This window comes from Streptomyces sp. NPDC001393, from assembly GCF_053597455.1.
The window spans coordinates 55,478-113,148 of sequence record NZ_JBSFIH010000027.1; the positions used below are offsets into that span (position 1 = coordinate 55,478).

The window sequence follows — 57,671 nt, forward strand, 5'->3', positions numbered from 1 at the left end:
GATCGCCTGGTCGATGCCGAGTTCCTCCAGCAGCTCACGGCGCGCCGCCTGGGCCGGCGTCTCACCCTCGTCGACGCCACCGCCCGGAAGGTTCCAGCCCGGCTTGTAGCCGGGCTTGACGATCAGGAACCGGCCGTCGCCGTCTCGGAGGAGTGCGGCGGCGGACATCGTGGGACGGGCGGGGTTGGGGGGAGTCATGGGCAACCTCGGGGTTCTCGGTATCGGTTGGTCAACTGCGACCGGTGAACTCGCCGGTGAGCAGGTCCTGGGCGTCGGCAGGGGTCGTGAGCCGGTAGGCGGATGCCAGGTCCCGCAGGTGGGCGACCTCTTCGTCCGGCGTGAGCCCGGGGTCGAAGGGATACGGCGCGCTCACGGCGGCCGACTCGTGCGCGGGCACATCGGCCATGGACAGCGCGGCGCGGATCCAGAGCGCCTCGGCCTGTACCTCGGTGGCGTGCTCGGGCCTGAGGTCGGTCCCGGCGCGTGCGAAGGCGCGCTCGGCAAGGTCGTGAGGAGCGTGACGTCTCAGCAGGAACACCGCGTCGCGGATGTCCATGGCGAAGCGGTCCAGGCGGGCCGGCAGCGACGGGTCCGGGCTGAAGAGCACATCGCGGAGGGCGTCGAGCCGTGCCGCCTTCGCCGTGATGCGGGTGAAAGACGTGCTGGGGCGGTGCCGGACGGCGTCCGGGAAGCGCAGTGCGAGCTGCCGCCAGAGAGGATGGAGGTCGACGAGGCTGCGCAGGGCGTGGTACCGCTCGCGGGCGGCGTGTGTCGCCGGAGCTATGGCGCCGAGGCCCCAGAGCAGGAAGCACAGGTACAGGAGGGTGTCGGTCACCGTCTCCTGGGTGTGCTCGGTGGCGTCCGACACCCGGGAGAAGGTGACCACCGCGAGGAAGGCGATGCGGATCACCGAGTAGACCGTGGTGATCACCATGGCGGTGGACATCATCCGCAGGCCGTTGCGCAGGGAGCGGAACGGCGCGTCCTTGACGGCACCTCCCCACTGGACCGCACACACCGCGGCCGCGACACCGGCGTACAGGTAGAACAGGCCCATGTACACGGCGAGGGCCGCCTGGCCGCGATACCGCTCGATGAAGAAGGGGGTGGCGGTGTCGGGCTTGCCCAGCAGGAAGAAGAAGATCACCCCCATCACCAGGACGGTGGCCGCCGAAGCCCGGGTGGCGACGCGGTGGACCACGGCGGACAGCCGGACGGCACGGGAGCGCTCGCCGTCCGGGCCGGCCGTGCGGTAGACCGCGGTGACGTAGCGGAGGATGACGCAGATGCCGATGATCGACAGCACGTGTTTCACGAAGTAGGCCAGGTCGGGCACACCGAGGCTGTCCAATGCGGTGATTCCCGCGGACGTCCGGCTCAGCCATGAGGCGGCGAAGGCCACGAAGGCCCCCCACAGCGACCGGTCTCGTGTGTGGCCCCTGACCGCCGACTTGGCTCGCAGGCCGGCCTGTACGAGGAGCAGGCCCGCGATGAGGTAGGCCAGGAGGTCGGACATGTTCGGGTCCTTCACGTCTTGGGCCTGCCGTAGGTGAAGTCCTGGGCGAGGCTGCGCGTGGTCGGGTCGTCGATGGCGTGCTGGGTCTGCGCCAGCCGGTTGATGAGCGCGGCCGCGTCCTCGGCACGCTGTTCGACCCAGGTCTCGTACCGCCGACGGGCGGAGGCCTGCCCCGCGGCCACCAGTTGCTCGGCACGCTCGGCCGAGAAGTCGGTCAGCAACTCGTCGGTGCCGATGACACCGGTGGAGTCCTCCGCCCACAGGTGGACCAGCTCGTGCAGCTTGACCTGCCTCTCGTGCCACGGCGAACCGCTGCTGACATGAAAGATCAGATCGAGGGGCCGGGTGTCATGCCGGACGTACAGACCGCAGATACCGGTGACACCGGCGATGCGGTCCGGCAGAGGCCTCATCACGATCCGCCGGCCGCGGGCTTCTTCCATGTTCCGGACCAGTTGATCGAGGCTGAAAGGCTCTGGCAGCGGCATCGAGGAGACGATCAGCTCCGTCTCGCGACGGAGCGCACGCCGTGATCTTGCACGCCTGATCATCCGCACGCAAGTTCCGCTCTCACACCGCAACGGCTGCGGTTACTGTGGCCCGATCCTTCGGACGACGCCCGGACGTTCAGCAAACTCCCCCCGATGTGTGGCGAATGGCTGCAGGGAGCCATGGGATCGGCCGCCTCCGCAGCCCGGATCTTGCAATGCTTCAGCGAGCATGTCAACGATCGTACTCAGCGCGGCCACCGGGCCACTGCCGGCCGCGACCGCGTCACCGTCCCTGCCCCCACCGGAGTGCGGCGGCGCCGGCGTAGTCCCCGGCGTGGGCGAATCCGGCCAGCACCACCAGGTCGCCCTCCCGGATGCGCTGGGAGCGGATCGCGTCGTCGAGTGTGACGGGCATCGCGGCGCCGAAGAGGTTTCCGCACCGGTCGAAGGTGTCGGGGTGGCGTTCGGCGGGCAGGCCCAGCGCATCACGCCAGTTGCGCAGGAAGGTGCGGTTGGGCTGGTTGGTGATCAGGCAGTCGATGTCGGTGGTGTTCCTTCCCAGGCGGCGCAGCAGGTCCCGAACGGCCTGCGGCACCAGGCCGTTGCCCCGCTGCAGCACGCCTGCGACTCCGGCCTCGGTGAAGCCGATGTGGACCTGGGCTTCCCCGGCCTCCCAGTACTTGCGCCCGTCGTCGCGCACCATGGTCATGTCGCCGGCATGGGCGGCGATGTGCCGGCTCTCGATCCCGAGGACAGGGGCGTGTGCGGAGGTCGTCACATAGCCGACTCCGCAGCCGTCGCCCGGGATGGCGGCCTGGGACAGCCCACGCACCTGTGACTGGGTGAACAGCTGGCCCGCGGCGCTCTGTGCGTTGCAGATCAGGGCCGTACGGGCGTCGCCGTGCAGCAGGATCTGCCGGGCCAGGTCCAGCATGTGCACGAAGGAGGCACAGCCGGCGTTGGCCACGTCGATCAGGAAGCGCGGCGCCAGGCCCAGCCGGCGCGCCACTTCGGTGCCGGCGCCCACGAAGGGCTGGTCCGGCAGCTGGCTGTGCACCAGCAGGACGTCGACGCGGCGGATCGCCGCGCGGCCGTGCCGTTCGATCAGCGGCTGGACGGCGCGCTCGATCATGTCCGCGTTGGTCTCGTCCGGGGCCACGTGGTGGCGTAACGGGGGGACCTTGAACATCGGGCTGTCGCGCAGCCTGTCCTCCGCCGCCGGGTGCTCGGTGAAGAAGGCGGCGGGGACCGGCTCGCCGGGGAGGTAGGCGGAGACGTCGGTCAGGCTCACCGGCGTCACGGGGCCACCTGCTGCGCCGGGGAGCTGCTGACCGGCAGGCCGTTGTGGTGCCGGTGCTCCAGAATCGCCTTCAGGTTGCGCATCTCGAGGGTGTGCCCGGCGTAGAACAGGTCCCAGTACTCGCCCACCCAGCGCCGGCCGGGGTGCGGTGCCAGGCCGGGGTGCGGATTGCGCCGGTAGTACGGGTGGCGGCAGTTGGTCCAGGTGATCACGGAACCGGGGCGGCCGAGGACGAGGGCGGCCGGAACCACCCTCATCAGGTAGACCATCCACAGTTCGTCGCCCTGGTCCCAGGCGCAGTGGTAGTCGACGGTCATCGCATCCGGGTGGGCCTCGGTCCGGCAGTAGATCCGGGTGCCCTTCTCCAGCAGGTCGTGGCCGACCCACAGCCCCGGCGTGCCCGTGGGCTCGAACCCCCGCAGGCTGCACGTCCACTCCTGAAGGTGGTGGCCGCGGCTGAGATAGTCGTACGTCGCCCGAGGCGGGCAGTCGACGTACTCCTGGATGGTGCAGTACTCGCCGTACACCTGCTGGTGCGGGTAGGCGTCCGAGGTCAACTCCAGGCAGCGGGCGGCCAGTTCCTCGGGGCTGGTGTTCTCCACCCGCACGAGGCCCGGGATGTCAGCCAACGTGGATCGGTCGGTCATGGGTGTGCTTCTCCTCGTCGTGGCTCGGCCGGTGTCCGGGCGCGGCGGCGGCGCCCGGACCGGCCGGGGATGCGGTCAGGAAGGGCTGGAAGGGGGGTGTCTCGCGGTGGTCGAGGTCCATGGCGACCAGGGCCGGACCGCCGCCTTCGTTGCTGCGCAGCAACGCGGAACGCAGCTGTGCCGGGTCGCCTGCCGAGGCGACGCGCAGCCTGGGGAACATCGCCGAGGCGCCGGCGGCGATGCGGGACGGGTGGAAGACGTTCTCGGGGCGGGCACCGCCCTGGAAGACCTCCTCGCGCATCACGCACATCGCGTGCGCGTTGTTGTTCAGCACGACGAAGGTGACCGGCGCGTCGTACTCGAGGGCGGTGTGCATCTCCATGCCGTGCATGAAGAACGCCCCGTCGCCGGCCACCACGTAGGTCCGCCGGCCCGTGGCCAGCGCCGCGCCGATCCCCGCGCCGAAGGTGTAGCCCATGCCGCCCATCCCCACCGCCACGACGAAGCGGCCGTCGCGGGGGGCCGGCAGCGCGTGGATGGCGGCGGCCCCCACATTGCCGGCGTCCACGAACACATGGGCGTCCTGCGGCAGCGCCTCGGCGATCGCGCCGACCACAGCGGCGTAGCCGGGGTTCGGACCGGGACCCGGAGGAAGGCGCAGGAAGGACGGCGGGTGGTGGGCCGGGCAGGCCGGGGGCCGCGGCGGCAGACCCCGCCGCAGTGTCCGCAGGTTGCCGGCCACCGGCCCGAGCAGCGGGATTCCTGGGACGAAGGGCGGCTCGGGATCGACGCAGACCACGGGCTTCTTGGCGAGCAGCGGCTCCAGTCTGCCCCGCGCCAGGACGGGCAGGCGTGTGCCCACCAGCAGGCAGGCGTCGGCCCGGCGCAGGCAGTCCTCGACCTCGGGATGGCCCATCACCCCTGCGACGCCCACGAAACGGGGGCTACGGTTGTCGTGGACGTCCTTGGCGTCCGGCGACACGGCCACGCAGGCGCCCAGGTGCCGTACCAGGCGGGCCAGTTCCGCCCGCGCGCTCGTCCCGGCCGCGCCTTCGCCGGCGATCACCATGACGCGGGGGGCCTGCGCCAGCACACCGAGCGCCTCGGCCAGGCGGGCGGGGTCCGGCCGCGGGGCGGCGGGCGTGTGCGGCGCCCCTGCGGCCCGCGCTGCCTTGCTCGCTTCCGTCGCGGCGCGGGGCGTGTGTGTTCCCGGGGTGCGCGCGGCCCTCGCGCAGGCTCCGGTGTCCGCGCGTCCCGTGACGGCCGGCACTTTCAGGTGTCCCTGCTGGGCGTCCTTGGGCAGGAGCAGCACGGCGGGGCCCCGGGGCTCGGTCTGGGCCGCGGTGATCGCGCGGGCCAGCAGCCCGGGGATCGCGTCGGGTTCGGTCACGCGGGCGCAGAAGCGGGAGACGGGTGCGAAGACGTCCAGGGCGTCGAAGGAGCCCGCCGAGCCGCTGGAGTCCTGGAAGGCGCCCCGGCCCTCCTGGACGGTGGGCGGCTGTCCCACCAGGGCCAGGAGCGGGATGCGCGAGGCGTGGGCCTCGGCCAGTCCCGGAACCAGGTTCATCGCACCGCCCCCCGATGTGGCCGCGACGACGCCGAGGCACGCGGTGGTGCGGGCGTATCCGTCCGCCATGGTGACCGCGGAGAACTCGTGCTTGGCCACGACACCGCGCAGGCGTCCGGGGGCGCGGTGCACCGCCTCGTACAGGTCCTCGATGTTGGCTCCGCCCACGCCGAACACGTACCGGACGCCCCTCCGCTCCAGTTCCGCGGCGACGTAGTCGACGAGACGCATCCGGCAGGTCATGCCGACCTCCGTTCCGCCCACGCCGGCTCGGCGGCCGGCCCGGAGTGCGTCCGCAGCTGGAAGTGGTGCCGGTACTGTGCGGGGGTGAGGCCGACGACGGCGGCGAACGCGCGCAGGAACGTCTCGATCGTGGTGAATCCGCAGCGGCTCGCGATCTGGCACACCGAGAGGTCGGTCGCCTCCAGGAGCTGACGGGCCCGGGCGATGCGTAAGCGCCGCACGTAGTGGCCCGGCGTCATCCCCACCGCCCGCGCGAAGACCCGGGCGAAGTGGCGTGGGCTCATGTTCGCGCGCTGGGCGAGTTCGGACACCGGCAGCGTGCGGTGGAGGTTCTCCTGGATCCATTCCTGGACGGCCCGGATCGGCTCCTGTTCGGTCAGCTGTGCGTCGAGGACCATGCTGAACTGGGTCTGGCCTCCGGGCCGTTTGAAGTACAGCACCAGGTATTTCGCCACCTTGAGGGCGCATGCCGCCCCGAGGTCGTCCTCCACCAGGGCCAAGGCCATGTCGATGCCGGTGGAGACCCCCGCCGAGGTGATGTACGGGCCGTCCCGGACGTAGATCGGCTCGGTGTCCACCGTCACCGCGGGGTAGCGACGCGCCATCTGTTCCCCGAAGGCCCAGTGCGTGGTGGCCCGTCGCCCGTCGAGGAGACCGGCCTCCGCCAGCAGGAAGGCGCCGCCGCACACGGAGGCCACGCGTCGGGACCGGGCCGCGGCGCGCCTGATCCAGGTGACGAACGGCACATCCGCCAAAGCCTCTTTGAGTCCGGGTCCACCGGGCACGAGGAGGGTGTCGATCGGCCCCTCCGCGGCCTGAAGGGGGCCGGCCTGCACGACGAGGCCCGCGGAGGTGGCCACTGACGGGACATCAGGGGAGACGCACTGCAGACGGTATGCGCTGCCACGCTCGGCCATCAGGCGGTTCACGGTGTCGAAGACTTCGAGCGGTCCGCTGACGTCCAGGGTCTGGGCACCGGGGTAGACCACGATAACAACACGTCGTTGCCTCATGGTGACAGCCTGTTCCGGGCGGAGGACCGTCCGCAATGACACACCGTTGACGATTCCTGCCACGCGCCGGCTCCGCTGCCGTTACCGCGGGTTCCATAAATGCGTTTTCTGGAATGCTCAACCTTTCCTTATGGACCGGCCGGCCTCTGTGACGGCCGTCTCCGTCATGGAACGGAACCGAGCGGGCCGTAGACTCGTCCGGCTGCGGTGAGGCGAAGTCCTGGGGCGGCTTTGCGAGTTGACGCAAGGGTGTTTCGAATGGTGAGATGCCTGGCAGATTCTCCATTGTTTTCGGAGTGAACCACTTCCGCAGGCTGTCGAGCAGGAATTGATGCCGGTTCAACCTCTCGCGGAGCTCATACGCTTCGCGCGTCAAAACTCTCCCTTCTACCAGGAGCTTTACGCTCACCTCCCCGATCACGTGGCACATCTCACGGACCTTCCGGTGGTGCCGCAGTCGGATTTCTGGCGGGCCAACTCACCCCGTGACAACAAGCTGCTGACCGCGCCGCTGGACGAAGCCGTCGTCTTCCGCAGCGGCGGCACCACGGGGTCCCCGAAGTTCTCGTACTACACCCGCACGGAATGGCGGGAATTCACCGCTGCGTTCGGCGCCGGACTCGTCACCGCGGGATTGCGGCCGAGTCACCGGGTGGCCGACCTGTTCTACGCGGGAGACCTTTACGCCAGTTTCAGCTTCGTTCTCGATTCCCTGCACCGTTCTCCGGTGGAAAACGTACGGCTGCCCATCGGCGGGGCGGCGCCCTGGGAATCCACCGCGGCCACGCTGGAGGAGTTCCGGGCGCAGGTCGTCGCCGGCACGCCGACCACGCTGTGCGCCCTGGCCGAACGGCTCACCTCGGCCGGTCGCACCCTGCCGGACGTGGAACTGCTCTTCTTCGGCGGCGAGTGCCTGTTCGGAGACCAACTCCCGCTGCTGAAGGCCGCGTTCCCGCACGCCGAGGCTCGTTCCCTGGGCTATGCGAGCGTGGACGCCGGACTGCTCGGCGAGGCGGTGCCCGGCACCGACCCGAGGGTGCACCGCGCGTTCACGCCGTACACGGTGGTGGAGATCCTCGATGACGAGGCCGGCCTGCCGGTCGCGTCCGACGGCGTACCGGGACGGCTGGTCGTGACCGACCTGCGCAGACGGCTGATGCCCATCCTGCGCTACCCGGTCGGTGACCGGGCCGCATGGGTGGACCGCGAGGCGGGCGTCTTCCGCATCCTCGGCCGGGCCGAGGAAGGAGTGCGGGTCGGCCCCGTCTCGCTGTACACGCAGGACGTGCACGACATCGTCTCGGCGACCGATCTGGCCGGCCGGGTGAGCGGAGTGCAACTCGTGGTGCGCCGTCAGGACGGCCGTGACGGCCTGCTGCTGCGGTTGGCCACGGGCGAACCCACCGACGACAACGCGGCGTTGGGCGAGTTGGTCGTCAAGGCGGTGCTGGAGCAGCGTCCGCTCTATGCGAGCGCGACCGCGGCCGGGCACGTCAATCCGCTCGCCGTCGAGTGGGTGCGCCACCGCGACCTGGCCGTCAACGCCCGTTCCGGCAAGCTGATCCGCGTGGTCGACGAACGGCCGCACGCATGAGCGCCCCCGCCCTGCGCGCACGGCGTCTGCCCCTCGTGCTGCGCAATCCGTCCTTCGGCAGGGTCTGGGCCGGTCAGGTCCTCAGCCAGGCAGCGTGCAGGATGTTCCAGGTCGGCGCGGTCTGGTGGCTCGTCGCCGGCACGGGCGGCGCTCACCGGGGGCTGGACTCCGGCCTCTTCCTGATGGTGAGCAGCCTGCCGGCGGTCGTCCTGGCCCCCGCCGTGGCCCGTATCGTCGCGCGCCACGCCCACCGCACGGTGCTGGCCATGGCGACGGCCACGGCGGGCGTCGTCGGCGCGGCCACGGCCGTGTGGGCGTACACGGCCGCGCTGCCCATGGTCGCGCTCTACGCGGCCGGGTTGGCGCTGGCGACCTGCCAGGCGGTCTTCGACCCCTGTCTGACGACCTCCGTGCCCGAGTTGGTCGAGGACACCGACATCGAGGCGGCCACCGCGTTCGAACTGTCCACCCAGTCGCTGGCCGGGCTCGCCGGCGGGCTGCTGGGCCCGCTGGTGGTGGACGCGGGCGGACTCGCGGGCGTGGTGGCCGGGTGCGCCGGCGCCTACCTGTCGGCGGCCCTGCTCATCGTCTCGGCCCGCTTCCCCCGGGCCACGGCGGGCGACGGTCCGGCGGGCGAGGAGGCGCCCCGGCCGCCGACGCTGCGCCGGATCCTGGCCGGCCTGCCGTTCGTCCGCCGCGTGCTGCTCTGTTTCGCCGCGGCCAACGTCTTCACCACCGCCGTCTACGTCGTCATGCCCCTGTACACGCGGGGCGCCCTGCACGCGACCGGCTCGACCGCCGCGCTGCTGGAGGCGGCACTGGGCGCCGGCACGCTCCTCGGATCGTTCACCGGCGGGCGCGTTCCGGGTCGTCCGATCACCGTGGGCAGCGCGTGCCTGGCCGGCATGGCGGCCGCGCTCGCCCTGCCGGGCCTGTGCACCGGGCACGTCGTGGCGGTCGGCTCGCTGCTGGTCGTCGGCTGGTGCGTCGGCGTGATCGGCGTGCGCTTCGTCGCGTTGTTCCAGCGGCGGGTACCCGCCACGGACAAACCTGGCTTCTTCGCGGTGATGCAGGCACTGCTCGGTGCGACGTTCCCCGTCTCCTCGCTCGTCTTCGGCGCGCTCGGCGACCATCTGACGGCCCGCACGCTGTGCCTGGTACAGGGTGCCGGTCTGCTGCCGGTCGCGGCGGCGCTGTGGTGGCTGGGCGGCCGCGCGGAGGACGCCGTGCCGCGGCAGCCCGACCGGCCCACTCACCCGGCGGCGCTGACGGGAGAGGCGTCGTGACCGTGGTCCTCGCCCCCGCCGCGGTCCAGGACGTCGCGGAGCTGCGGCAGTTGTACTTCGACGTGTACGGGCACGGCTATCCGGTGCCGCTCGGCAGCGACCCGGCCGTCATGCGGCGGCTGATCACCGACGGCACCGCCCACTGGCTCACCGCCCGCACGGACCACGGCGACCTGGTCGGCTCCGCCGTCGTGCAGACCGACCCGGGCAGCCGGGTCGGCAAGCTCGTCGGCCTCGCCGTTCACCCCGTGCACCGCGGCGGAGGACTCGCCTCCCGGCTGACCGGAGCGGTGTGCGGGGAGGCGTTCGGCACCGGTCGACTGGACTCGGTGTACGCCACCGTCCGGGTCGTCACCGAGGGCCCGCAGAACGTCGTCGTGCGCAACGGCTTCCGGCCGCTCGGCCTGATGCCCAACGCGGTCGAGGTCGAGGGATGCGAGACTCTGGCGCTGTTCGCCCGCTACGCGGACGGCGTGCTGGAGCGCCGGGCCCCGGTCGAGCGCATACCGGACCGCCTCGCGGCACTGCTGTCCGCGGCGACCTCGGGCATCGGCATCGACTACGCCGGGGCCGCACGGATTCCCACCCCTCCCGCGCCGCGCGCCGTCCCGGAGGCCGAGCCGATCGAGCTGATCGCGGCCCCGGCCTTCGTCCGCCGCCGCTTCCTGGAGCGGTTCCCCGGCGCCGGCGACCGCTTCTTCCCCCTGCACACACCGAACGCCCTGCTGGTCGCGGCCGACGGCGGCTTCGAGGCGTACGCCGACCTCGATCCGGTGGCGGGCAGTTGCGCCCTGGTCGCCGTCCACCCGCGCCCGGCGGCCGTGGCCGGGGCGCTCGAGGCGCTGATGACAGCGGTCACCCGGGCCGGCGCGGACTACGCCGAGGCGCTGCTGCCGCTGGCCGACACCGAGGCCCTGGACGTCTTCCTGGCGTCGGGGTTCGTGCCGAGCGCGGTGTACCCGGCGATGCGCCGCATCGGCGACCGCTTCCACGACTACGTGGTGCTGTCCCGCACCAGCCGTCAGATCGACTTCAGGACGACGGCCGTCAGCGCGTTGCTCCAGCCGTACCTGAGGGCCTACCTGACCGCCTGGACCGCCACCTACCTGCCCCTTCACGAGGTGTCCCGATGAACCCCCATCTCGCTCCCGTCGAGGTCCCCGACCCGGCGGCGCTCGGCCACGTACAGCGGCTGTGCGACCTTCGGTCGCCGTACGCGACCGGAACCGATGCCGACGAACTGTTCGCCGCCGCGATGGCCGAGGCCAACGCCTGGCACGCGCAACGCTCCCCGTTCTTCGCCTCGCTCCTGAAGGATCCGCCGGAGGAGGCGGCGCCCACGGTCGGCGAGGGGGTGCGCACTCCGCTGGTGCCCGCCGCGTTCTTCAAGCGCCACGAGGTGCTGTCGATCCCCCGCGACGACGTCTTCCTCCATCTGACGTCCTCGGGCACCACCGGCCAGAAGTCGCAGATGTTCTTCGACGAGTGGACCATCCGCTCGGCACAGCGCATGGTGGCCCGCATCTTCGACCACTACGGCTGGATCACCCCGGAGCAGCCGGTCAACTACCTGCTCTACAGCTACGAACCGGCGCCGTCGCTCAAGCTCGGCACCTCGTTCACCGACAACTACCTGTGCGACTTCGCCCCCGCCCGGCACACCACGCACGCGCTGCGGCACACCGGTGCGGGCCACGAGTTCGATGTGCACGGCTGCATCACGGCACTGCGGCGGTACGCCGAGGACGACGTACCGGTGCGCATCCTCGGCTTCCCCGCGTTCCTGCACTTCACGCTGGAGCGGATGAGCGCCATGGGCCTGCCGCCGCTGCGGCTGCCGGAGGGGTCGCTGGTGGTGCTGGGCGGCGGCTGGAAGGGCCACGCCGACCGGCAGATCGGCAAGGAGGACTTCTACGCGGAGGTCACCGGACTCCTCGGCGTCCCCGGTGACCGCATCCGCGACACCTTCGGCTCCGTCGAACACTGTGTGCCGTACGTCGAGTGCGCACACCACCGTCTCCATGTGCCGGTGTGGTCGCGCGCCGCCGTCCGCGACACGGCGACACTGCGCCCGCTGCCGTACGGGGAGCGCGGCTTCCTGCACCTGGTGAGCCCGTACATCACCTCCGTACCGGCGCACAGCGTCGTGATGGGCGACCTCGCCTCGCTGCACCCGGGCGAGGAGTGCGGCTGCCCGCTGTCCACCGACTGGTTCACCGTGCACGGCAGGGCCGGGGTGAGCCGTAACCGCAGTTGTGCGGTCGCCGCCGCCGAACTTCTGAAGGGAACGCCGTGACCACCTCCGTACCTCATCTCTGGCAGGGCGAGTTCGTCGACGACGCCGAGGCCGGCCGGCGGCTCGCCGAGCTGCCCGAGCTGACGGGGCGCGTCGTCGCCCGTCCGCTGCCCACCGACGTGGTGATCGGCGCCTGTGCCACGGTGAGCGCCGAACTGACCGACCCTGCCTCGGCGTTGCATGCCCGGCTGGCGGCGCACCTGCCCGCGGACGAGGCCGGCGCCGTCCTCGGCGAACTGGCCGCGGCGCTCACCCGGCAGGCCCTGGAGCGCAAGCTGCGCCGGGAGCTGGGGGGCCTGCGCCCGGAGCGGCTGACTCGGCCGGACGCCCGCCGCACGGTGTACGAGGCCTGGGCCCCCGTGGGCCTGCTGGTGCACATCGCGCCGGGCAACGCCGCCACGGTCGCGCCGCTGAGCGTCGTCGAGGGGCTGCTGGCGGGCAACCTCAACGTGCTCAAGACCAGCGGCTCCGACACCCCGCTGGCCGTCGAACTGCTCGCCGCGCTCTGCGCCGCCGATCCCACCGGGCTGATCGGCGAGCGGGTGGTGGCCCTGCGGTTCCCCTCGTCGCGCCGGGAGTGGCTGCGGGCGCTGTGCGGGCAGGCCGACGCGATCGCCGTGTGGGGTGGCGAGGACGCCGTGCGGTCGGTGAGCGACCTGGCGCCGCCCGGGTGCCGGGTCGTCGAGTGGGGACACCGGATCTCCTTCGCCTACCTGACCCGCGACGCGGCGGCCGACGTCGCGACCCTCGACGCGCTCGCCGAGGACGTCTGCCGCCTGGAGCAGCAGGCGTGCTCCAGTCCGCAGGTGGTCTACCTCGACACCGAGGACGGGGCGGAGGTCTTCGCGTTCGCCGAGACGTTCGCCGAGCGGCTGGCGAAGGTCTCCGACGCCCGGCGGGCGCCGCTGCCGGGCACGGCCGAGCAGGCCGAGATCACGACCGTGGAACAGCTCGCCAGGCTCGAACAGCACCTGGGTCTGACCCGGGTGATCAGCGCCGGTGACGGCACCTGGCGGGTGCTGGCCGACACCCGCCCCGCGCTGACCGCCTCCCCTCTGCACCGCAGCGTCTGGGTGAAGCCGCTGCCGCGGCGCGCGGTCACCGCGACCCTGCGGCCGATGCGGCGGTACCTGCAGACCGCGGCCATCGGCGGCCCACCGGCGGACGTGGCCGAGCTGTCGCGAGCCGTGCTGGCCGCGGGAGTCACCCGGGTCACTCCGGTCGGCTCCATGCTGGAGGGCTACGAGGGTGAACCGCACGACGGCGTGTACGCGTTGCAGCGTTACAGCCGACGGGTGAGCGTCACCGCGGCCGAGGACGCGTTCCGCACGGTGCCCTGCCTGGACGACCTGGTGGCGCCGCCCGTGCTGCCCCCGCCGCCGGGCGGGCCGCTGCTGGGCAAGGAGGGCGTGCAGCGGGCGCTCGCCGTGCTGCCCGAGGAGTACGCACACCTGTACTTCCGCAGCGGGGGCTCCACGGGCGCCCCGGCCCTGTCGGTGTTCACCTGCGACGACTACGACAACCAGATGCGGGCCGCCGCCGACGGGCTGCTCGCGGCGGGATTCGACCCGGCCCGGGACCGGGCGGCCAACCTGTTCTACTGCGGCGGGATGTACGGGAGCTTCATCAGCTTCTTCTCCATCCTGGAGCGGCTGAACGCCACCCAGATCCCGATGGCCGCCGGACCCGACCACGCCCAGGTCGCCGACGCACTGGTCAGGCACCGGGTGGACACCGTGTTCGGGATGCCCTCCTACTTGTGGCAGCTGTTCCACGCCGAGGCGGACCGGCTGCGTGCCTACGGCGGCATCCGCACCGTGTTCTACGGCGGTGAGCACTTCACGGCGGAGCAACGCCGGGCGCTGACGGACGAGTTCGGCGTGAAAGTGATCCGTTCGGCCGCGTACGGCAGCACCGACCTGGGTCCGCTCGGCTATCAGTGCGCCGCGTCGCGGGGGGCGGTCCACCATGTGCTGACCGACCTGCACACGCTGGAGATCCTCGATCCCCACGAGGACGTACCCGTGGCGCCGGGTGAGCCCGGCCGGCTGGTGTTCTCCTCGCGGGCGCGCAGCGGGCAGCGGCTGGAACGCTACGAGATCGGTGACCTGGGGCGTGCCGTGGCGGGCCCGTGCCCGTGCGGCAGCCACGTACCACGGCTGGAACTGCTCGGCCGCTACGGCGATGTGGTGCGCGTCGGCACGTACTTCTTCAACTACCGGCGCTTCGTGCAGGCGGCGCAGGAGCGGCTGGGTTACCGCGGTGAGGTTCAGTTGCTGGTCGCCCCCGGTTCCGGCCGCGAGCGGCTGACGGTGCGCCTGGACGAGGCGTACGCGTCCGACGCCGACGCCGCGCGGGCGGCCTTCGTCACCGAGGTGGCGGAGGTGGCCTCGGCCGAGTCGGAGGAACTGCTGGCGTTCACCGTGGAGGTCGTACCGATGGCCGCGTTCGAGCGCACCGCGACCAGCGGCAAGCTGCGCACGGTGGTCGACCTGCGCCGCTGACGCGCCGGGAACCCGGCCGGGGCCGCTGCGTGGAGTGTCACCGGTGGCCCCGGCCGGCGATCCGGTGCAGGGTCAGGGCGGCGCCGAAGAGCTGGACGCCGCGGGCGGTGCGCGGGTCGACGCCGGTCAACTCGGCAACGCGGGCGAGGCGGTTGTCGACGGTGTTGGGGTGCACGTCGAGTGCCTGAGCCGTACGGCGCCGGTCGAAGTCGCAGTCGAGGAAGGCGGCCACGGTCGCGGTCAGGCCGGGTTGACGGTCCAGTGGTTCCAGCAGGGCGTCCAGTTCGGGTGCGCTGTCCGCGGCTGCCGCCACCTGGTAGTCGAGCAGCACGTCCCGCAACCGGTGCACGCCGGGCGTGTCCGCGACGGCCGCGATGCGGCGTGCTCGTTCGGCCGCCGCAGGGACCTCCTCGGGAGTGCCCGCGGTCGCGGCTCCTACGATCGGCGCGGACGGAAGACGGGAGGAGAGCCGGCCGGCCACGGCGTCGAGTGCGGTCCGGGAGGGCAACAGCACCCAGCCGCCGCGTTCGTCCGGCAGGCTGAGCACGCGGCCCTCGGCCGGCGGCGCGAGCCGGGCGAGGACCCGGCGCAGCAGCCTGCGTGCCGCGAGCGGTGTGTGGGGGTCGGGGGCCCGCACGCTGAGGACGAGGTAGCCGGATTCCAGGGACAGCCCGTACCGGGCGGCCACCTCCTCGGGCTCGTCACCACGGATCAGCGCCCGGGCCAGCTCCCGCGCCGCCCCCTGCTGGTCGGCGAGGCCCGCGAGGTACGCCTCCGTGACGTTCTCGACGGTGGCCTGGAGCGCCCTGAGCTGCATCCGGGTCAACGACTGCAGTGCCGCTTCCTCGCCGGGACGGGCCGACTCGCTCAGTGCGTCGAGCAGTACCTCGGCACCGACGTGGTATCCCCTGAGCAACTGCACCAGGGGGAGGCCTTCCTCGGCGCGCTCGGCGGCGCGTTCCCGGAACACCCCGACGTCGATGTCCGGCATGCCCTGCACATGGCGGAGGAACCCCCGTATCGCGTGCCGTGCCGTCGCCGCGATCTCCACGTCCCGCATCTCGCCGGGCAGCAGATCGAAGCCGGGCACCTCGGCCCGCTGACGTTCCACGACGGCCCTGGCCAGCTGGTTGACCCGCGGTTCGAGGCGTGCGGCCAGCCGGATCGCGCCGTCGCGCACCGCGTCTGCTTGTGACATGTCACAACAGTAGGCAGCCGTCGGTGGCCTCGCGGCCGATTGCTCCGGACATGGGGTCACGGTGGCATGGGCACCATGAGCTTCTCCCTCACCGACTACGCAGACCGGGTCTGGCACGGCGCCGTCGACGACAGCATCGTCCATGCCGGGCGGGCGGGCACGGGCGTCATCGACGTGGTCGACGGCGTCGGCTGGTACTCCGGCTTCGGCAATGTGATCACCTTCCGCACGGACGACGAGGTCATCCTGTTCGACACCGGCAACCCGGCGGCCGCCGACAGCCTCCACCAGGCCGTCCGTGCCTGGAGCCGGCTCCCGGTGACCACCGCCGTCTTCTCCCACGGACACATCGACCATGTCTTCGGGATGGGTCCCTTCGACGCGGAGGACGCGCCCCGCCCGACCGTGCTCGCCCACGAAAGGGTCGGGGACCGGTTCGACCGCTACCTGCTGACCGGCGGCTACAACGCGGTCATCAACCAACGGCAGTTCCAGCTACCGGACTTGACCTGGCCGACCCAGTACCGCAGGCCCGACCTGACCTACCGGGAAGCGCTCACCCTCACGCGCGGCGGGCTGACCTTCGAGCTCTTCCACGCGCAGGGCGAGACCGACGACGCGACCGTCGCCTGGATCCCCGAACACCGCATCCTGTGCCCCGGTGACATGTTCATCTGGGTGACCCCCAACTGCGGCAACCCGCAGAAGGTGCAGCGCTACCCACGCGAGTGGGCGCTCGCGCTGCGCCGCATGGCGGCCCTGGGCGCGGAGATCATGCTGCCCTCGCACGGCGCACCGGTCTTCGGCGCCGACCGGATCCGTCTGGCCCTCACCGAGACCGCGGAATGGCTGGAGAGTCTGGTCCAGCAGACACTGGACGGACTCAACTCCGGCGCCCGGCTGGACGAACTGGTCCACTCCGTGCGCCCGCCCGCCCATCTGGCCGACCGCGTCTACCTGCAAGCCAAGTACGACGAACCCGAGTTCATCGTGCGCAACCTGTGGCGGCGCTATGCCGGGTGGTACGACGGCAACCCCGCCCACCTGAAACCGGCTCCCGAGGACCGGCTCGCCACCGCTTTGGCGGACCTCGCGGGCGGTGCGGCCGCCCTGGCCGACGCGGCCCGACGCCACGCCGACGCGGGCGAGCTGAGGATCGCCGGCCACCTCGCGGAGTTCGCCGTACAGGCCGCCCCCGACGACGCCACCGCACACGCCGCACGCGCCGACGTCAACCAGGCACGCGCCGCGTCCGAAGCCTCCCTGATGGCCCGGGGCATCTTCACCTGGGCCGCCGCGGAGTCCCGCGCACGGCGTCTGCCTACACCCGGCGGAGTAGACCCGGTGGCTCCCCCCGCAGGATGACCGCGGGTGTGCCATGGGTGATGCTGTGGGCTGTGACAGCTGATCTTCGCCGAGCGGGAGCCGGCGCCGGAGACGGATACGGAGACGGAGAGGGACGCGGAGACGGCGCCGGAGACGGGGGCGTCCCTCCGGCGTCCGCTCCGCCCTCGCCCCCTGCCGAGCGCGCGCACCGGCCGCGCCGCCCCCGGCTGCGGCGGTGGCTGCGGCGCGCCGCGTTGGGCTGTGCCGTCGTGCTGGTGGTCGTCACGGCGGCCTCGTTCGTCTACAACGGCGTCACGGCCGGGCGCGCCGCGCCGCCGAGGGGGCTCAGGTACGTGCAGGCCGCCGACATCCGCACGCGCTACCAGACCTGGGGTGCGGCGGGCCCACCCGTCGTGCTGGTGCACGGCGCCTTCGAATCCGTGGACACCTGGTCGCGCCTCGCCCCGCTGCTCGCCCGCGACCACCGGGTGTACGCGCTCGACCTGACGGGCGACGGATACAGCGAGCGCCACGGCCCGTACACCGTCGACCATTTCACCCGGCAGCTCCTCGGCTTCCTGGACGCCATGCACCTCGGCGGTCCGGGCGAGCGCCCCCTGCTGGTGGGGCACTCCAGCGGAGCCGCCGTGGTCACCGAGGCGGCGCTGCGGGCCCCGGGCCGACTGGGGGGTGTGATGCTCCTCGACGGCGACGCCCTGGACACGGGGGCCGGTCCACCACCGGCCTTCAAGTACGTGCTGATCGACCCGTACCGCACCAGCCTGCTGCGGCTCGGGCTGGGCATCGACGCGGTGATCCGCAGCCTGTACGACGCACAGTGCGGGCCGCACTGTCCGCGCCTGGACGCCGCGGGTCTCGATCAGTGGCGACGCCCGCTCCGGGTGCCGGGCGCGGAGGGGGCGCTGTGGAGCATGCTGGCCGCCGGGGTCCCCGGCCTGCCCGCCGACCAGGTGGCCCGGCTCGCCAGGGTGCACCTGCCCAAGTCGGTCGTGTTCGGTGCCCAGGACGACGTGTTCAGCAAGCAGACGCCCCAGGAGACCGCCCGGCGGATCGGCGCACCGCCCGCGACGCTCATCCCCGGCGCCCGGCACCTGACGATGATCTCCAGCCCCGAGGCGGTCGCGAAGGCCGTGGACGGACTCACGGCGGCACCGGTCGCGGTGTCCCGGTGACCCGGCCCGCTGCCCGGGGATTTTCCCCCCGGGTGCCGAGGCGCGCTGTCGCCCCGGCACCGCGACCGCCGTATCACCCCTTGTCGCGCAGCCGGGCCGCCAGGGCCGTCAGCGGCTCGGTCTCCTCGGTGTGGCCCAGGGCGGTGAGGCGGGAGACCGCCGCGTCGAGGCGGGTGCGGGCGGAGGCGGGGCGTTCCAGGTAGATGCCCTCCACGACCCCCGCGAGCCGGACGCACTCGGCCCACTCGCCCGCGTGGTCCGCGTCGGGTCCCGGTTCGCCGAGCAGGGCGAGGGCCTTGTCCAGGGCGGCCAGGGCAGTCTCGTACTCGCGGGCGTAGGCGTTGACCCGTCCGTGTTCGTAGGCCAGGGCAGGCTCCAGGGAGCGGCCGCGGGCCTCGTACCCCGCGGCGCGGGCCTCGTCGGCGATCCTGCCCGCGTCGGCGAGGAAGGCGAGGGCGCCGGCCAGGCCCTCGGCGCCCTGCTGCTGGGCCTGGAGGCGGGCGAGTTCGCGCAGGCAGCCGCTGAGCTGCTCGTAGCGCGGGGCCCGGAGGTGGGCGGCGAGGGCCTGGTCCGCGGCCTCGCGGGCCCGGCCGAACTCGCCGGACTCGGCGAGGAGGACGGCGGTCTCCGCGGCGATCATGGCGTGGCTCCCGGGGTCGTCGTCCCAGCCGGCCGACTCGGCGGCGAGGGCGGCGAACTCCGCCGTGGCGGCCTTGAGGTCCTCGCCCGCGTGCAGCGCGCGGGCGCGGGTCAGGCGCAGCTGGGCGACGAGCCGGTCGTCGAGGTCTCCGGCGGCGACGTCCGGTTCGGCCAGGAGGGAGTCGAGCAGGGCGATGCAGTCCTCGACGCGGCCCAGGTCGAGGCTGAGCCGGGCGGCGTTGCTGTAGGTGCACAGCGCGTCCGTCCGGCTGCCGTGGCGCAGTTCCAGCTCCGCGGAGCGGGTCAGGTGCCGCAGTGCCTCGTCGGGGCGGCGCAGGTGCATGCAGGCCTGGGCCAGGTCACCGTGGAGGCGGGCGGTGTCGGACCTCTCGGACGGCCAGTCGGCGGCCAGTCGCAGGCCCTCGGTCAGGTCCGCGTGCGCGGCCTGCGCGTCCCGCAGGCCCAGCTGGATCCGGCCGCGCAGGCCGAGTGTGCGGGGCAGGTGCCAGGCGGGGCCGTGAGTCTTCAGCCGGTCGAGGAGGGCGTCGATCTCCGTGAGGGCGGCGGGCAGATCGCCGGAGAGGGCGTACGTACCGGCCCGCAGCAGCAGGGCGCCGGAGACCTGTCCGGCGATGTCGTGCCGGGTGGCGAAGGCGAGCAGCAGGTCCACCTCGGCGAGGGCCGGGGCGACGTGCTCCTCGTTCCCCGATGTCTGCAGGCGCAGGCCGAGCGCGCTCGCGCGCAGCCGGAGCAGACGGGCCTCCTGGTACGGGGCGAGGCCGGGCGCCTCCTCGTGCAGACTGACGAGGGCCGCGTGGGCCGTGGTGAGCGCGGCGGCCTTCGCCTCGGCTCCGTCGGCGCGCTCCGTGGGGATCTCGCCGGTGGGGAGAAGGGCGCAGGCGCGGGCGAGCGCCGCGTGACCCGGCGCTCCGGCCTCGTCGTACCGGCTCGCGGCCTCCTCGTACAGGGCGGCGGCTTCCTCGAACCGGTCCTTCTCGCCCGCCCGGCCCGCCTCGTCGGCCAGCAGATCCGCGTGCAGCCGTACGAGCGGTCCCACGGCCGGGTCGTCGGGGTGGGCGTAGTCGGGGGCGGCGACGAGCGTGCGCAGCCGTGCCCAGCAGGCCACCGCGTCCGGATGCCCCTGCTCGTCCAACGCCCGTGCGCGGACGATGAGTTCGGGCAGCGACTCGGGGACGGCGGGGGCCGTGCGGGCGGCGGGGGCGGCAGCCGGGGCGGCCGGGGCCACGTCGTCGAGGCCGCGGGTGCGCAGGGTCAGTTCCAGTGCGTCCAGGAGGGGGGCACGGTCGAGGCGGGTCCTGCGCCGGTCGGTGTGGGCCGTGGTGCCGTTACGGGCGTCGAAGCGGGCGGCGAGGTCGTCGGCGCGGCCGTGGACCTCGGCGCGCAGGCCGGTCACCGTCCAGGTGCGGCCCGCGTATCCGGCGGCGGGCAGTTCGCCGTGGCCGAGGGATTCGACGCGCTGGAGGAGGACCTCCACGCCGGTGAGGAAGCCGAGCTGGTCCAGTGGCGAGTCGACCTCGTCGAACAGGTTCCGGTTCTCGGCAAGGAGTTCCAGGCCGCGTGCCTCGTTGCCGGTCAGCGCGCAGAACTCCAGGTGCCGGCCGACCTCCCCGGACATCGAGGGGTTGCGGCGGCAGGCGCGGTAGCCGACGAGGTGCAGCTCGCGGGCCTGGTCGGTGCGGCCGGTGCGCAGCAGGGGAAGCATCGCGTAGGAGACGGAGCGGGCGGGCTCCTCCTGGCAGGATTCCTTCCCGGCCAGGACGGGCTCCCAGGTGCGAAGCGCCCGCTCGTCGTCGCCCGCCGCGAGGTGGTACAGGGCGCGCTCGCAGGTCTCGCAGGCCTCGCAGTCGCTGAGCCGGGTGCGGGTGCGGCCCGCCCACAGCTCGTAGGCGGGGGCGGTGTCCTCGCCGACGTGGGCGGCGAGCTGGTAGGCCTGTCCGTAGTAGGGCTGGAGGCCGAGGCCGGCCTTCTCGTACCGGTCGCGCATCTCCGTCAGCCACTGGCGCAGGCTGGCCAGCGGTATCTCGGGCAGCTGGCGCAGGGCGTGGGCGACCCACTTGAACCGCCAGAACAGCGTGTGGCGCAGGCGCTCGTCGAAGACGTCGGGCTGCTCGTCGAAGAGGGTGAGCAGGCGGGCGAAGACGACGGGCGACTTCCTTGGTTCGGAGCCGTAGTTGTACGCCTTCTGGAGTGCGAGGAGCGCGTGGATGAGCGGGACGGGCTCGGCGAACTGCTCGGCGGAGTCGACGAGTTCCTCGGCCGTGACGGTGCGGGTACGGCCGTAGGGGCGCCGGTCGTTCTCCTGCAGCGCCTGGTACAGCTCGTCGGTGGTCTGGGGTGCGGTCGGCATCGTCGGCGGTCCTTAGCTGTCCTTGCGGAGGGCGTGGGCGAGGAGGTCGAGGAAGGAGCGGTTGATGAGGCTCGACTCGGCGGGCCGGAGCGGGCGCCGGGACAGCATCGCGGCCTGCCCGTAGAGGGCTTCGGCGCTGGTGCGGGCCAGTTCGGGTTCGTCGATGGTGACGGCGGTGCGGACCAGCGGATTGAGCTGGTTGAGGATCAGCTGGGCCCGCGGGGCCTCCTGACGCAGGTGGCCGAGGATGTCGCCCCACAGGCCGCCCTGCTGTTCGCGGGCGAGCTGGGAGCGGGTGCGTTCGTGCCGGGCCTCGCGGCTGTCGAGGAGGAGGGCGGGGGCGGACGCGGGTTGGAAGGTGCGCAGGGCGACGTCGCAGTCGAAGACGGCGAGGGCGTCGCGGGCCTGGGCGAGGTAGGCCGCGGCGGCCAGTTCCGTCTCCCGGTCGACGGGGTCGAGGTGGGCGGTGAGGGTGGCCGGGTCGAGGTCGGCGACGCTGACCTCCGGCCTGATCTCGGGCAGCCGGTGGACCAGTTCGCGGTCGTAGGTGTAGCCGCCGTTGACGACGCCGAGCCCGGCGGCCGAGGCGATCGCCGCGACCTGCCGGAACTCCTCGACGCTGGAGGTCACGAGCACGGTCCGGTGGGTGCGCGCGAACTCGTCCAGCGTGGCGTTTCCGTCGGTGGTCTCGAACGGCAGCCACGGCAGCAGCATCCGCAGGATCTCGTCGTCGTGCACCGCCAGCGACTTCACGGCCAGGTGGTGGGTCTGCAGGAAGCGGCCGAGGAGGTCGGGGTCGCTGGCGGCGGTCCGGGCGATCCACGCGCGCAGCCGTTCGGCGAGGGCGTCACGGACCGCGGCGAGGGTGTCGTCCTCGTACAGGGACTCGCGGGACGCCGTCGGGCGCAGGCTCTCGGCGTCGACGACGCAGCGGACGAAGAAGGCCCACTCGGGCAGGATCTCCACGGCCTGCTCGGACAGCAGCATGCCCTTGACGTGCACGCGGTGGCCGTGGCGGCGCCCGGCCGGCACCGCCTCGGGCAGCACGCACGCGATGCCCTTCAGGCCCACGGCCGGCAGGTCCAGCTCGATGGTGTCCAGCGGCGTGAACCCGAAGACCTCCTCGCCGTACGCGGCCAGTGCGCGGGAGCGTGCGCCCGGGGTGGGGTACGTGCGCGTCCAGGGTGCGGGCTCGGGGTTGACGGATGCGCCCGGGGCGCCCGGGCCGCCGGTGCCGTCGTCGAAGGTCACCGGGTGGCGCAGCAGGGAGCCGAAGTGGCGGGCCAGCGCGTGCACCTGTGCCTGGCGGGTCCACTCGCCCGCGTCGGCGCGCGGCGTCAGGGTGACGGTGGTGCCGGGGCGGAGGCGGGCAGGGTACGGACGGTGTAGCTGCCGTCGCCGCGTCCCCGCCACTCCACGGCGCCGGCGTCGGGGGTGCGGGCGGAACGGCTCAGGACGTGGATCTCGTCGGCGACCAGGAAGCAGGAGAGCAGGCCGATGCCGAACTGGCCGATGAAGTCGGCGCGTTGCTCGGCGATCTGCTCACTGCGCTTGCTGCTGCGGCCGATCGTGGCGAGGAAGGTGTGCACGTCGGCCTCGGTGAGACCGACGCCGTCGTCCTCGACACACACCACCGAACCGTCGGCGTACAGGCGGATGCCGAAGGCGTCGGCGGGCGCGGCCGGTTCGAGGCCGTGCCGCGCGGTCAGCGCGTCCACGGCGTTCTGCAGGAGTTCGCGCAGGTAGACGCGGGGGCTGGAGTAGAGGTGGTGGGAGAGGAGATCGACGAGGCCGCGCAGATCCACCTGGAAGGTGCGGTCGGTGCCGGCCGGGCTCGAAGGGGTGTCGGAGAGAGTCATCGGGCAGTCCGGGTGGGATGAGGGAGGAGTGGCTGGCGGGGTGGGGTGGCGGGGTCAGGCGTTGCGCCGGGCGCGGGCGTACATCTCTTCCGGCTTCGCCATGTACCTCCAGGGCCATGACGTGTAGGCGCCCTGCAGTTCGCGGAAGACGCGCGGCAGGGCGATGCGCTCGGAGGCCAGGGACAAGGCCATGGCGAACATGTTGAAGTCCTCCTGCCAGCCCGGGCGACGCACGTAGGCGGGGTGGAGGATGCTGCGCTCGGCCGCCTCCAGCAACTCGTCCTGGATCTCGGGGGTGATGAGGCAGTTCTTGCGGTCGGACTCGACCCAGTCCTCGATGTGCGCGATGGCGATGACACAGCCGAGGCGATGGCCGTCGGGTGCCCCGGCGAACGCCGCCCGGGCGAAGGCCAGGGCCTCGCCCGGCTCGCCGCCCCACCGGGGCTGAAGCTGCGACACCCACTCGGCGTGGGTCTCCAGGTCCAGTGGAGCGCGGCGCAGGGCGGCGTCGAGCCGGGTCTCGTTGATGGCGGGGCCGAGCGACATGCCGCGGCCGGAGGTGAGCAGGCGGCGCCACGGCGTGACCCAGTCCGGCCGCAACTCGGCGGCCTCGAACAGCTGCTCCTCGGCGATGTGGAGCCGCTCGTGGAAGACCCGCCACTGCTCCTGCGTGACATCCACGGCACGCGCGCGGGTGCGGGCCTCCCAGCCCCAGTGGATGTGGCGGGCGCCTGATATCAGCAGGGCCGTCGCCCGGTGCTCCTTGTCCTCCTCGACGGCCCGGCCGATCCAGTCCTGCACACCGTCCAGGTCGGCCAGCTCACCGAGGACCTGATGGTCGCGGCCGAGATCGAAGGGTGCCAGCGCCTCCCTGACCGCCGCCCAGTCACCCGCCCCGGCCGCCTCCACCAGCGCGAGCACCCGCGTGTCTCCGAGCGCGCGCAGCGGGTACATCCCGTTCTTCTGCCTGCGCGGGACGGGCAGGGCGTACGGATCCGCCGCCGGTCTCTCCCCGCCCCTGCCGAACAGCCTGTCGAACATGCCGCGCCCTCCCCAGGTCCCGCGTGATCATTCGGGTGCAGCATAAGCGGCCCCACCGACACCGCTTCCACAGGGTTTCCGCCGGTGCTTCACATCAGGTCACGGGACCTGTTCAGCTGCCTGACCAGGCTGATGATGCTCGAACTGGTTCGGGACGGGGGCTTTCGGTTGCCGCGCGGGTTCGGGCGTCGGTTCCACTCGCCCGGTGGTCCGCAGGTAGCCGTGGACCACTGAGGTCATCGCAAGAATGAGAAGTGGCCCGGACACCAGCGGATGTCGGGCCATCTGCATCGGCAGGTAGCGGTACGACACCAAGAGGGCGGTGAAGACCGCAGCGCCGTGGACGACCATCTGGATTCCTGACCGGTCCCAGCCACGGTCGGCCGAGCGGAGCGCTGCCTCGATCGTGAGTGCGAACACCACGCCGGCGACGAGATCCACGCCGTAGTGGTAACCGAAGCCCAGCGTCGCGCCGAGCGTGGCAACCAGCCAGAACGTCCCGGCACATCGCAGAGCCCGTGGGCCCTTGCGGGTGTGGATGAAGATCGCGGTGGCCCACGCGGTGTGCAGGCTGGGCATGCAGTTGCGGGGCGTGATCTCGTCGTACGGCATCGGGTGCGGGGGGTGGATCGGCGGTGGCGTGTCCGGCCACAGGTTGGCCGCCGCCCAGTGCACGCCGCCGGTGCCGGAGGCGCCCGGGCCGTAGGCGAAGACCGGTCCGACCACGGGGAAGATCATGTAGATGGCCGGCCCGAGGAGGCCGATCACCAGGAAGGTGCGCACCAGATGGTGGCTCGGGAAGCGCCGCTCGACCGCCACGTTGCGCAGCTGGTACAGCGCGACGACCACCGCGGCCACGGCAAGCTGAGCGTAGACCAGGTGGAGAAGATGGGTGCCGATCGGGCCGGTGGCCCTGAGCAACCGGCCTGCCGGCCACGACAGGTTGCCCAGCGCGTGATCCGCGGTCGCCACGTACTGGTCGAGCACCGCCGGGCGGCTCTTCGACGTGAGGAACAGCCAGGTGTCGCCGGTCTTGCGGCCGGCCACCAGCAGCAGGCCCAGCCCGACGCCCTTGAGCAGCAGGACGCGTTCCCGGCCGGTGCGGCGCGTGACAGCGATGACCGCGCATCCCAGCATCACCCACAGCGCGCCATTGCCGAAGAAATGACCGTCGGTCATCTCGGCGCCCACCGCCCAGCGCACCAGCACGAAGACGACATCGAGGCCGATGGCGACACCGGCCGCGATGAACCGCTGCCGCCAGGTGAGCACCACCATCATCAACGCCAGACCGCCGTACAGCGGCCCCGGTTTCGGAGCGAATATCAGCCCGTTCACCTGGTCGGTGATCGGCCCGGGTTGACCGTAGTGGCGTGCGGCGATCTCCAGCGTGACGAGGATTCCGAGGGCCGCCACAGCCGCTGCGGCCCACAGCACAACTCTGCCGTTTATTCGCGAAAGTTCCCGCGATGCTCTGGATCTCAATCGTTTGGCCCGGTTTGCTCGTTTGGGGATAGACAGAGGAACAACGGGCGATGAGGGCAATCATCGCGAGTTCGAACATGTTAACGGAACGATGCCGGTGGGTTACGCGGACCTCCCGGGCAGAAGCCGGCCGTGAACTCGTCGAACTCCTCGTCTACGCGCCATCCGCGCAAGCGGCCGCCGGGGAACTGTCCGGCGCACCGATGCACCACGGGTCTGTTGCGCATCCGTTGCCCGACGCCCCGCAGGGCGTCGGGCAGTGAGCGATCAGGTCAGGGCGAGTTCCAGCACGGTGACCGAGAGCGGCGGCACCGTACTCGTGAAGGACGCCGCCGCGCCGGTGACCGTGCTCGTCCTGGGCACCAACGTGTCGGGCTGAGTCAGCGTGTTGGTGGTGGTGCGCGCGGGGCCGGTCAGGACCGTCGCGGTGGCCTGCCTCCTGACCCCCTTGGCCAGCCCCTTCAGTTCGACCGGCACGTTCACCTTCTCCGTCCCGCAGTTGACGACCGCGAGGTAGAGGCGGTTCCCGGACCGGGTGGCCACGGTGGCGAGACCGGGCAGCGCACGTGCGGTGGCCGGAAGCACCGTGTTGCCGATCCTGCTCGTCAGCATGTGCTGAGCCCAGTAGCTGGGCGACACATAGCTGGTGAGGTTGTCGTAGGCGATCAGGTTGGTGGCCCAGACGTTGTTCTTGACGTGTGAGAAGAGCGGCGCGTAACACTCCATGAGGACCTGGTCCGAGTTGCGGATCAGCCCGGCCAGCCAGGCGGCGTCGCCGAGCGCCGCGTTGAGGTCGGGGGTGGGGCGGCCCTCCTGCGCGGCCCACTCGCCGACGAACACCTTCGTCGAGGTGCGGTCCCGGTTGTCGTACTTGTGGGTGGAGGCCTGGGCGGCGGACGGCGCGAGGTAGTAGTGCTCGTCGATCAGGTCCGGTGTGCGGCTCGTCACGGACGTCGTGGCGATCAGCTTCAGATGCGGGTACTTCGCCTTGATCGCGTCGTGGAAGGCCGCGAACCGCTCGTCGTACGAGCCCGAGGTGTCGAACCAGTCCTCGTTGCCGATCTCCACGAACTCCAGCGGGAACGGCTCCGGATGTCCGTCGGCGGCACGTCGCGCGCCCCAGGTGCTGGTGACCGGACCGGTGACGTACTCGATCTCGTCCAGCGCGTCCTGGACGAACGGCTTCAGCGCGTCGCCGGTGACGTGATCGCCCTTGAGCGAGTAGCCGGCGTACACGGCGAGGACCGGCTGGGCGTGCAGGTCCTCGACCCATTGCAGGTATTCGAGAAGTCCGAGGCCGTCCGTGGACCAGTAGCCCCAGGCGTCGTCCCTGTGGCCGGGGCGCTCCCAGACCGGGCCGATGGTGTTCTTCCAGTTGAACCGTGTCGCGATGGTGTTGCCCTCGAGGAAGTTTCCGCCGGGGAAGCGCAGGAACTTCGGCTTCAGCGCGGCCAGTTTCTCCATCAGGTCGATGCGCAGGCCGTTGGGCCGGTTGCGATAGGTCGGCGGGAAGAGGGACACGTGCTGCAGCCACAGGGCCTCGCCCGCTGCGGCGGGGTCGGCCGTGGTCACGGTCAGCCGTGCGTCACCGGTCACGGGGGTGCGCGCACCGGTGCGCAGGGTCAGCTCGAAGGGGCGGCCCGGGAAGGCGGTGCCGATGTGGGGGATGTGGGCGGACGCGTACACCGTCGCACCGTCCGCCGACTCGATGGCCACCGTGAGCGGGCCGATGCGTCGCGACGCCTTGGCGAACAGCCGGGCGGTGTACGTGGTGCGGGGCCGCACCGGTATGCCCCAGAAGCCGTCGTTGGCCACACCGGCCCGGTTTCCGGCCCCCGTGCCGCTCGGCAGAACCACCTTGAGGGAACGGTTGAGCGCGGCGTTGAGCGGGGTGGTGGTGTCGAGCGCGAGGGACGTCCCGCCGACGGCCGACCAGTGGACGGGCGAGGTGTCGCTGGCCATCATCGAGCGGTTCTGCACCAGTTCGGCGTAGATGCCGCCCTCGCCGGAGTGGTTGATGTCCTCGAACATCAGACCGGGGAGGACGGGGGACACGGCGTGCGCGGGGTTGCCGACGTCCACGCTCAGCAGCGGCGTCGTGGTCTCCACCGGGACCCCGGCGAGGGCCGCGACCTGCTCGGAGGTGAGGGCGGACGGGAACATCCACACGTCGTCGATCAGCCCGTGCCACTGGTCGACGTGCCCGCCGCCGTAGAGCGCACGGCCTATGGCGGTGTCGCCGCTGCCGGCCCAGCCCGCGGTGTAGGCGGCCTCCCCCTCCAGCACGCCGTTGACGTAGAGGCGGATGACGCCGGCGGCCGGGTCACTGACGCCGACCAGGTGGGTCCAGGTGTCGGCGGTGGGCGCCGAAGCGGCGGCGGCGACCGCGGCGTTCTGGGTGGCGTCCGAGGCCAGCCGGGCGAAGGCGAAAGTGCCGGTGTCGTCGCGCAGCCCCAGGTAGAAGGAGCTGACGACCTTGCCGTCGATGCTGACGGCGGTCTGGTAGCCGCCGAGTTGGGCGGGGTTGACCCAGGCGCCCACCGAGAAGGCCCTGGAGGTGTCGAGGGCCGGCCCGGACGCCGTGGCGTTGCCGCCTGCCGTGAGGCTCAGGCTGTGGGCGCCTGCCTTGCCGGTGCCCCAGCCGGCCGCGCCCTGGAGCGTCACGGTACGACCGTTGCCGGAGGCGTCGGCGGCCGAGGTGCCGGAGCCCTCGTCGAAGGTCCAGTGGGCGGCTGCGGCGGGGAGGTCCGCGGCGGCGGCGCCTGCGGTGACGCCGGCGAGTTCGGCGGCCCCGGCGGGAGCGGCGGCGGCGAAGGTCCCGGCGAGGGAGGCGGCACCCAGGACGGTGAGAACGGTTCTGCGGGGCACTCCGGCTTCTGAGGGCATGCGGCTCATTCCTTTGTGACGGACCGTTGCATGGCCGATCTTGTTCGATATACCGGATGGCGGTCGGTACTTCGAGCAGCAGGGATCTTAGGGTGTCGGCCAGGCCCGTCAACACCCCTTGCACGGCACTGCTTTTCAGGCGGATCCCAGCCCACGTGACGCGACCGCGTCCAAGGTCTTGCGCTGCTGCCGTCGGCCCGCAACACTCCTCACGCCAACAGATTCGCACATAACTCAAAGCCCTGAAGCCGCAGTTCTGTTGCAATGGGTGGCATTCGGCGGGCGATCATCGTGCTGGAGGACCAGATGAAGGCTCATGGCTCGGGTCGCCGGGCAGTCAGACGTCGCTGTTCGATCGCTGCGACCATCGCCCTGGTGTGCGGGGTGGGCGCCGGTGCGCACCCCGCGGCGGGCGCCGTCACGACGTCCGCCGTCACGACGTCCGCCGTCAAGGCCTCCTCCGCCGCACCCGCCGCCGCGGCCTCACCCGCACCCCACTCGGTGACGTACGACGGCTACTCGTTCCTGATCGACGGGAAGCGGACGTACCTGTGGTCGGGAGAGTTCCACTACTTCCGGCTGCCCAGCCAGGCCCTCTGGCTCGACACGCTGCAGAAGATGAAGGCCGCGGGCTTCAACGCGGTGTCGCTCTACTTCGACTGGGGGTACCACTCCTCGGCGCCCGGCGTCTACGACTTCACCGGCGTACGCGACGTGGACAAACTCCTCGACATCGCCCATGACCTGGGCATCTATGTGATCGCCCGGCCGGGCCCGTACATCAACGCCGAGGTGGACGGAGGCGGCTTCCCCGGCTGGCTCTCCACCCGGGCCGGCAACACCCGCACCTCCGACCCGGAGTACCTGAAGTACAGCGACGAGTGGCAGACGCAGATCGACCGCATCATCAAACGCCACCAACTGACCGACGGCACCGGCTCGGTCATCGAGTACCAGGTGGAGAACGAGTACTACCACGGCTCGGCGGCCGGGCGTACGTACATGAAGCACCTGGAGGACAAGGCGAAGGCCGACGGCATCACGGTGCCGCTGGTCGGCAACAACAACGGCACCTTCAACTCCGGTGACGCCGCCCTGGACGTGGACGCCGCCGACTCCTATCCACAGGGCTTCAACTGCTCCGATCCCGGCAAGTGGAACGGCGTTCCCGACATCAGCTACGACCATGTGGCCGGAAAGCCGCTGGCGACCGCCGAGTTCCAGGGCGGTGCCTTCGACCCGTGGGGCGGCCCCGGCTACGACAAGTGCGCCCAGCTCATCAACGACCGGTTCGCGGACGTGTTCTACAAGCAGAACATCGCCGTCGGCGCGACCTCGCAGAGCTTCTACATGACCTACGGCGGCACCAACTGGGGCTGGCTGGGCATGCCGGAGAACTACACCTCCTACGACTACGGCGCCGCCATCCGCGAGACCCGCCAACTCGACCCGAAGTACGACCAGGACAAACTGATCGGCTACTTCACCCATGCCGTCAGCCCCCTCACCAAGACCGACGCGCTGCCCGCCACCCCCACCGACAACGCGAAGATCGTCGATACCGCGCGCGCCAACCCCGACACCGGAACGCAGTTCCACGTCCTGCGGCACGCCGACTCCACCGCCACCAGCAGCGACAGCGCCCATGTGACGATCGACCTCGGCGCCCACCCCGGCTACACCTACGACGACCCGGACAAGGCCCTCACGTACACCGGCACCTGGTCGCACGTCGGCGCGGAGCAGAACTACACCGGTGGCGACTACCAGCACACCGAATCGTTCTCGAACACCGCCGGCGACAGCGTGACCGTGCCCTTCACCGGCACCGGCGTGAAATGGATCAGCAACCTCGACACCAATCACGGCATTGCCGATGTCTACCTGGACGGCACCAAGGTCAAGACGGTCGACACCTACGGCGCCTCCAAGCAGAACCAGTACGTGGCGTACCGGGCGAGCGGCCTCGCCAAGGGACCGCACACCCTGAAGATCACCGTGACCGGAACCAAGGGCGCCGCCGCCTCCGGCACCTTCGTGACGGTCGACGCCATCGACGTGACCACCGGCTCCGCCGCGACGGCCCCCGCCTACACCGTCCCGCAGCAGCCCGGCACCGCCCTCACCCTGAACGGCCGTGAGTCCTCCGTCATCGTCGCGAACTACGACCTGGGCGCCACCCGCCTCCAGTACTCCACCTCGCAGCTGATGACCGACGCCACCATCGCCGGGCGTGACATCGCGGTGCTCTACGGCGACCACGGCTCGGACGGCGAGACGGTCCTGCACTACGCGTCCAGGCCGACGGTGACCTCCTCGGGCGGCAGCGTCGACTCCACCTGGGACCCGGCCACCGGCGACCTGCGCCTGAACTACCGGCACACCGGCCTGACCCGGGTCACCGTCACCGGCGGCAGCCACCCGCTGACCCTGCTGGTCGCCGACACCGCGACTGCCAAGACCTTCTGGCGGCAGGACACCCCACAGGGCCCGGTGCTGGTCCGGGGCACCCACCTGCTGCGCGGCGCGTCGTACTCCGCCACGACCGCCACGACCCTGAACCTCACCGGCGACACCGGCACGGACGGTTCGATCGAGGTCTTCTCGGCCGCCGACTCCCTGACCTGGAACGGCAAGCCGGTCCACACGAACGTCTCGGCGGGCGGCAGCCTCACCGGCACCGTGCCCACCGCCGCCCCCGTCACCCTGCCGGCCCTGACCGGCTGGAAGCACCGGCAGGAGTCCCCCGAGGCGCAGCCCGGCTTCGACGACTCCGCCTGGCAGGTCGCCGACCGGACCACCAGCCACAGCACCACACAGCCGGGCAGCCTCCCCGTGCTGTTCGCCGACGACTACGGCTTCCACACCGGCAGCACCTGGTACCGCGGCAGGTTCACCGGCACCGGCAAGGAGACCGGCATCACCCTGGCCACGCAGAGCGGCGGCAAGGCCGCGGCCTCCTCGGTCTGGCTCAACGGCACCTACCTCGGCAGCTCCACCACCGACGGCCAGAAGACCTACGACTTCCCGGCCGGAGCGGTCAGAGCCGGCGCCGACAACGTGATATCCGTGCTGACGGTCAACATGGGCCACGAGGAGGACTACGACGAGTCCAACGGCAACAAGGCCGCCCGCGGCCTGACCGGTGCGCTCCTCGACGGCAACCCGCTGAACACGGTCACCTGGCGACTGCAGGGCGTCCGCGGCGGTGAGACCCCCGTCGACACCGTACGCGGCCCGCTGGCCACCGGCGGCCTGTACGGCGAACGGGCCGGCTGGATGCTGCCCGGCTACCCCACCGGCAACTGGACCCCGACCACCCTGCCCGCCACCGACACCACCCCCGGCGTCTCCTGGTACACCACCGACGTCGCCCTGGACCTCCCCAAGGGTCAGGACACCTCGCTCGGCCTGACCATCACCGACGCCCCGTCCCGCAGGTACCGCGCCGAGATCTACGTCAACGGCTGGGACATGGGCAACTACGTCAACTACCTCGGCCCGCAGCACAGTTTCCCCGTGCCCGACGGCATCCTGAACCCGAACGGGAACAACCGGATAGCCATCGCCGTATGGAACCTGGACGGCTCCACCGGCGGCCTCGGCAAGGTCGCGCTGACCGACTACGGCAGCTACGCGTCCTCGCTGAGGGTCGCGCAGAACGACAGCCCGCGCTACGACCGGACGCGCTACGCGATGCCCGCCGCTCCGGGCGCGCACCTCACCCTGAACACGCCCGGGTCGGCCGGTGCCGGAGCGCACTTCACCGCCACCGCGACGTTCCGGGTGCCCGCCGGCGCACCCACGGCCTCCGGCGTGACGGCACACCTCGCCGCACCCGACGGCTGGACCGTCTCCCCGAAGCCCACGCCCAACACGGCTCGGCGGATCACGCCCGGCACCTCCGTCACCTTCTCCTGGGACGTCACCACCCCCGCCGACGTGGCGAAGACCAGCGCCCTGAAAGCCACCGCCGCGTTCGTCCAGCGCCACCGGTCCGCCGCCGTCACCGACGAACGGATCGTCGCCGCCGTCCCGCCCCCGCCGCCCTCCGGGACCGACCAGGTCAGCGACCTGCCGTTCCTGTCGGCCGCCAATGGCTGGGGCCCGGTCGAACGCGACCAGAGCGTCGGCGGCACCGCGGCGAACGACGGCACACCGCTCACCCTCGCCGGCACCGTCTACGCCAAGGGCCTGGGCACCAACTCGCCCAGCGACGTCATGGTCTACCTCGCCGGCCGCTGCAGCAGGTTCACCGCCACCGTGGGCGTCGACAAGGGCGACCCCGGCACCGTCACCTTCTCCGTCCTCCTCGACGGCAAGGTCCTCACCACCACCCCCGTCCTGAACGGCAGGTCGACGCCCCTCACCATCGATGTCCCGGTCACCGGCGGGCAGGTCCTCGACCTGTCGGTGGGGGACGGCGGCGACGGCAACGGCAACGACCACGGCGACTGGGCGAACCCCGTGCTGACCTGCGGTTGACCTCGAAAGGAGTGGGCCGGGTCCGGCCGCCGGCGGGCCGGTCGGTGCTCGGGCGGGGGCGTTACCGCCCGAGCACCAGCCGTTCAAGCGCCGCCCGTGCCCGCGCGTCGGACTGGGCACGGGCCGCGACCGCGAGTGCGAGCTCCCGCACCCACTCGTCGAGCGCGACCGGGCGCCGCGAGAGCACCACGCCGCGGACCTCCTTGCACACCTCGCCCTGGGGATGCCCGCCCGCCAGGTCGAGCACGAGACGCTGCTCGCCGAGGAAGACCTCGACCCGCTCGACGCGGCCGTCGCGCCCCGCGAGCCGGTCGGCCAGGCCCCGCTTGCGCTCGACGTCGACGGCACCCGGCGGCAGCGCCTCCGCGAGGGTCCCGGTGAGCACCTGGGCGTAGACCTCCAGGTCGGCGGCGTCCCTGCGCAGCGCGGCCGTCAGCAGGTCGATGGAGTCCGGTTCCCCGCCGGGTTCGAACGGGACGGGGTCGTGTGGCGAGGTCATCGCGGGGGCCTCTCGTGGTGGGGTCGATCCGGGTCTGCTGGGCCGGGCGCTCAGCCGTCCAGGCTGAGCACCATCGTCGGGCGCTCGATGACGTGGTCCTCGCGCAGCGGCCGCACCGCCGTGCCGATCGCGAAGAACTCGGTGGTGTGACCGCCCCAGCGGTGGTTGTGGGCGTTGAGCTGTACGCCGACGATGCCCTCCGCCCGCAGTTCCTCCGCCTCGTGCTGCATCCGCGCCATCGCCAGCTCCCGCGCGTCGTACAGCGCCTGCGTGAACTGCTCGATCTCCACGTTCTTGCCGATGTTGGAGAACATCTGCCCCATCCGCTGGTGCGCGATGTGGTAGACGCAGGTGCCCATCACCATGCCCAGGGGGGCGTAGCCGGCGCGGATGAGCGTCCAGAAGTCCTGGCCGTTGAGGTCCGAGGTGAACGGCTGGCCCTTGAGGTTGCGCCAGCTGCCGCCATGGCCGCCCGGCGCCGGGTGATCGGCCTTGACGGCGGTGCCGATCGCGATGAACTCCGCGATGTCGTTGCCGAATTCACGGGCCTCGACGCTCAGCCGCACGCCGACGATGCCGTCCGCGCCCAGCTGGGCCGCCTCCGCCTCCATCCGGGTCATCGCCAGCTCACGGGCGTGGTACATCGCCTGGCTGAGCGTCGTCAGCTCCTGGTTCTTGCCCCAGCGGCCCAGCTGGATGCCCACGTGGTAGATCGAACTGCCCAGGACGAGGCCGATGGGCCGGAATCCCGCCTCGCGGACCAGCAGGAACTCGTTGACCGACAGGTCGCTGGTGAAGATCGAACCCGGCTTGCCCGGCTGCAGTTCGGCGAGCCGCCGCATCGCGTCGGCCGGCACGCCCTGGGCGGACATGCCGTCAGAAGTGCCGTCGGCGGGGTTGAAGACGGTCATGAACGGGTTCCCCTCATCGCATGTCGGTGGCGGTGCTGCGCATGGTCCGCCGGCGTCGTTCCGGGTCGAGCGGCATCACGGTGAGTGTGCGGGGCGGCTGCCCGCGCACCGTGAAGCGGGCGACGGTGGTGCCCAGCAGCGTCGCCTCGGCCACGTGGTCCTCCTGGTCGTCGTTGCTCGTGCGCATGCACGGCTCGCCCCAGATGCGCAGACGGCCCGCGGAGAGGATCACGCCGTCGCCGCCGCGCCGTCCCGTCTGCGCCCACAGGTGCGCACGGGCGTCGGAGCGCACTGCCTGGACGAGCTCGCTCCAGCCGCTGACCTCGGTGTTGCTCCAGGAACGCGTCTGTGCGCGGACGCCGTAGTCGTCGTGGCGCACGCCGATGGACATCCCGTACAGCAGCTCCACCGGTACCCATCCCGCGGTCATCAGCTTCGCGAACGCCCCGCCGTCGAGGTGGCAGGTGAACGGCTGCGGCGCCCGTACCGCCCCGGCCGCGCGCACCGCGGTCCCGATCACCTTGAACTCCAGGCAGTTGGGCTGGGCCGTGAAGGGCGCCACGGTCAGCTGTGCCGCGACGACGCCGTCGCCGCCGAGGGCCGAGCACTCGGCGGTCATCCGGTCGAGGGCCGAGCGGCGCGCCCGGTCGAGCACCTCGACGAGCCCTGCGGACGGGGCGCCGCGTCCGGAGAGTGCCACGGGCGCGGGGCGACCGCCCCGGCCGAGGACATACCCCGCGCCGTCGTAGAAGCAGTCGTGATAGCCCCAGTACCGGCCGCTGCGGCCCACGTGGTAGACGGCCGAGCCCATGACCTGGCCCACCGGCTCGAACCCCACGGCGCGCAGCGCGGCGAACTCACCGGTGGACAGCGCCGAGGACCAAGTCCCGCTGCTGCGCACCTCCCCGATGCGCGCGGCTGCCGCCGGGGGCAGTCCGGCCCCCGTCCATTCCCCGCTCATGGACACCAACTTCCCGCTTCGGTCCTGCCCCAGGGCGCAACGACCCGAGTCTATGCCCGGCTTCTCGGGGCACACCCTCCGCGGTACACCTGGTGAAGGCCGTAGGAGGGTGATGAAGGCCGTACGAGGGTGACGGGGGCCGAACTGCTGTGAGACCAGCGGTCAGTTGACCTTCCGGTCCAGGCCGGACCAGTACGGCTCGCGGAGCTTGAACTTCTGGATCTTGCCGGTGGCCGTACGGGGGATGGCGTCGCGGAACTCGACACTCGTCGGCGCCTTGTAGCCGGCCATGCGCTGCTTGCAGTGGGCGATGATGTCGGCCCCGGTCGCCGTGGCCCCCTCGGCGAGCACCACGAGGGCCTTGATCGTCTCGCCCCATTTCTCGTCCGGCACCCCGATGACGGCGACCTCGGCGACCGCCGGGTGACTGAAGATGACGTCCTCCACCTCGATCGACGACACGTTTTCGCCACCGGTGATGATCACGTCCTTCTTGCGGTCGGAGATCGTCAGGTGGCCGTCGGACGCGTCGATCCTGCCGCCGTCGCCGGTGTGGAACCACCCGTCCTCCAGCGCCGCCGCGGTCTCCTGCGGCTTGTCCCAGTACCCGTCCAGCACGACGTTCGACCGGGCCAGGACCTCGCCGGTCTCGGAGATCTTCAGCCTGACTCCCAGCCCGGGCAGTCCGGCCCGGGACAGCTTGCGCGCCCGCTCCCCGGCGGGCAGTGACGCGTCCGCCGGCCTGGACCGGTTGAACGTGAGCAGCGGGGACGTCTCGGTCAGGCCGTAGATCTGCGTGAACTCCCAGCCCAGTTCCTCCCCCACCCGCTGGATCAGCGTGCTCGGCGGCGGAGCCCCCGCGCACACGATCCGTACCCGGTCACGGCCAGGGATCTCCCCCTGCCACGAAGCCGCCGCGTCCAGCACCGCCTTCCACACCGCCGGCGCGCCGCACATGAGCGTCACGCCGTGCCGGTCGACCCGGCGCAGGATCTCCGCGCCGTCGACCTTGCGCAGCACCACCTGCTTCACGCCCAGTCCGGCCATCACATACGGCATGCCCCAGCCGTTGCAGTGGAACATCGGCAGCGTGTGCAGGTAGACATCGCGCTCCCACGCCCTGGTGTGCAGCCCGAAGGTCATCCCGTTCACCCAGATGTTGCGGTGGGTGAGCTGCACCCCCTTCGGGCGGGCCGTGGTCCCTGAGGTGTAGTTGATCGTGGCGGTGGCGTCCTCGTCCGGGTCCGACCACGGGCGGGGGGCCACGCCGAACCGCATCAGCTCGGTCTCGGTCTGCTCCCCCAGGACGAACCGGTGGCGCGCCTTGACCCCGGACAGCGCCTCGTCCAGCTCCGGGTCGACGAGCAGCACCGACGAGCCGCTCTGCTGCACCACGTACTCGACCTCGTCGGGCCTCAGGCGGAAGTTGACCGGCACGCAGATGCGACCGCTCATCGGCACCGCGAACAACAGCTCCAGCAGCCGTGCCGAGTTGTGGCTGACCACCGCCACCCGCTCACCCTCACCCACGCCCAGCGCGTCCAGCCCCGCCTGCCAGGCCCGCACCCGCTCACCCAGCCGCCCGTACGTCGACTCCGGTACCGGCACCCCGGGCTGATCCGGCTCGTCCACCACACCGGTGTCGGAGGCGAAACCCAGCTCGGCCCGCTCGAGGAAGTCGGCGACCGTCATCGGAACACGCATGGCTCACTCTCCTGCACCCGGAACGACTGGTTCACACGGAAGCCCCGTGCTTGCCACCGGTCTACCCAGCCAGCCGCTCGAGCCGACCACGCCACCGCTCGCGCCCGCCGCGTCGAGCAGGCGGCCGACCGCTGCCACCGCTGACGGGCATGCCCCATGCTCACAGAAAGTTGAACCAATGCCACAGACAGTCGATCCATTGCGCAAACCGTAAAGGGCAGATTAAATCGCCTAAATTCGTCCGGATTAAGATGGATCCGGCGAATCAGATCGCTCGGTCCGCAACCGATCACATCCAGCCCAGCCGCCGAGCGGCGAGCGGAGGCGACAGTCGGCATGGTGAATCCCACAGGCAGCGATACGCAGGGCATCGGTGCGTCCATGCCCCGCACCCCCCGTCCGCTGCACCAGCCGGAGGGACTGCGAACCATGCAGACTGTGCGGCCCTTGGAGCGACACCGCATGCGCATGCGGCTGCTCGACGCCGTGGACGAAGAGCGGCGCGATGTCGAAGTGCTGCTGACCGCGCTCCAGCAGGCGGTGGCCGAGGTGCACGGCCTGGGCGGCATGGTGCACCTCCCGGGCGGCGGCATGAGCGGCGTCCTCTACCTGGTCGCCGACAGTGGCCTGCCGGAGTCGATGACCCGCCCCTGGCTGATCATCCCGGTACGGGGCACGGCGCCGCCCAGCAGGGCCGCCCTCGACAACACCGTCACCTGGCGGCCCGACCTGGCCCCGCCCGACCCGGTCCCCGGCCGGGACCCCGCCGCCCTGTGGCCCTCCGGGATCCCCGCCGGCATCGGTCACCTGGCCGTCCCCATTCCGGGCCGTGGCCGGCGACGCGGCGCGCTCTCCGTCCTCTTCGCCCCGGGCGCCGAGCCCGGCCCCTCGGAGCGCGCGTTTCTGAACGACGTGGCGGCCTGGATGTCCCGAAGGCTCAGGTCGTCCGGGATCCTCAATCCGTCCCCCACCCTGCTGCGCGCCCTGGAAAACGGCTCAGGACCGATGGAGGCTCCTCCGCAGCACGAGGAGGGGGTGCCCTCCATCGCGTACACCTGGGACCTGCGCACCGGCGAGCTGACCGCCGACGGGCCCGTCGAGGAGGTGCTGGTCGGCGTCGATCCGGATGTGATGTACGGCGGCATCGAGGCGTGGGCAGCGCTGATCCACCCGGACGACCTGCCGGCGGCGGTGGCCGGCTTCGACACGGGCATCCAGCTGCGCGGCGGCTTCCAGAACGAGTACCGGATCCGGCGCCAGGACGGCACCTACCTCTGGATCGAGGCCCGTGCCCGGACGATCACGGACGAGGAGGGGGTGCCGGTGAAGGTGCTCGGCACCCTCCGGGACAGCAGTGAAACGCACGCCGCCGCCGAGTCGGTGGGGCAGGCCCTGCGGCACATGAGCGACGGCTTCGTCTCCCTGGACACGGAGTGGCGCATCGGATTTCTCAATCAGGCCGCCGAGCGGCTCCTGGGCGCAGCGGGCGATGTGGCCGGAGCCCTGCTCTGGAACATTCCCGCGGTACGCGCCGTACCGGGGCTGGAGCAACAGTGCCGGGCCACGGCGGCCACGGGCCGGCCGGCCGGGTTCGACATACCGGGCCCGGACGGGACGTCCTGGTACCACCTGCGGCTGGTGCCGGTGCCGGAAGGCCTCACGCTCTACATCACCGACACCACCGAGCGGCATCTGCGGGAGGCCGAGCGGGCCGACGCGGAGCGGGCGTCCGCGGAGCGGGCGGCCCTGGTGCAGCGGATCACTCGGGAGCTGGCCGAGGCCGTCACGGCCCAGGACGTGATGGCGGCGGTGGCCGACGGCGTGATGACGCCCCTCGGGGCCACCGGGCTCGTCATGCTCGGCGTGGTCGGCGACCGGCTGACGGTGATCGGCTCCCGGGGATATGCGGAGCGCTTCACCCGGCTGCTGGACGGGCGCTGGGCCGTGCGGGACACCACGAATCCGGTGGGCGACGCCCTGCGCACCCGCACCCCCCTGTGCATCTCCTCCCCGGAGGAGTTCCTGAAGAGCTACCCGGGGACCGAGACCCTGGTCCGGGAGGGCGCGAAGCAGGCGTGGGCCTTTCTGCCCCTGGCGGTGTCGGGGCGCGAGATCGGCGCGGCGGTGATCTCCTTCGGCCGGCCACGGGTACTGGACCACGACGAACGAACGCTGCTCACCGCGCTCAGCGGACTGATCGCGCAGGCCCTGGAGCGAGCCGGGCTCTACGACGAGGCGACGACCCGGGCCCGTACCCTCCAGCGCAGCCTGCTGCCGCAGGCACTGCCGAAGCTGCCCGAGCTGACGACGGCGGCGCGCTACCAGCCGGCCAAGCAGGGAGCCGACGTCGGTGGTGACTGGTACGACGTGATCCCGCTCTCCGCGGCCCGGGTGGCACTCGTGATCGGCGATGTCATGGGCCACGGCATGGCCGAGGCCGCCACCATGGGCGGGCTCCGCACGGCCGTGCGCACCCTCTCGGAGCTGGAACTGCCGCCCGACGAAATCCTCGGCCACCTCAACGACATCGTCGGCGACCTCGGGAACGACGCCTTCGCGACCTGTCTGTACGGCATCTACGACCCGGTGAGCCGGCGTCTGTCGTACGCCAGCGCCGGCCAGCCGCCCCCGGCTGTCGCACACCCCGACGGCACCGTCGCCTTCCTGCCCATGACCCCGGACCCGCCCCTGGGGGTGGCCGCTCCGCCCTTCGAGACCCTCGAGACCGTACTGCCCGCCGGCAGCCTGCTCGCCCTCTACAGCGACGGTCTGGTCGAGAGCAAGGAGCGGGACGTCACCACGGGCATGAGCCACCTCGCCGAGCTCCTCTCGCGGTCCGTGCGCGCCATGCCGGCCTCCTCGGCGGACGCGTCCGACCTGGACGCTCTCTGCGCCGACCTCACTTCCGCACTCCTGCCCGTCCACGGCGCACTGAGCGATGACGCCGCCCTGCTGCTGGCCCGCGCCCACCCGCTGGACGCAAAGAATGTCGCCGAGTGGCCGTTGCCCGAGGATCCGGTGGCGGCAGGCCAGGCCCGCGACCTGGTCCGCGCCCAGCTCAGTGACTGGGACCTGGCGGACGAGGACCTGGTCATGACCACCGAACTGCTGGTCAGCGAGCTGGTCGGAAACGTGGTCCGGCACGCCTGTGGCCCCATCCGGCTGCGCATGCTCCGCAGCCGCGCACTGATCTGCGAGGTCTCCGACGCCAGCCTGACCACGCCGCACATCCGCCACACCTCCGCCACCGACGAGGGCGGCCGTGGCCTGCAGCTCATCTCCGCACTCTGCGAGCGCTGGGGCACCCGCCACACGCGCACCGGCAAGTCCATCTGGACCGAACAGCCCCTCCCCGTGCCCGGCCAGTGACCTGAGTCAGAGGTTCTTCGGCAGGAGGGGGCGACCGGGGTGGCGGGGCCGGCGGTCAGTCGCGGGGGCGGAGGCTGGCTTCTTCGAGGTCGAGTTCGTGCTGGATGCGGCGCCGGGTGGCGTTGCTGATCTTGTTCTCTTCGTAGAGGTGCTGGAGCTCGGCCGCCTCGATGGCGATGAGTGTTCGGCGAATCTCGCGGTAGGCGTCGGCAGGACGGGCGTCCGGGTCGCTGTAGTGGGCGTCTTCCACCTGGTGGATGCGCGCCTCAAGATGCCGACGGGCCTGTTTCAGGGCGGCCTGCGCGGCGGCACCCAGTTCGGCGAGCTCGTCCAGATCGCCCAACTGCTTGAGCTCTTCGAGAGCGGCATGGGCGATGTGCCGGCGGGTCCGCGCCTCCTCGCGAGCGGTGTGCTCCGGTTCCAGCGCGATGCCGGAGCGGCGGACGACCGGGGCCAGGGTGAAACCCTGGAAGACGAGGGTGAGCGCGACCGTCCCGGTGGTGAGCGTGAGAATTAGTGCCCGGTGCGGCAGCGGCGCCCCGGTGTGGGTGACCAGGGGGATGGAGAGCGCGGCCGCCAGCGGCATGACGCCCCGGGTTCCCGCCCAGGACAGGACGGCCGGAACACGCCAGGACAGACGGGTGTCGCCCATCCTGTGCCCGCCATGGATCAGGGCGGACAGCGGGAAGATCCACAGCAGGCGGATCGCCAGCAGAGTGAAGGCGATCACCGGCACCCACAGCGGCCAGCCGTGCTCGTCGCGCGCGAGATGGCGGACGGCGGAGGGGAGCTCGAGGCCGATCAGGGCGAAGACGACGCTCTCCAGCAGGAAGGTCACGGTGTCGTACACAGCGTGGACCTGGAGGCGGACGGAGGCGTTGCTGAGCTTGAGGCCGGTGCTGCCGAGGACGACCCCGGACACGATGACGGCGGTCACGCCCGAGGTGTGCGCCTCCTCCGCGATGACGTAGGAGGCGTAGGGAGTGACCAACGCGATGACGGTCTCCAGCATGGGGTCGTCGGTCCGCCTGCGGATCAGGGTCACCAGCGTGGCGACCGCGGCTCCCACGAGGGCTCCGCCGCCCGCGAGGGTCAGGAACTGCAGGGCGGTCCCGGACACGCTGATGGCGCTGCCGGTCACCGCGGTCACCACGGCGACCTTGTACAGGACCAGCGACGTGGCGTCGTTGAACAGGCTCTCCGCCTGCACCAGGGCCTGCACGCGCGGCGGGAGGGACAGACGCCGGCCGAGCGCGGTGACGGCCACGGGGTCGGTGCTGGCCAGGGCGGAGCCGAGGATGAGCGCGGTCGCGGCGGTGAGCGGAGTGAGGGCGGCGGCCACGTACCCGACGGCAAGGGCCGAGACGACGACCAGACCGAAGACCAGTCCGCTGACGGGCCGCCACACGGTGCGCAGGTCACGGACGGAGATTTCCCCGGCCGAGGCGTACAGCAGTGGGGGCAGCACCAGCACGTTGATCACCTGAGGCGGCAGACGCACCTCGGGAACCCAGGGCATCAGCCCCACGACCAGACCAGCGATCACGAGGAGTGACGGAGCGGGCAGGCTCCAGCGCCGGGCACCGGTCGCCACCGCCGTGGCCAGGACCACGAGCAGCAGGACAACGGTCAGGCCGGTCATGGATGGTTCCCAGTGGGTCGACGGTCAGTGTTCCTGGGCCGTGGGGCGGACCGTGATCTCGTTGACTGCAGCGTTGTTCCCGCGCGCCGTCCGGCCCCCGACCGAGCTGAGCACGTCCCACCGCGTGCAGCGGTCCACGGCGTCCGCGACGGCCCGTCGTGCCCGTGCCGCGTCTTCGAGGCCAGCGGTGAGCACGCCGCACGAGCCACCCCGATCACGGATCACGGCGGTACGGCGGGCGACCACTGCCCCAGCGGCGCCCTGCCGCGCCGGCGACAAGGCCGCTTCCGCGTGCCCGGCGTTCGGATCCCTCACACTCATGATCACCCTCACAGCTCATCCCGCCCGGGGCAGGCTGAGATGCCGCGAACCCCGCACCGCGGCCCACCGGCGAGGTCCCCCCTGCTCTTCGAAGCTTGCACCACACAGCCCAAGACCGCCTCCGCGCGGGTGGGCCCGGGTTCCGGCCCACCCGGCCGAACAGTGCTCGTGCCCGCCGCACCGACGCGTGGAATTCGCCACAATTCACTCCCTTCAGGCCGGATGAATGCATAAAGGTGGTTCTTTCAATCCGGTTGCGATGGGAGAAGCGTTTGATCACGGCACGTAAGCGACATACCGGGCTGATGGCTACGGCCGGCGTACTCGGCGGCGTACTCGCCGTCACGGCCTTCGGCGGGACCAGCAGCGCTGCGACCGGCCGCGCCGGCGCCGGGAGCCACCCGAAAGCGCAGGCACGGGTGGCTCAGGCGGCCGCCCAGGACGCTTCCGACGCCCGAATAAGGATCACGCCCGGGCAAGGTGCCTACGACATCGGGATCAACACCCCCGTCAACGTCACCGTCAGCAACGGCAGGCTCACCAAGGTGACCATGACCGCCGTCGCGACCGGTGCCGAGATTCCGGGCACCCTGTCCGCGGACGGCACGTCCTGGAAGCGGAACGGCGTGCTGGCGCGCGCGACCAGGTATCAGGTCGCCGCGGAGGCCGAGGACGCCAAGGGCCGCTCCGCCACCGGGAACGCCGCGATCACCACGGTCTCGCCGGCCAACGACTTCATCGGGCACCTCTCCCCCGAGGACGGCTCGACCGTCGGTGTGGGCATGCCGGTGACGGTCGGCTTCGACAAGCCGGTCGGCGACAAGGCCGCCGTGCAGTCGGAGATCCAGGTCAGCTCCAGCAGCGGCCAGCGGGTCGTCGGCCACTGGCTCAACGACGACCGCCTGGACTTCCGCCCCGAGAACTACTGGAAGCCCGGCTCCACGGTCACCGTCAGGCTCACCCGCCACAGCGTCCAGAAGACGGTCACGTTCACGATCGGCCGGAGCCAGATCAGCACCGTCGACGCCAAAACGAAGCAGATGACCGTCGTACGGGACGGCAGGACGATCAAGACCATCCCGATCTCGTCCGGCAGCGCCGAGCACCCGACGTACAACGGCCGGATGGTGATCTCCGAGAAGTTCCGGCACATCCACATGAACGGTGCGAGCGTCGGCCTCAAGACGAAGGACGGCAAGCCCGCCTACGACATCAAGGCCGTGCCGCACGCCATGCGCCTGACCGACTCGGGCACGTTCATCCACGGCAACTTCTGGGGTGCCGACTCGGTCTTCGGCAAGGTCAACACCAGCCACGGCTGCGTGGGCCTGAAGGACGTCATGGGTGGCGGCGACGGCAAGCAGCCCGCCGCCTGGTTCTTCGACCACTCGATGATCGGAGACGTCGTGGTCGTCAAGAACTCCGCGGACAAGGCCAGGCCGGCCCCGGACAACGGCCTCAGCGACTGGAACATGCCGTGGGCCGAGTGGATCTCGGGCAGCGCGACCGGCTGACGCCACGTCACTCCACGCGCCCAGGAACCCCTTCCGCCGGGCGGCGGCCGGCACCCTGTCGGCCGCCGCCTGCGGCGTCAGGGGCAGCTCACCGGCCGGCCACCGTCGTCTGACGCGCGACCGGAGCCGCCCCGTCGCCGCCGTCGGTGCCCAGCGCGCGCAGGATCTCCTCGACGCTCTGCTTGGCGTCGCCGAAGAGCATGCTGCTGTTCTCGCGGAAGAAGAGCGGGTTCTGCACGCCCGCGTAGCCGGAGGCCATGGAGCGTTTGAACACGATGACCTGCTCCGCCTCCCAGACCCGCAGCACCGGCATGCCGGCGATCGGACTGTCCGGGTCCTCGGTCGCGGCCGGGTTGACGGTGTCGTTCGCTCCGATGACCAGCACCACCGAGGTGTCGGCGAAGTCGTCGTTGATCTCGTCCATCTCCAGGACGATGTCGTACGGCACCTTCGCCTCCGCCAGCAGCACGTTCATGTGCCCCGGCAGCCGGCCGGCGACGGGATGGACGCCGAAGCGGACCTCGACGCCCCGTTCGCGCAGCCGGCGCGTCAGCTCCGCGACGGGGTGCTGGGCCTGGGCGACGGCCATGCCGTAACCGGGGGTGATGATCACCGAGCGGGCTCGGGTGAGCAGCTCGGCCGCCTCCGCGGCCCGTACCTCGCGGTGCTCGCCCTGCTCCTCCTCGCGGCCGGACGGCGCCTCGATGCCGAAACCGCCCGCGATGACGGAGAGGAACGACCGGTTCATCGCCTTGCACATGATGTAGGACAGGTAGGCGCCGGACGAACCCACCAGCGCGCCGGTGACGATGAGCAGGTTGTTGTCGAGCAGGAAGCCGGCCGCGGCCGCCGCCCAGCCCGAGTAGCTGTTCAGCATGGAGACGACGACCGGCATGTCGCCGCCGCCGATCGAGGCGACCAGGTGCCAGCCGAGCGCCAGCGCCAGCCCGGTCACGGCGATCATCAGGGGCAGGCTCGGGCGCACCGTGAACCAGACGGTCAGCGCGGCGAAGGCGCCGAGCGCGCCGAGGTTCAGCACGTTCTTGCCGGGCAGCATCAGCGGTCGTGACTCGATGCGGGCCGAGAGCTTCAGGAACGCGACGATCGAGCCGGTGAACGTGACGGCGCCGATGAAGATGCCGATGAACACCTCGGCGTGGTGGATGCCCAGCAGATCGGTGCCGATCCGGGTCTGCGCCGTGCCGTGCGCCTCCACCTCCAGGTAGCTGTTCCAGCCCACCAGCACCGCGGCGAGGCCGACGAAGCTGTGCAGGACCGCGATCAGTTCGGGCATCTGCGTCATCTCGACGCGGCGGGCGCGCCACAGGCCCATCACCGCGCCGAGCGCCATCGCCAGCACGATCAGGGCCACCGCTCCCGCGGTGATGCTCTGCGCCGCCACGACGACGGTGGCGACGAGAGCGAGGGCCATGCCGGCGATGCCGTAGCCGACGCCGGCGCGGGAGGTGCGGTGCTGGGACAGTCCGGCCAGGCTGAGGATGAACAACAGGGCGGCGACCAGGTCGGCCGCGTGGGAGGCCGTCATAGAGGTCATCTCGGGTCAGCCTTTCGAGAACATGGACAGCATGCGGCGGGTGACGGCGAAGCCTCCGAAGATGTTGATGCTCGTCAGCAGGACCGCCACGAAGGACAGCGCGGTGACGATCCTGCTCTCGTGTCCGATCTGCAGCAGGGCGCCGATCACGACGATCCCGGAGATCGCGTTGGTCACCGACATCAGCGGCGTGTGCAGCGCGTGGTGCACCTTGCCGATGACGTAGTAGCCGATCACCACTGCCAGGGCGAACACGGTGAAGTTTCCCGCGAGTTGGGTGGGTGCGAAGGCAACCAGCAGGAACATGGCGAGCATGCCGAGCCCGATCAGGCCGAAGCGCCGCGCCGGTGTCAGCTTCGGTTGCTCCGGCTGCTTCGGCGCGGACGCGGCGGGTGCCGCCACGGGCTGCGCGGCGGGTGTGGCGGGCGCGACCGAGACCGCGACGGGCGGCGGCGGCCAGGTGACCTCGCCGTCCCGCACCACGGTCACGGCCCGCTGTACGGCGTCGTCGAAGTCGACCGCCGGCTGTCCGTCCCTGCCGGGCGTGAGCAGCTTCAGCAGGTTCACCAGGTTGGTGCCGAACAACTGCGACGCCTGGGCCGGCAGCCGGGAGGCCAGGTCGGTGTAGCCGACGATGGTGACGCCGTTGTCGGTGACGACCGCACGCCCGGGCACGGTGCCCTCGACGTTGCCGCCCTGGGCGGCGGCCATGTCGACGATGACGCTGCCCGGCTTCATGACCGCCACGTCCCGGGCCGTCAGCAGGCGTGGCGCCGGCCGGCCCGGGATCAGCGCGGTGGTGATCACGATGTCCACGTCCGCGGCCTGCTCGTGGTAGAGCTCGGCGGCGGCACGGTCGTAGTCGGCCGAGGTCGCCTTGGCATAGCCGTCGGTGCTCGTCTCCTGGGCGACGTTCACCGGGAGGTACTCGCCGCCCAGCGACCTCACCTGGTCCGCGACCTCGGGCCGCGGGTCGGTCGCCCGCACGATCGCACCGAGGCTGGTGGCGGCGCCGATCGCCGCCAGACCGGCCACGCCCGCCCCGGCGACCAGCACCTTCGCCGGCGGCACCTTGCCCGCCGCGGTGACCTGGCCGGTGAAGAACCGGCCGAAGACGTGCGCGGCCTCGATGACGGCCCGGTAGCCGGCGATGTTCGCCATCGACGACAGCACGTCCATCGACTGCGCGCGCGAGATGCGCGGCACCGCGTCCAGCGCCAGTGCGGTCACCCCGGCATCGGCGAGCGTGCGGAGCAGTTCGGGCCTCTGTGCCGGCGCCAGCAGCGCGACCAGGGTCGCGCCCTGCCGTAGCCGGGTGATCTCCGCGTCGGAGGGTGCGTTCACTTTCAGGACGATGTCCGCGTCCCAGGCCTCGCCGATCTCGGCACCGGCATCGAGGTAGGCCTGGTCACTGAAGGCGGACGCGGCGCCGGCCTCGGACTCCACCACGACCTCGTAACCGAGGCCCAGCAGCTGGCGCACGGTCGCCGGGGTCGCCGCGACACGCGTCTCGCCGAAGACGGACTCGGCCACCACGCCGACGCGCTGGGGCGGGTGGTGCGCAGGTTGTTGTGCAGACATTTCTCGTGTTCTCTCCCGGGAGGAGGGCTTGACGGGCTATCCGCGATCACAGGGCGACCACCGGGCTCGTTCCCGTGGACGCCGGCCGTGGGAACCTACCCGTCAGGGCCGCCCCTGCCTACGCACATGGCAGGGGTGTGTTTCACTCGGCGGCCGCACAGCCATTCACCGGCGGCGCGTGCGGTCGGTCGGCGTCGCGCGGTGGCTCACGGCAGGCGCATGCTGGAGGTGGCGCCACGCATGCGCAGGGGAGAGCCGATGACGACACTCGAGATCCATGACCTGCACTGCTCGGTACAGACCGAGGCCGGGCCCCGGGAGATTCTGCACGGAGTGGACCTGACCGTGCACCAGGGGGAGACACACGCGATCATGGGCCCCAATGGCTCCGGCAAGACCACCCTGGCCTATTCGCTCGCAGGCCACCCCAAGTACCACGTCACCTCCGGCACGGTCACGCTGGACGGCGAGGACGTGCTGGCCATGAAGGTCGACCAACGCGCGCGTGCCGGGATGTTCCTCGCCATGCAGTACCCGGTCGAGGTTCCGGGCGTGTCCATGTCAAACTTTCTCCGCACCGCCGCCACCGCCGTACGCGGTGAAGCCCCCAAGCTGCGCACCTGGCTGAAGGAGGTACGGGAGGCGATGGAGCGGCTCCAGATCGACCCTTCCTTCGCGGAGCGGAACGTCAACGAAGGCTTCTCCGGGGGTGAGAAGAAGCGCCACGAGATCCTTCAGCTGGAACTCCTCCAGCCCAAGATCGCCATCCTGGACGAGACCGACTCCGGCCTGGACATCGACGCTCTGCGCATCGTCTCGGAGGGCGTCAACCGCGTGCGCGCCACCGGCCGGGTCGCCACCCTGCTGATCACCCACTACACGCGCATCCTGCGCTACATCCGCCCCGACCACGTCCATGTCTTCGCCGACGGCCACATCGTCGACTCCGGCGGTCCCGAACTCGCCGAACGCCTGGAGGAGGAGGGCTACGAGGCCTACGTGAAGGACGCCACGGGCAGCCGCTGACATCGCCGGCTGCGCGCGGGACCCACCTGTCGGGGGACCCACCCGCCGGGCGGCGGCTGACCGCGAGCCGCACGGGTCGGGATGCCGGTGCTTGTGAGAGCAGGGACGAGTGGGACAGATGAGCGGAATAATGGTCATCCGGCCCGCGAAGGGATGTGGCGCCTGTGCTCGCGCGGCAGCAGCGACGACGGTGGCCGAAGGCCCCGGGCGTTCGCAGGGGCAGGCTCTCGCAGCGGATCCTCGTCGCCCTGCTGGTGATCCTCAGTGTGACGAGCGTGATCGGCTTCGTGCTGTTCGCGCTGGCCCAGCGCAGCGCGCTGGACGTTCTCTACGAGCAGCGGGCGGCGGCGATCGCCCGGGTCGCCGCGAGCGATCCGCGGATCGTCGACGCGATGGCCGCGGGCGTTCCGCCCAGCCCCACCGGTGTGGTGCAGAGGGAGGCACAACGCATCGCGGGCGCCTCCGGTGCCTCGTACCCCGTCGTGATCGACCTGCATCGCGTCCGCCACTCCCATCCCCGTCCGCAGCTGATCGGCACGCAGATCTCCGAGCCGATCCTCGTCCGAGGCGGCGCGCCGTACATGCGGATCAACGACGGCTCCACCGGGCGCTCCGCCAACGGCATCGTCCCCCTCCACGACGCCGGGGGCCGCCTGCTGGGCGAGGTCTCGGCCGGGATTCCCGAAACACGGGTGGCTAGCGAGCTGTGGCGCCGCCGGGGGCCGCCATCGAGATCGCCCGCGGCGACGGGCTCGCCGGCTCCAGCGTCACCTACGGCGTCGGCGCGCACACCGACTGGGAGTAGATCGAGGCCGTCGCCGACGTCACCCACCACGCCGTACCCACCACGCTGTTGCTGGCCGGCATCGGCACGCTGCACGACCTGCGGCAGGCACACCGGATGGGCATCCGCTCGGTGCGCGTCGCCACCCACTGCACCGAGGCCGACATCGCCGCCCAGCACATCGCGGCCGCACGGGAGTTGGGCATGGATGTCGCCGGGTTCCTGATGATGTCCCACATGGCCGAGCCCGCAGAACTCGCCCGCCAGGCCAAGCTGATGGAGTCCTACGGCGCCCACTGCGTGTACGTCACCGACTCCGGCGGCCGCCTCACCATGGACGGTGTCCGCGACCGCTTCCGCGCCTACCGTGAAGTCCTCGACCCAGTCACGGAGTTGGGCATCCACGCCCACCACAACCTCGTCCTCGGCGCCGCCAACACCGTCGTCGCCGTCGAGCGGCACCGTGCGGGTCGACGCATCCCTCGCCGGTCAGGGCGCGGGCGCGGGCAACTGCCCCCTGGAGGCGTTCGTGGCGGTGGCCGACCTGATGGGCTGGGACCACGCCTGCGACCTCCTGTTCGCGCTGATGGACGCCGCCGACGTCCTCGTACGACCGCTGCAGGACCGCGAGACTCTCAGCCTCGGCCCCGCCGGCGTCTACTCCAGCTTCCTGCGCCACACGGAGACCACCTCCTGACAGGGCGACGACACACACCGACACACACATGGGTGAGCCCTGGCCGCATCGGCCGGGGCTCACGCGCGCGGTGTACTCCCGACGCGCCGCCCCACAAGGGGCCCGCGAGCCTCTCGGAATACCCCCCGGGGTACTTCTGTTAGCCTTGATGACAGATACCCCGGGGGGTAATCATCCGCGAAGGGAACATCCCGTGTTCTTCATCGACACCATCGAGACAGAGGGCCTCGGCAACCGCAGCTACCTGGCCGGCGGCGAGGGGACGGCCATGGCCGTCGATCCGCCGCGCGACTTCGACCAGGTGCTGGCGGCAGCGGCCCGGCGCAAGGTGCGGATCTCCCATGTCGTGGAGACGCACATCCACAACGACTACGTCACCGGCGGTCTGGAACTGGCGCGGGTGACGGGAGCCGCCTATCTCGTGCCGGCCGGTGCGCGTGTGTCGTTCGCGCGGGTGCCGGTGGCCGACGGCGACACCGTCACCATCGAGGCCGGACTTCACCTGCGGGCCGTCGCCACCCCCGGTCACACTCCGCACCACACGTCGTACGTGCTGCAGGAGCAAGGGCAGCCGGTGGCCGCGTTCACCGGCGGGTCACTGCTGATCGGCACGGTCGGCCGGCCTGACCTGGTGGAGCCCCGCCTCACCGAACGACTGGCCCGCGCCCAGCGTGCCTCCGCGCACCGCCTGGCGGCCGAGCTGCCGGACGAGACGTCCGTGCTGCCCACGCACGGCTTCGGCAGCTTCTGCTCCTCGGCACAGGCCGAGGGGGACGCCAGCACCATCGGCAAGGAGAAGTCCGTCAACGCGGCGCTGACCACGGATGTCGACTCCTTCGTCGCAGGGCTGCTCACCGAGCTCGACGACATCCCCGCGTACTACGCCCACATGGGCCCGGCCAACGAGGCGGGTCCGGCGCCGGTGGACCTGACCCCTCCGGCCGTCGCGGACGCCGAGGAGATTGCCGCCCGGCTCGCGACCGGCGAGTGGGTCGTTGACCTGCGCAACCGGGTGGCGTTCGCCGAAGGCCACGTCGCGGGGTCGTTCAACTTCGAGGCCGACGGCAAGATCGCCACCTATCTCGCCTGGCTGATCCCGTGGGGCAAGCCCGTGACGCTCCTGGCCGAGTCCCCCGAACAGCTGGCCACGGCCCAGCGCGAACTCGTCCGCGTCGGCATCGACCGGCCCACGGCCGCCGCCACCGGCACGCCGCGGAACTGGGTGCCCGCAGGCGAGAGCCCCGCGTCCTTCCCCCGCTCCACGTTCGCCGGCCTGGCCGAGCACGGCACGGACGGCATCGTCGTCCTGGACGTACGCGCGACTCCGAGCGAGCCGCCGGCCACATCGAGGGCTCCGTCCACATCCCCGTCCACCAGTTGCACAAGCGGCTCGGTGAGGTGCCCGCCGGGACCGTCTGGGTGCACTGCGCCGGCGGGATGCGGGCCGCCATCGCCGCCTCCCTGCTGGACGCCGCGGGACGGCAGGTCGTGGCCGTCGACGACGGCTTCGACTCCGCCGCCGAAGCCGGGCTGACCGTCGTCACCGGCTGAACGCCCGTCCTCGGGCGCTCTCCCCCACCCTGTTCACTTCCTTCGAGAGGTTGTCTGATGTTCCTCCTCCGTCGCGGTGAGGACCGCGTCACCGTAGCCGAGGCCCACCGGCGCACCCGGGGCGCCGATGCCCCGGCCGCCCTGCTGGACGTGCGGGAGCGGGGTGAGTGGAACGCCGGGCACGCGCCCGACGCCGTACACGCGCCCCTGTCCGGCCTGACCGCCGGTGCGGCGCTGCCGGCCGCGGCCCTCGGACGGCCCCTGGTGGTTCACCCCGTCGTCGGTGAACGCGGAAACGCCGGCTCGATAGCATGACCGCTCTGATCATCGCGCTCGTGGCCGGTGCCGTCATCGGGCTGGCCCTCGGCGGACTGGGCGGTGGCGGCAGCGTGCTGGCGGTGCCCGCCCTGATCTACCTGCTCGGCTTCACCCCGGCGGAAGCGACCACGGCCAGCCTGGTCATCGTGACCCTGACGTCCGTCACGGCGCTCGTGGGGCACGCCCGGGAGAGCAACGTCGCCTGGCGCACCGGGCTGCTGTTCGCCGCGGCGGGCATCGTGCCGGCGATGAGTGCCGGGGCCGCCGCCGGACATCTGCCCCAGAGCGTGCTGACGGTCGGCTTCGCGGTCATAGCGGCGCTCGCCGCACTGCGCATGCTGCGTCCCGCGCGCGTCGAGACGTCCGGGGAGGTGCACCCCGGCAAGGCCGGTGCCGCCGGTGCCGGGCTCGGCGCAGTGACCGGGTTCCTGGGCGTGGGCGGCGGCTTCCTCGCCGTACCGGCCCTGGTGAGCGTGCTGAGTCTGCCCATGCGCCGGGCGGTCGGCACCAGCCTGCTGGTCATCACGGTCAACTCACTGGCCGCGCTCGGGGCGCGGGCCGGCACCGGATTGCGATGGGACTGGGCGGTCATCGCCCCGTTCACCGCGGCGGCGATCCTGGGCGCCTGGGACGGCAGGCGACTGTCGAGACAGATCAAGGGCAACACGCTGCAGCGGCTCTTCGCCTGCGTGCTGCTCGCGGTCGCCGCCTTCATGGTCGTCGACGTGCTGGCCTGAGCGGGCCCGTGTGTCTCAGGCACATGAAGGTGTGTCAGGCGAGTGAGAGGAACAGCTTCTCCAGTCTGCCGCGCATCTGCTCACGGTCCTCGCCGTCGTCACGACCGTCCCCCAGGTCGGCCACGCACTGCTGGAGGCCTGTCGCGATGATCGCGAAACCGGCGCGGTCGAGGGCACGGGAGGCGGCCGCGAGCTGGGTGACGACCTCCTCGCAGTCGCGCCCCTCCTCGATCATCCGGATCACCCCGGCGATCTGCCCCTGCGCCCGGCGCAGCCTGTTCAGCACCGACCGCAGCTCGGCGCCCGCCAGTTCAAGCTCCACGACCACTCCCCACCGACACCCCACGGGTACGAACGCTCCCCTTCGCGGGGCAGCATCGACACACAAGGATGACATCTGCCATGACCACCCCCCTCAGCATCGACTCCCGCCAGGCCCGCTCCCGCCTCGACGAACTGACCGTCATCGACGTCCGCACGCCCGGCGAGTACGCGGGAGGACACATACCCGGCGCCCTGAACATCCCCCTCGACCGGCTCGGCCTGGCGCTGCCCGGCATCCGGACGGCCGCCGAGCGCGGCGAGGTTCTCGTCGTCTGCGCCTCCGGCGCCCGCTCCGAGAACGCCTGCCGGGTGCTCGCCGAGAACGGGATCCACGCCATCACACTGACCGGTGGCACCGGAGCCTGGGCCGCACAGGGCCACGACCTCCACCGCTCTGAGGGCGGAGCCGCGAAGCCGACGTGGGCCATGGACCGCCAGGTGCGTCTGACCGCCGGTTCCCTGGTCCTGCTCGGGCTGGCGCTGGGCGGGGCGGTCCGCCCGGCCTTCCGGCTGCTGTCCGCCGGTGTCGCCGGTGGCCTGGTCCTCTCCGCCGTGACCAACACCTGTGGCATGGCCGCCCTGCTGGCGAAGCTGCCCTACAACAGGCCCCGCCAGGCCGACCTGGAGGCGACGCTGGCACACCTGCGGGGCGAGTGACCGCGCGCCGCGAGGCACAGGGAATCGTGGGCGCCGCCGCCGTCGTTGCGAACAGTCTCGAGGTCCATGCCCGAGTCGCGTACACGGGAGACGAAGTTGGTCATCCGCGCGACCACCCGACACGGTGCGGTGACCGGCGAGACGAGCGGCAGGCCGGCGATGCTGCGGGGCTCTTCCGGAAGGGCGCCTGAGCGGTCCGCGACCAAGGCCATGCGGACGGTGACCACGTCGTCGAGCAGCTCGGCGGTGGTCGTCGCGGTGGTGTCGAGCGGTACGCGCGGTGCTCGTCGAGCGCGGCCCACCACGCGTCAGGGGTACGGAGGACGGAGACGGTCATGAGGTAGCCACTTTCAGAAGGCCGCGCAAGCGTTCGAGGTCGAACTCGTTGTCGTCGTGTCGGAGGGCGGCGATGATCGAGCGCAGCTCGGCCGGCGACTCGCGTCCGGGGGCCGTTCCGAGGAAGTCCTCGGTGGCCGGCGGCCCCCACTGCGCCGACCCCGAGGCCATCATGGGTGGCCAGCCGGGCACCACGGTGGAGTCGGGCGAGGACTCGGTGCACACTCTCACCACCTACGCCGTGGCGGGCGCAGACGGCCTGTTCGTCCACCGGGAGATCAACGGCGACGCCGTCGACCTGGTGACGATGTTCGAACTGCACGCGCGGCTGGTCTACGAGGCAGCGGCACACATGAGCGAGTCCCGCCGACAGGCACCCTGAGCAGGGCACCGAACAACTCTCGCGCCGCCTCGACACGGCGCGGAGCCACCGCCCCGCGCGCCGATCGCCGCCAATCGCCGCCAATCGCCGCCGACGGAAGCGACATCCGCCCAGTCCTGTTCACAGGCAATCACCCTCCCCCGCAACCGGCGATACACCCGGTGGTCACACAAGGGCATCAGAGTGTCATGTCCATGCGTTCTTTCACTTGGAGGGTTCCTTGCTGACTCTGCGACGTCCCCAGCTGTCCTGGGCCAAGCGGTTCGCGGTGCTGACCGCCGCCATCGCATCCGTGCTCAGCGTGTCCGCCGTCAACAGCCCCGCCGCGAATGCGGCGGTCTACAGCTCCTGCAGCATCGACGGATGCTCCGACGCGGCCTCGGCGAACTCGACCTGGTCCGACCTCGGCTACCCGACCACCCGGGGCTGGTACGACTGGCCGGACGGCGAGTGCAGCTACGCGGGCGGCGAGTTCTACAACAACGACGGGCAGTTGCCGTCCGGGGACACCTTCTACGAGTACGACGTCTACCCGCGCAGCTGCGGCGCCCATCGGGACGCGTACCGGATCGTCGTCGACTCCAACACCGGCGCGGTCTGGTATTCGCCCGACCACTACAGCGACTTCTACCAGCTCTGACACTCCGCAGGTCTTGAGCCATCGACCAGCTCGGACGGGGGCGGCCTCCTGGGGCCGCCCCTTGCTCATCTTCGTCAGGCCAAGCTGTGCGTCTTGGGGCGCGGTCCGGGCGGGCCCGCGCACGGCGGGACGGCCCGTTAGGCTTGGGCGCTGCGACGGGCGATCGGCCCCCGGCCGGGGACTACGGCGCTCGTGCGGCTGACCCGGACCATCACAGCCAAGGACGGCAACCGAGTGTCTTTCTTCACCATCGGCCACCGCGGTGTCATGGCCGTCGAGCCCGAGAACACCCTGCGCTCCTTCCTGCGGGCCGAACGCGAGGGGCTGGACGGCATCGAACTGGACCTGCACCTGAGCAAGGACGGCGAGCTGGTCGTCATGCACGACGAGACGCTGGACCGCACGACGGACGGCTCCGGTCCCATCGCCGACCAGGAGCTGCGGAAGCTCAAGGAACTCGACGCCGGCCTCGGCGAGCGGATCCCCACGTTCGGGGAGGTGCTGGATGCCGTCGGGCCGACGCTGCCGATCCAGGCGGAGATCAAGGACGTCGCCGCCGCCCGGTCGCTGGCCAAGGTGCTCGCCGACCGCGACCTGCTGGACCGGGTCTCGGTGCTGTCGTTCCACGACGTGGCGCTGATCGAGATCCACAAGCTGCTGCCGCAGGCCCGCACCGTGCTGGTGGCAGGCCCCAGCGCGCACCGCGACACCTTCGTCGGCCGCGCCCAGAAGGTCGGTTCCACCCTGGTCAGCGTGGAGCTGCGCCAGCTGAACCGGGCCATCGTGGAGAAGTGCGGCGCCGCCGGCATCGAGGTGATGGCCTGGACCGTCAACGACGAGCGCGACCTGGCACTGTCCCGGACGCTCGGCCTGGTGGGCTGCGTGACCGACCAGCCCGGCATGAAGCGGCTGGTCGAGTCCACGGCCTGACGTCAGGAGTCCAGGACCGAACCGGCCGCCCATGTGGTCGGCGGCCACAACCTCCAGATCTGCAGCGGGACGTCCCCGATGCACTGGGCCGGCTGAGCGGACCGCGAGCGCTTCGACGCCGTTGCCGATGAAGCTGCGCCGACGGGGCAGCCGATGCCGGTGCTCGGAGGCCGCGCCGAGCAGCTCGCAGATGACGCTCATCGGGAGCGGGAGTCCTCGGCTGCGGCCCGGCCCGCCGCCCACGAGGGAACACAAGCCTACGGTGGTCGGCACCGTCGGCAGGCGGAGAAGAGTTTGACGCTCGTAGGCGTCCAGCGGTCGGATGACGTGCAATGAGCACACGGCACATGCATCCCGGAATGCATCCCATCGACGACGACCTTGTACGGCGGCTGATCGCTGGGCAGTTCCCTCAGTGGGCGGGACTGGCGGTGCAGCGGCTTCCGTCCGGCGGCACGGTCAACGCCATGTACAGGCTGGGCGACGACATGGTCGTACGGCTTCCGCTGGTGAAGGGCGGCGCCAAGGACGTGGCGATGGAACGGACGTGGCTGCCTCGCCTCGCGCCCCACCTGCCCACACCCATCCCCGAGGTGCTCGGAGCCGGGCAGCCCGCCGAGGGATATCCGTGGCCGTGGTCGGTGTACGAGTGGCTCGCGGGAGAGAATCCCGAGGCCGGGGAGCTGAGCGAACCCGTCCTGCTGGCCGAGGATCTGGCCGAATTCGTGGCGGCGATGCGGAGCATCACCCTGCCAGGGGCGCCGCAGGCCCACCGCGGCGGGCCAGTCGCCTCGCTCGATGCGCAGACCCGGACAGCGATCGAGGAACTGCGCGGAATCCCACAGGAGGGCGTCGACTGCGATGCCGCCGCAGCTGTGTGGGAGGAGGCGCTGCGGGCCCCGGGCTGGGGCGGTCCGCCGGTGTGGCTGCATGCCGATCTCATGCCGGGCAACCTGCTGGTGGATGGTGGCCGGCTGACCTCGGTGATCGACTTCGGATGCCTGGGGGTGGGTGATCCAGCCTGCGATCTGTTCCCGGCCTGGAACCTGCTGCCGACCGATGCGAGGGAAGTCTTCCGCGAGGCGCTGGGCGTGGACGACGCGACCTGGATCCGCGGCCGGGGGCGGACGCTCTCGCAGGCGCTGATCGCACTGCCGTACTACCGGAAGACGAACCCGGCGATGGCGCGCAATGCCCGGCACGTGATCCGGTCGGTGCTCGACGAAGGCTGAGGCATTCCCAGCGGCGTACGCAACGGATGCCGGGCATTCACGTGCCCCACCCGCTGGAGCAGCTCCCGCATGTCCACGCGCCCGAGTTGGTGACCGAGCACGTGCACGGTTCCACGGGTGGGGTGCTGCCGTGCCCCGGGCAGGCTCAACAGCGTCGACTTCCCGCCCTCCTGCACGCCGCCGTTGTCGCCGCCGCGCACAATCCGGTGCTGACGGGCCTGTGAAATCGTCCACGCAGCACTCGTCGATGCCGTGGCACGTGGCGACGCGGAAACCGCCGGAGACATCCTGCGCACGGAGCTCGAACAGAGTCTCGCGAACCCTCGTTTGCCAGGTCATCCGCCGCATCCCCGGCCCTCTCGAACCCGCACGCGCACCGCAATAACCGTGTACGGCTGGTTCATCGCGCCACCAGCCCTGCGAAGTACCCCCAGATTGCACATTTGCGCAATGTGGCAAGCTATGCTGGTGCCCCGTGGGCTCACGCCGCGCGCCTGGCGGATGAGCGCCGCAGCGAGCCGAGGCGGGCCGGGTCCTCCACGCAGGGCCCCGAGTCGGCGGCAGAAGTATCCCGCCGCCCTGCCCGGTGCGGGGGCGCGGGAGCGCAGGGACACTGAAGACATGACAGGGGGCGGCACGCGGTGCGGGAAGCAACCCGGGTGGTGCTCGCGGCGGCCACCACGGTGGTCGTCGCCGCGGTGCTGGGACCGATATGGGGCAGCCACACGGGCAGTACGACGGACGGCCGCCCGGGCGGCCAGGAGCCGGCGAGCACCTCGCCCTCACCGTCGTCGCCGCTCTACACCTCCGAGCGGCCGCCGGCGGATCAGACGTCCGCGCCCGATCCTCAGCTGCCCGCCCCGGTGGTGAGCATGGACATCGCCCACGCCTCGGACAAGGGAACGCACGCCGTCAACATAACCGTCGACGACGGCCCGGATCCGGTGTGGACGCCGCGCGTGCTGAAGGTGCTCCATGAGAACGGCGTCCGCGCGGTCTTCTGCATGATCGGGCCGAACGCGGCCAGGTATCCCGACGTGGTGCGGCTGGTCGTCGCCGAGGG

General features: G+C 71.5%; 38 protein-coding genes and 6 pseudogenes (2 of these 44 running past the window's edge). 22 read left to right on the forward strand and 22 right to left on the reverse strand.

Annotation, left to right across the window (positions count from 1 at the left end; translation table 11 throughout):
- The 7 genes from ACWC2T_RS26430 to ACWC2T_RS26460 form a co-directional block, all read right to left on the reverse strand.
- Nucleotides 1-198: the 5' portion of an NUDIX domain-containing protein gene (locus ACWC2T_RS26430; protein ID WP_450672843.1), read on the reverse strand. Its footprint begins 258 nt before the window's first position; the window shows 198 of its 456 coding nt (coding positions 1-198); the start codon lies at nt 196-198; its stop codon lies off the left edge, out of view.
- Nucleotides 199-229: 31 nt separating this feature from the next.
- Complete coding sequence (locus ACWC2T_RS26435; RefSeq protein WP_450672844.1) at nt 230-1,516, reverse strand: MAB_1171c family putative transporter; 1,287 nt, start codon at nt 1,514-1,516, stop codon at nt 230-232.
- Between the two features lie 11 nt (nt 1,517-1,527).
- A complete protein-coding gene (locus ACWC2T_RS26440) occupies nt 1,528-2,004 on the reverse strand; it encodes a hypothetical protein (protein ID WP_450672845.1) in 477 nt (158 codons plus the stop codon).
- 286 nt (nt 2,005-2,290) lie between these two features.
- The gene (locus ACWC2T_RS26445; RefSeq protein ID WP_450672846.1) at nt 2,291-3,307 is read right to left on the reverse strand and encodes a 3-oxoacyl-ACP synthase III family protein; all 1,017 of its coding nucleotides are present in this window, start codon (nt 3,305-3,307) and stop codon (nt 2,291-2,293) included.
- Nucleotides 3,304-3,954, reverse strand: a complete 651-nt coding sequence (locus ACWC2T_RS26450) for an SRPBCC family protein (RefSeq protein WP_450672847.1) — start codon at nt 3,952-3,954, stop codon at nt 3,304-3,306. The genes ACWC2T_RS26445 and ACWC2T_RS26450 overlap by 4 nt, the downstream gene beginning before the upstream one ends.
- A complete protein-coding gene (locus tag ACWC2T_RS26455; RefSeq protein WP_450672848.1) occupies nt 3,929-5,764 on the reverse strand; it encodes a thiamine pyrophosphate-binding protein in 1,836 nt (611 codons plus the stop codon). The genes ACWC2T_RS26450 and ACWC2T_RS26455 overlap by 26 nt, the downstream gene beginning before the upstream one ends.
- Nucleotides 5,761-6,777: a GlxA family transcriptional regulator gene (locus tag ACWC2T_RS26460; RefSeq protein ID WP_450672849.1), complete on the reverse strand. Its 1,017-nt coding sequence runs from the start codon at nt 6,775-6,777 to the stop codon at nt 5,761-5,763. The genes ACWC2T_RS26455 and ACWC2T_RS26460 overlap by 4 nt, the downstream gene beginning before the upstream one ends.
- 331 nt (nt 6,778-7,108) lie before the next feature.
- Here ACWC2T_RS26460 and ACWC2T_RS26465 point away from each other — a divergent pair, with 331 nt between their 5' ends.
- The 5 genes from ACWC2T_RS26465 to ACWC2T_RS26485 are packed head-to-tail and all read left to right on the forward strand — an operon-like array spanning nt 7,109 to nt 14,457.
- On the forward strand, nt 7,109-8,371 hold the full coding sequence (locus ACWC2T_RS26465) for a phenylacetate--CoA ligase family protein (RefSeq protein WP_450672850.1): 1,263 nt from the start codon (nt 7,109-7,111) through the stop codon (nt 8,369-8,371).
- A complete protein-coding gene (locus ACWC2T_RS26470) occupies nt 8,368-9,657 on the forward strand; it encodes an MFS transporter (RefSeq protein WP_450672851.1) in 1,290 nt (429 codons plus the stop codon). Before ACWC2T_RS26465 ends, ACWC2T_RS26470 begins: the two co-directional genes overlap by 4 nt.
- On the forward strand, nt 9,654-10,790 hold the full coding sequence (locus ACWC2T_RS26475; RefSeq protein ID WP_450672852.1) for a GNAT family N-acetyltransferase: 1,137 nt from the start codon (nt 9,654-9,656) through the stop codon (nt 10,788-10,790). Before ACWC2T_RS26470 ends, ACWC2T_RS26475 begins: the two co-directional genes overlap by 4 nt.
- On the forward strand, nt 10,787-11,953 hold the full coding sequence (locus tag ACWC2T_RS26480; RefSeq protein WP_450672853.1) for a LuxE/PaaK family acyltransferase: 1,167 nt from the start codon (nt 10,787-10,789) through the stop codon (nt 11,951-11,953). The genes ACWC2T_RS26475 and ACWC2T_RS26480 overlap by 4 nt, the downstream gene beginning before the upstream one ends.
- Nucleotides 11,950-14,457: an acyl-CoA reductase gene (locus tag ACWC2T_RS26485; RefSeq protein WP_450672854.1), complete on the forward strand. Its 2,508-nt coding sequence runs from the start codon at nt 11,950-11,952 to the stop codon at nt 14,455-14,457. The genes ACWC2T_RS26480 and ACWC2T_RS26485 overlap by 4 nt, the downstream gene beginning before the upstream one ends.
- A 37-nt stretch (nt 14,458-14,494) precedes the next feature.
- Here ACWC2T_RS26485 and ACWC2T_RS26490 read toward each other — a convergent pair whose 3' ends face one another.
- The gene (locus ACWC2T_RS26490; RefSeq protein ID WP_450672855.1) at nt 14,495-15,655 is read right to left on the reverse strand and encodes a PucR family transcriptional regulator; all 1,161 of its coding nucleotides are present in this window, start codon (nt 15,653-15,655) and stop codon (nt 14,495-14,497) included.
- Between the two features lie 75 nt (nt 15,656-15,730).
- Here ACWC2T_RS26490 and ACWC2T_RS26495 point away from each other — a divergent pair, with 75 nt between their 5' ends.
- Nucleotides 15,731-17,020: an alkyl sulfatase dimerization domain-containing protein gene (locus tag ACWC2T_RS26495; RefSeq protein ID WP_450672856.1), complete on the forward strand. Its 1,290-nt coding sequence runs from the start codon at nt 15,731-15,733 to the stop codon at nt 17,018-17,020.
- 236 nt (nt 17,021-17,256) lie between these two features.
- Entirely contained in the window at nt 17,257-18,174 is a 918-nt protein-coding gene (locus tag ACWC2T_RS26500) for an alpha/beta fold hydrolase (protein ID WP_450672857.1), read from the forward strand.
- Between the two features lie 73 nt (nt 18,175-18,247).
- Here the strand turns inward: ACWC2T_RS26500 and ACWC2T_RS26505 are convergent, their stop codons facing one another.
- The 5 genes and pseudogenes from ACWC2T_RS26505 to ACWC2T_RS26525 all read right to left on the reverse strand — a co-directional run bounded on the left by ACWC2T_RS26505 (nt 18,248) and on the right by ACWC2T_RS26525 (nt 28,452).
- A complete protein-coding gene (locus tag ACWC2T_RS26505; RefSeq protein ID WP_450672858.1) occupies nt 18,248-21,181 on the reverse strand; it encodes a hypothetical protein in 2,934 nt (977 codons plus the stop codon).
- Between the two features lie 12 nt (nt 21,182-21,193).
- A pseudogene (locus ACWC2T_RS26510) lies at nt 21,194-23,040 on the reverse strand (HSP90 family protein).
- A 54-nt stretch (nt 23,041-23,094) separates the two neighbouring features.
- The gene (locus tag ACWC2T_RS26515) at nt 23,095-24,081 is read right to left on the reverse strand and encodes a hypothetical protein (protein WP_450672859.1); all 987 of its coding nucleotides are present in this window, start codon (nt 24,079-24,081) and stop codon (nt 23,095-23,097) included.
- A gap of 99 nt (nt 24,082-24,180) precedes the next feature.
- On the reverse strand, nt 24,181-25,518 hold the full coding sequence (locus ACWC2T_RS26520; RefSeq protein ID WP_450672887.1) for a phosphatase PAP2 family protein: 1,338 nt from the start codon (nt 25,516-25,518) through the stop codon (nt 24,181-24,183).
- Between the two features lie 315 nt (nt 25,519-25,833).
- Nucleotides 25,834-28,452 carry a LamG-like jellyroll fold domain-containing protein gene (locus ACWC2T_RS26525; RefSeq protein ID WP_450672860.1) on the reverse strand — a complete coding sequence of 873 codons (2,619 nt, stop codon included), beginning with the start codon at nt 28,450-28,452 and terminating at the stop codon, nt 25,834-25,836.
- 375 nt (nt 28,453-28,827) lie between these two features.
- On the opposite strand from ACWC2T_RS26525, the gene ACWC2T_RS26530 reads away from it, so the two are divergent.
- On the forward strand, nt 28,828-32,937 hold the full coding sequence (locus tag ACWC2T_RS26530) for a beta-galactosidase (RefSeq protein ID WP_450672861.1): 4,110 nt from the start codon (nt 28,828-28,830) through the stop codon (nt 32,935-32,937).
- A gap of 61 nt (nt 32,938-32,998) precedes the next feature.
- Here the strand turns inward: ACWC2T_RS26530 and ACWC2T_RS26535 are convergent, their stop codons facing one another.
- The 4 genes from ACWC2T_RS26535 to ACWC2T_RS26550 form a co-directional block, all read right to left on the reverse strand.
- On the reverse strand, nt 32,999-33,436 hold the full coding sequence (locus tag ACWC2T_RS26535) for a hypothetical protein (RefSeq protein ID WP_450672862.1): 438 nt from the start codon (nt 33,434-33,436) through the stop codon (nt 32,999-33,001).
- A gap of 50 nt (nt 33,437-33,486) precedes the next feature.
- Nucleotides 33,487-34,347: a heavy metal-binding domain-containing protein gene (locus tag ACWC2T_RS26540; RefSeq protein ID WP_450672863.1), complete on the reverse strand. Its 861-nt coding sequence runs from the start codon at nt 34,345-34,347 to the stop codon at nt 33,487-33,489.
- A gap of 13 nt (nt 34,348-34,360) precedes the next feature.
- A complete protein-coding gene (locus ACWC2T_RS26545) occupies nt 34,361-35,308 on the reverse strand; it encodes a heavy metal-binding domain-containing protein (protein WP_450672864.1) in 948 nt (315 codons plus the stop codon).
- 162 nt (nt 35,309-35,470) lie between these two features.
- Nucleotides 35,471-37,012, reverse strand: coding sequence for an AMP-binding protein (locus ACWC2T_RS26550; RefSeq protein ID WP_450672865.1), 1,542 nt, complete (start codon nt 37,010-37,012; stop codon nt 35,471-35,473).
- A gap of 429 nt (nt 37,013-37,441) precedes the next feature.
- Here ACWC2T_RS26550 and ACWC2T_RS26555 point away from each other — a divergent pair, with 429 nt between their 5' ends.
- Nucleotides 37,442-40,381: a SpoIIE family protein phosphatase gene (locus ACWC2T_RS26555; protein WP_450672866.1), complete on the forward strand. Its 2,940-nt coding sequence runs from the start codon at nt 37,442-37,444 to the stop codon at nt 40,379-40,381.
- A 55-nt stretch (nt 40,382-40,436) separates the two neighbouring features.
- On the opposite strand, the gene ACWC2T_RS26560 is transcribed toward ACWC2T_RS26555, so the two are convergent.
- Nucleotides 40,437-42,023 carry a Na+/H+ antiporter gene (locus ACWC2T_RS26560; RefSeq protein WP_450672867.1) on the reverse strand — a complete coding sequence of 529 codons (1,587 nt, stop codon included), beginning with the start codon at nt 42,021-42,023 and terminating at the stop codon, nt 40,437-40,439.
- A 626-nt stretch (nt 42,024-42,649) separates the two neighbouring features.
- Between ACWC2T_RS26560 and ACWC2T_RS26565 the strand changes: the two genes are divergently transcribed.
- Complete coding sequence (locus ACWC2T_RS26565; protein ID WP_450672868.1) at nt 42,650-43,858, forward strand: Ig-like domain-containing protein; 1,209 nt, start codon at nt 42,650-42,652, stop codon at nt 43,856-43,858.
- Nucleotides 43,859-43,946: 88 nt separating this feature from the next.
- On the opposite strand, the gene pntB is transcribed toward ACWC2T_RS26565, so the two are convergent.
- Complete coding sequence (pntB, locus tag ACWC2T_RS26570; RefSeq protein WP_450672869.1) at nt 43,947-45,413, reverse strand: Re/Si-specific NAD(P)(+) transhydrogenase subunit beta; 1,467 nt, start codon at nt 45,411-45,413, stop codon at nt 43,947-43,949.
- A 6-nt stretch (nt 45,414-45,419) separates the two neighbouring features.
- A complete protein-coding gene (locus ACWC2T_RS26575; protein WP_450672870.1) occupies nt 45,420-46,994 on the reverse strand; it encodes a Re/Si-specific NAD(P)(+) transhydrogenase subunit alpha in 1,575 nt (524 codons plus the stop codon).
- Nucleotides 46,995-47,252: 258 nt separating this feature from the next.
- On the opposite strand from ACWC2T_RS26575, the gene sufC reads away from it, so the two are divergent.
- The 6 genes and pseudogenes from sufC to ACWC2T_RS26605 all read left to right on the forward strand — a co-directional run bounded on the left by sufC (nt 47,253) and on the right by ACWC2T_RS26605 (nt 52,107).
- Nucleotides 47,253-48,020 (forward strand): Fe-S cluster assembly ATPase SufC, encoded by a 768-nt coding sequence (sufC, locus tag ACWC2T_RS26580; protein WP_450672871.1) that lies wholly within the window; start codon nt 47,253-47,255, stop codon nt 48,018-48,020.
- A 287-nt stretch (nt 48,021-48,307) separates the two neighbouring features.
- Nucleotides 48,308-48,673, forward strand: a pseudogene (locus tag ACWC2T_RS26585) (sensor histidine kinase); the annotation flags it as partial.
- Nucleotides 48,674-48,741: 68 nt separating this feature from the next.
- Nucleotides 48,742-49,498, forward strand: a pseudogene (gene dmpG, locus ACWC2T_RS26590) (4-hydroxy-2-oxovalerate aldolase); the annotation flags it as partial.
- A 196-nt stretch (nt 49,499-49,694) separates the two neighbouring features.
- Nucleotides 49,695-51,052 (forward strand): annotated as a pseudogene (locus ACWC2T_RS26595) (MBL fold metallo-hydrolase).
- A 57-nt stretch (nt 51,053-51,109) separates the two neighbouring features.
- Nucleotides 51,110-51,367 (forward strand): rhodanese-like domain-containing protein, encoded by a 258-nt coding sequence (locus tag ACWC2T_RS26600; protein ID WP_450672872.1) that lies wholly within the window; start codon nt 51,110-51,112, stop codon nt 51,365-51,367.
- A complete protein-coding gene (locus ACWC2T_RS26605) occupies nt 51,364-52,107 on the forward strand; it encodes a sulfite exporter TauE/SafE family protein (protein ID WP_450672873.1) in 744 nt (247 codons plus the stop codon). The genes ACWC2T_RS26600 and ACWC2T_RS26605 overlap by 4 nt, the downstream gene beginning before the upstream one ends.
- A gap of 34 nt (nt 52,108-52,141) precedes the next feature.
- Here ACWC2T_RS26605 and ACWC2T_RS26610 read toward each other — a convergent pair whose 3' ends face one another.
- The gene (locus tag ACWC2T_RS26610) at nt 52,142-52,429 is read right to left on the reverse strand and encodes a metal-sensitive transcriptional regulator (RefSeq protein ID WP_450672874.1); all 288 of its coding nucleotides are present in this window, start codon (nt 52,427-52,429) and stop codon (nt 52,142-52,144) included.
- Nucleotides 52,430-52,509: 80 nt separating this feature from the next.
- Here ACWC2T_RS26610 and ACWC2T_RS26615 point away from each other — a divergent pair, with 80 nt between their 5' ends.
- From ACWC2T_RS26615 to ACWC2T_RS26635, 5 genes and pseudogenes are all read left to right on the forward strand, one after another.
- Complete coding sequence (locus tag ACWC2T_RS26615) at nt 52,510-53,088, forward strand: rhodanese-like domain-containing protein (RefSeq protein ID WP_450672875.1); 579 nt, start codon at nt 52,510-52,512, stop codon at nt 53,086-53,088.
- Between the two features lie 544 nt (nt 53,089-53,632).
- Nucleotides 53,633-53,806: pseudogene (locus tag ACWC2T_RS26620) on the forward strand (TetR/AcrR family transcriptional regulator); the annotation flags it as partial.
- A 220-nt stretch (nt 53,807-54,026) separates the two neighbouring features.
- On the forward strand, nt 54,027-54,446 hold the full coding sequence (locus tag ACWC2T_RS26625; protein WP_450672876.1) for a ribonuclease domain-containing protein: 420 nt from the start codon (nt 54,027-54,029) through the stop codon (nt 54,444-54,446).
- A gap of 234 nt (nt 54,447-54,680) precedes the next feature.
- A complete protein-coding gene (locus ACWC2T_RS26630; protein WP_450672877.1) occupies nt 54,681-55,376 on the forward strand; it encodes a glycerophosphodiester phosphodiesterase in 696 nt (231 codons plus the stop codon).
- 347 nt (nt 55,377-55,723) lie between these two features.
- Nucleotides 55,724-56,608, forward strand: coding sequence for an aminoglycoside phosphotransferase family protein (locus tag ACWC2T_RS26635; RefSeq protein ID WP_450672878.1), 885 nt, complete (start codon nt 55,724-55,726; stop codon nt 56,606-56,608).
- Nucleotides 56,609-56,616: 8 nt separating this feature from the next.
- Here the strand turns inward: ACWC2T_RS26635 and ACWC2T_RS26640 are convergent.
- Nucleotides 56,617-56,895 (reverse strand): annotated as a pseudogene (locus tag ACWC2T_RS26640) (hypothetical protein); the annotation flags it as partial.
- A 354-nt stretch (nt 56,896-57,249) separates the two neighbouring features.
- Between ACWC2T_RS26640 and ACWC2T_RS26645 the strand changes: the two are divergent.
- Nucleotides 57,250-57,671, forward strand: partial view of a polysaccharide deacetylase family protein gene (locus ACWC2T_RS26645; protein WP_450672879.1) — the 5' portion only. 406 nt of this gene lie beyond the right edge of the window; the window shows 422 of its 828 coding nt (coding positions 1-422); its start codon is at nt 57,250-57,252; the stop codon falls past the right edge of the window.

Bases quoted from the DNA above. Each gene is read 5' to 3' on its own strand.
- ACWC2T_RS26435 (WP_450672844.1), bottom strand. From the start codon at position 1,516: ATGTCCGACCTCCTGGCCTACCTCATCGCGGGCCTGCTCCTCGTACAG.
- ACWC2T_RS26440 (WP_450672845.1), bottom strand. From the start codon at position 2,004: ATGCCGCTGCCAGAGCCTTTCAGCCTCGATCAACTGGTCCGGAACATG.
- ACWC2T_RS26450 (WP_450672847.1), bottom strand. From the start codon at position 3,954: ATGACCGACCGATCCACGTTGGCTGACATCCCGGGCCTCGTGCGGGTG.
- ACWC2T_RS26455 (WP_450672848.1), bottom strand. From the start codon at position 5,764: ATGACCTGCCGGATGCGTCTCGTCGACTACGTCGCCGCGGAACTGGAG.
- ACWC2T_RS26460 (WP_450672849.1), bottom strand. From the start codon at position 6,777: ATGAGGCAACGACGTGTTGTTATCGTGGTCTACCCCGGTGCCCAGACC.
- ACWC2T_RS26465 (WP_450672850.1), top strand. From the start codon at position 7,109: ATGCCGGTTCAACCTCTCGCGGAGCTCATACGCTTCGCGCGTCAAAAC.
- ACWC2T_RS26470 (WP_450672851.1), top strand. From the start codon at position 8,368: ATGAGCGCCCCCGCCCTGCGCGCACGGCGTCTGCCCCTCGTGCTGCGC.
- ACWC2T_RS26480 (WP_450672853.1), top strand. From the start codon at position 10,787: ATGAACCCCCATCTCGCTCCCGTCGAGGTCCCCGACCCGGCGGCGCTC.
- ACWC2T_RS26490 (WP_450672855.1), bottom strand. From the start codon at position 15,655: ATGTCACAAGCAGACGCGGTGCGCGACGGCGCGATCCGGCTGGCCGCA.
- ACWC2T_RS26495 (WP_450672856.1), top strand. From the start codon at position 15,731: ATGAGCTTCTCCCTCACCGACTACGCAGACCGGGTCTGGCACGGCGCC.
- ACWC2T_RS26505 (WP_450672858.1), bottom strand. From the start codon at position 21,181: ATGCCGACCGCACCCCAGACCACCGACGAGCTGTACCAGGCGCTGCAG.
- ACWC2T_RS26515 (WP_450672859.1), bottom strand. From the start codon at position 24,081: ATGTTCGACAGGCTGTTCGGCAGGGGCGGGGAGAGACCGGCGGCGGAT.
- ACWC2T_RS26525 (WP_450672860.1), bottom strand. From the start codon at position 28,452: ATGCCCTCAGAAGCCGGAGTGCCCCGCAGAACCGTTCTCACCGTCCTG.
- ACWC2T_RS26535 (WP_450672862.1), bottom strand. From the start codon at position 33,436: ATGACCTCGCCACACGACCCCGTCCCGTTCGAACCCGGCGGGGAACCG.
- ACWC2T_RS26540 (WP_450672863.1), bottom strand. From the start codon at position 34,347: ATGACCGTCTTCAACCCCGCCGACGGCACTTCTGACGGCATGTCCGCC.
- ACWC2T_RS26545 (WP_450672864.1), bottom strand. From the start codon at position 35,308: ATGAGCGGGGAATGGACGGGGGCCGGACTGCCCCCGGCGGCAGCCGCG.
- ACWC2T_RS26550 (WP_450672865.1), bottom strand. From the start codon at position 37,012: ATGCGTGTTCCGATGACGGTCGCCGACTTCCTCGAGCGGGCCGAGCTG.
- ACWC2T_RS26555 (WP_450672866.1), top strand. From the start codon at position 37,442: ATGCAGACTGTGCGGCCCTTGGAGCGACACCGCATGCGCATGCGGCTG.
- ACWC2T_RS26560 (WP_450672867.1), bottom strand. From the start codon at position 42,023: ATGACCGGCCTGACCGTTGTCCTGCTGCTCGTGGTCCTGGCCACGGCG.
- ACWC2T_RS26565 (WP_450672868.1), top strand. From the start codon at position 42,650: ATGGCTACGGCCGGCGTACTCGGCGGCGTACTCGCCGTCACGGCCTTC.
- pntB (WP_450672869.1), bottom strand. From the start codon at position 45,413: ATGACCTCTATGACGGCCTCCCACGCGGCCGACCTGGTCGCCGCCCTG.
- ACWC2T_RS26575 (WP_450672870.1), bottom strand. From the start codon at position 46,994: ATGTCTGCACAACAACCTGCGCACCACCCGCCCCAGCGCGTCGGCGTG.
- sufC (WP_450672871.1), top strand. From the start codon at position 47,253: ATGACGACACTCGAGATCCATGACCTGCACTGCTCGGTACAGACCGAG.
- ACWC2T_RS26600 (WP_450672872.1), top strand. From the start codon at position 51,110: ATGTTCCTCCTCCGTCGCGGTGAGGACCGCGTCACCGTAGCCGAGGCC.
- ACWC2T_RS26605 (WP_450672873.1), top strand. From the start codon at position 51,364: ATGACCGCTCTGATCATCGCGCTCGTGGCCGGTGCCGTCATCGGGCTG.
- ACWC2T_RS26615 (WP_450672875.1), top strand. From the start codon at position 52,510: ATGACCACCCCCCTCAGCATCGACTCCCGCCAGGCCCGCTCCCGCCTC.
- ACWC2T_RS26635 (WP_450672878.1), top strand. From the start codon at position 55,724: ATGCATCCCGGAATGCATCCCATCGACGACGACCTTGTACGGCGGCTG.